This is a genomic window from Pseudomonas sp. GW456-12-1-14-TSB6 (assembly GCF_059424205.1).
Genome location: NZ_JBWKZE010000005.1, coordinates 57,672 through 115,342 on the forward strand (window position 1 = coordinate 57,672; position 57,671 = coordinate 115,342).

A 57,671-nucleotide genomic window follows, 5' to 3' on the forward strand; every position below is an offset into this window, starting at 1 on the left:
GACCGTTGGTGAGGTGGTGTTCAACACCGCAATGACCGGCTATCAGGAAATCCTTACCGATCCTTCCTACGCCCAACAGATCGTTACCCTGACTTACCCGCACATCGGCAACACCGGCACCACGCCGGAAGACGCCGAGTCCGATCGCGTCTGGTCCGCTGGCCTGGTCATCCGTGACCTGCCGCTGGTAGCGAGCAACTGGCGTAACACGATGTCCCTGTCCGATTACCTGAAAGCCAACAATGTTGTGGCGATCGCCGGTATCGACACCCGCCGCCTGACCCGCATCCTGCGTGAAAAAGGCGCACAGAACGGCTGCATCATGGCCGGCGACAACATCTCCGAAGAGGCGGCCATCGCCGCTGCGCAAGGCTTCCCGGGCCTGAAGGGCATGGATCTGGCGAAAGTCGTCAGCACCAAGACCCAATACGAATGGCGCTCCACTGTCTGGGATCTGAAAACCGACAGCCACGCGACCATCGAAGCCTCCGAGCTGCCATACCACGTGGTTGCCTACGACTACGGCGTCAAGGTCAACATCCTGCGCATGCTGGTCGAGCGCGGTTGCCGCGTGACCGTGGTTCCGGCGCAAACCCCGGCTGCCGACGTGCTGGCTCTGAAGCCGGACGGCGTGTTCCTGTCCAACGGCCCTGGTGACCCGGAGCCTTGCGACTACGCAATCAAGGCCATCAAGGAAGTGCTGGAAACCGAAATTCCGGTCTTCGGCATCTGCCTCGGTCACCAGCTGCTGGCTCTGGCCTCCGGCGCCAAGACCCTGAAAATGGGCCACGGCCACCACGGTGCCAACCACCCGGTTCAGGATCTGGACACTGGCGTCGTGATGATCACCAGCCAGAACCACGGTTTTGCGGTTGACGAAGCGACCCTGCCAGCCAACGTCCGCGCGATCCATAAATCGCTGTTCGACGGCACCCTGCAAGGCATCGAGCGTACCGACAAGAGCGCGTTCAGCTTCCAGGGTCACCCTGAAGCGAGCCCGGGCCCGAACGATGTTGCCCCTCTGTTTGACCGCTTCATCAACGAGATGGCCAAGCGACGCTAAGCGCTCGCCTTGAGACTGTAGCGAGAAGCCCCTCGAGGGCGGCCCCGGAACCGGCGGCCCCCTCGGGACTTCAGAAATCGATCAAGACGGCTTGCCGACTGACCTGCGGATTTGAGTGACAAACCCATGCCAAAACGTACAGACATTAAAAGCATCCTGATTCTCGGCGCTGGCCCGATCGTTATCGGCCAGGCCTGCGAATTCGACTACTCCGGCGCCCAGGCTTGCAAAGCCCTGCGCGAAGAGGGTTACCGCGTCATCCTGGTGAACTCCAACCCGGCCACCATCATGACCGACCCGGACATGGCCGACGCCACCTACATCGAGCCGATCAAGTGGCAGACCGTTGCCAAGATCATCGAAAAAGAGCGTCCGGATGCCGTGCTGCCAACCATGGGCGGCCAGACTGCACTGAATTGCGCCCTGGATCTGGAGCGCGAAGGCGTTCTGGAGAAGTTCGGCGTAGAGATGATCGGTGCCAACGCCGACACCATCGACAAGGCTGAAGACCGTTCGCGTTTCGACAAGGCGATGAAGGCCATCGGCCTGGAATGCCCGCGTTCCGGTATCGCCCACAGCATGGAAGAAGCCAACGCGGTGCTCGAGCGCCTGGGCTTCCCGTGCATCATCCGTCCGTCCTTCACCATGGGCGGCACCGGTGGCGGTATCGCTTACAACCGTGAAGAGTTCGAAGAAATCTGCGCCCGTGGTCTGGACCTGTCGCCAACCAAGGAACTGCTGATCGACGAATCGCTGATCGGCTGGAAAGAATATGAAATGGAAGTTGTCCGCGACAAAAAGGACAACTGCATCATCGTCTGCTCGATCGAAAACTTCGACCCGATGGGCGTGCACACCGGTGACTCGATCACTGTTGCCCCGGCTCAGACCCTGACCGACAAGGAATACCAGATCCTGCGTAACGCCTCGCTGGCGGTACTGCGTGAGATCGGCGTCGAGACCGGTGGTTCCAACGTTCAGTTCGGTATCTGCCCGGACACCGGCCGCATGGTCGTGATCGAGATGAACCCGCGTGTATCCCGCTCGTCGGCTCTGGCCTCGAAAGCCACCGGTTTCCCGATCGCCAAGATCGCGGCCAAGCTGGCCGTCGGTTACACCCTCGACGAACTGCAGAACGACATCACCGGCGGCCGTACCCCGGCGTCCTTCGAGCCGTCCATCGACTATGTCGTGACCAAGCTGCCGCGCTTCGCGTTCGAGAAGTTCGCCAACGCTGACGCGCGCCTGACCACTCAGATGAAGTCGGTCGGTGAAGTCATGGCCATCGGCCGTACCTTCCAGGAATCCCTGCAGAAAGCCCTGCGCGGTCTGGAAGTGGGTGTTTGCGGTCTGGACGAGAAAGTCGACCTGAGCAACCCGGAAAGCATGAGCGTGCTCAAGCGCGAACTGACCGTGCCGGGCGCCGAGCGTATCTGGTACGTGGCGGACGCTTTCCGCGCCGGCATGACCGTCGAAGAAATCTTCGGCATGAACATGATCGATCCGTGGTTCCTGGTGCAGATCGAAGATCTGATCAAGGACGAAGAGAAGGTCAAGACCCTCGGTCTGTCCGCTATCGACCGCGATCTGATGTACAAGCTCAAGCGCAAGGGTTTCTCCGACCAGCGTCTGGCCAAGCTGCTGGGCGTCACCGAGAAGAACCTGCGTACTCACCGCCACAAGCTGGAAGTGTTCCCGGTTTACAAGCGCGTCGACACCTGCGCGGCCGAGTTCGCCACCGACACCGCCTACCTGTACTCGACCTACGAGGAAGAGTGCGAAGCCGCGCCGTCCGGTCGTGACAAGATCATCATCCTCGGCGGTGGCCCGAACCGTATCGGTCAGGGCATCGAGTTCGACTACTGCTGCGTACACGCGGCACTGGCGCTGCGCGATGACGGTTACGAGACCATCATGGTCAACTGCAACCCCGAAACCGTTTCCACTGACTACGACACTTCCGATCGTCTGTACTTCGAACCAGTGACCCTGGAAGACGTGCTGGAAATCTGCCGCGTCGAGAAGCCGAAAGGCGTGATTGTCCAGTACGGCGGCCAGACGCCTCTGAAGCTGGCTCGTGCTCTGGAAGCGGCCGGCGTGCCGATCATCGGCACCAGCCCTGACGCCATCGACCGTGCCGAAGACCGTGAGCGCTTCCAGCAAATGGTTGAGCGCCTGAACCTGCGTCAGCCGCCAAATGCCACCGTGCGCAGCGAAGACGAAGCCGTTCGTGCTGCCGCGAAGATCGGTTACCCGCTGGTGGTGCGTCCGTCCTACGTACTGGGCGGCCGGGCGATGGAAATCGTCTACAAGGAAGAAGAACTCAAGCGTTACCTGCGTGACGCGGTTCAAGTGTCGAACGACAGCCCGGTGCTGCTCGACCACTTCCTCAACTGCGCCATCGAGATGGACGTGGATGCGGTCTGCGACGGCAAGGACGTGGTGATCGGCGCGATCATGCAGCACATCGAACAGGCGGGCGTTCACTCCGGTGACTCCGCGTGCTCGCTGCCGCCGTACTCGCTGCCGGCGCACATCCAGGACGAGATGCGCGAACAGGTCAAGAAAATGGCCCTGGAACTGGGCGTGGTCGGCCTGATGAACGTTCAGTTGGCGCTGCAAGGCGAAGACATCTACGTCATCGAAGTCAACCCGCGTGCTTCCCGTACCGTGCCTTTCGTGTCCAAGTGCATCGGTATTTCCCTGGCAATGGTCGCGGCTCGTGTGATGGCCGGTAAAACCCTGAAGGAAATCGGCTTCACCAAGGAAATCATTCCGAACTTCTACAGCGTGAAAGAGGCGGTGTTCCCTTTCGCCAAATTCCCTGGCGTTGACCCGATCCTCGGCCCTGAGATGAAGTCCACCGGTGAAGTGATGGGCGTCGGCGACACCTTCGGCGAAGCCTTCGCCAAAGCTCAAATGGGCGCCAGCGAAGTGCTGCCGACCGGTGGTACCGCGTTCATCAGCGTCCGCGATGATGACAAGCCACTGGTTGCAGGCGTGGCCCGTGATCTGATCAACTTGGGCTTCGAAGTCGTCGCCACCGCCGGCACTGCCAAGCTGATCGAAGCCGCAGGCCTGAAAGTGCGTCGCGTGAACAAGGTGACCGAGGGTCGTCCACACGTGGTCGACATGATCAAGAATGACGAAGTCACTCTGATCATCAACACCACCGAAGGTCGCCAGTCGATCGCCGATTCCTATTCCATTCGCCGTAACGCCTTGCAGCACAAGATTTACTGCACCACCACCATTGCTGCTGGCGAAGCTATCTGCGAAGCGCTGAAGTTCGGTCCCGAGAAGACCGTACGCCGCTTGCAGGATCTACACGCAGGATTGAAGGCATGAATAAATACCCAATGACCGTCCAGGGCTCCAAGGCCCTGGAAGAAGAGCATGCTCACCTGACCAAGGTCGTTCGTCCGAAGCTCAGCCAGGACATCGGTACGGCCCGCGAGTTGGGTGATTTGAAAGAAAACGCTGAATACCATGCTGCGCGCGAACAGCAAGGCATGGTCGAGGCGCGGATCCGTGACATCGAAGGTCGCCTGCAGAACGCGGTGATCATTGACGTGACGACCATTCCGCACACCGGCAAAGTGATTTTCGGCACTACCGTCGAAATCGCCAACGTCGAGACTGATGAAAGCGTGACTTACCAGATCGTGGGTGAGGATGAGGCGGACATCAAACTCGGCAAGATTTCGGTCGGCTCGCCGATCGCTCGCGCCTTGATTGCCAAGGAAGAGGGCGATACGGTCGTCGTGAAAACGCCAGGTGGCGATATCGAGTACGAGATTGTCAAAGTCCTTCACATCTGAGGGTGGGCGCCCGCTGCATGCGGGCGCGATGCTCTGGCAACTGGCCCAGATGTTGTGGGTCGGTGGCCTGTGGCTGGTACATCTCGGTCTGCGGCCGGTGCTGGGTCAAATCGGCCTGGCGCCGCTGCTGATCGATGAGGTTGCAAGTACGTTTGAAGTGGCGGTGGTGGGTTTTGCCGTCGCGTGCGTGATATTTCAGGCTTTGGTGCTGATACAGACCGAGGGCCTTGCCAGTCTATGGCGGGATTTTCGCGGGCAGGTGTTGCTGATGGCGTTGTATGCGTGTGCGATGTTTGTCGCAGTGCGTGTCGGCTGGCCAGATGCGCAGCGCTGGCAGGTGTTCAGCTTTCTAGTATTGGGTTTTTCCGGATTGGTGCTGGTATTGCAGCCGGTGCCGGGATGGAGTGGCAGGGTGCGCGAAGCACACCCTTGACCCTTGCCATCACTTGAAGCGATGGACGTTCGACAGCTGCTTGTTGACGCTGAAGTTCTTGCGGTAAATCAGTGCCATCTTGCCGATGACTTGAACCAGATCGGCCTTGCCGGTCTTGCACAGCTCTGCAACGGACGCCAGGCGCGCCTCGCGATCGAGGATGTTGAGCTTGATCTTGATCAGCTCGTGATCTGCCAATGCGCGTTCGAGTTCGGCTAAAACACCCTCAGTCAAACCGTTGTCAGCCACAGTCAGAACTGGTTTCAGGTGGTGGCCAATGGATTTGTACTGTTTCTTCTGCTCTGGAGTGAGCGGCATAATCTGACCCTTTCGTCTGGATTCTGTAAAATGGCGGCCATTTTACCCGAGGGCTCGTGGATCCGCCCAATTAATCACGACCCTAATCAACGAGGTGCCCAATGGCGCGTTCCAAGACAAGCCTTGGTTGGCTGAAAAGACATGTCAATGATCCCTATGTGAAGCAAGCGCAGAAGGATGGCTACCGCTCGCGTGCGAGTTACAAGCTTCTGGAGATCCAGGAGAAATACAAACTGATCCGTCCGGGCATGAACGTCGTCGACCTCGGCGCGGCGCCTGGCGGCTGGTCGCAGGTCACCAGCCGCCTGATCGGTGGTCAGGGGCGACTGATCGCCTCGGACATCCTGGAAATGGACAGCATTCCGGACGTGACTTTCATCCAGGGTGACTTCACCGAGGATGCAGTGCTCGCTCAGATCCTTGAGGCTGTGGGTAATTCGCAGGTGGACCTTGTGATTTCCGATATGGCCCCCAATATGAGTGGTACGCCTGAAGTGGATATGCCAAAAGCCATGTTTCTTTGCGAGCTGGCGCTTGATCTGGCGGAACGGATCCTCAAGCCGGGTGGCAATTTCGTGATCAAGATTTTTCAGGGCGAAGGGTTCGATGTTTACCTGAAGGATGCTCGCAAGAAGTTCGACAAGATCCAGATGATCAAGCCGGACTCCTCTCGTGGCAGCTCTCGCGAGCAGTACATGCTGGCTTGGGGCTACCGCGGTCGTAGCGAGTAAAACGAGGTTTTTTGGCGGGGTGATAGGTTTTTCGTATTTCGCCCCGCGCGCATAAGCGAATATTGTGTAGAAAGTGTTTCACAAAGGGTTACAGACGGCGCCTGCCAGAGCTGTAGGTAATGTAGTAAGTTAGGCCGGTGAATATCATGCGAAGCGCGCGCCAGTAGCGGAGCTTGCTTCAGAGGGTAGTTAATTGAACGATATGGCAAAGAATCTGATCCTGTGGTTGATCATCGCGGCAGTCCTGGTGACGGTGATGAACAACTTCTCCAGCCCTAACGAGCCGCAGACCCTCAACTATTCCGACTTCATCCAGCAGGTCAAGGATGGCAAGGTCGAGCGCGTGGCCGTCGACGGCTACGTGATTACCGGCAAGCGCAACGACGGCGACAGCTTCAAGACCATTCGTCCGGCAATTCAGGACAATGGCCTGATCGGCGACCTGGTCGACAACCACGTCGTGGTCGAAGGCAAGCAGCCTGAGCAGCAAAGTATCTGGACCCAGCTTCTGGTGGCCAGCTTCCCGATCCTGGTGATCATCGCGGTGTTCATGTTCTTCATGCGCCAGATGCAGGGCGGCGCGGGCGGCAAGGGCGGGCCGATGAGCTTCGGCAAGAGCAAGGCGCGTCTGCTGTCCGAGGATCAGGTGAAAACCACTTTGGCTGACGTTGCCGGTTGCGACGAAGCCAAGGAAGAGGTTGGCGAGCTGGTCGAATTCCTCCGTGATCCGGGCAAGTTCCAGCGCCTGGGCGGCCGCATTCCTCGCGGCGTGCTGATGGTTGGTCCTCCGGGCACCGGTAAGACCTTGCTGGCCAAGGCGATTGCCGGCGAAGCCAAGGTCCCGTTCTTCACCATTTCCGGTTCCGACTTTGTCGAAATGTTCGTCGGTGTAGGTGCCAGCCGCGTTCGTGACATGTTCGAACAGGCCAAGAAACACGCTCCATGCATCATCTTCATCGACGAGATTGACGCCGTTGGTCGCCATCGTGGTGCCGGTATGGGCGGCGGTCACGACGAGCGCGAACAAACTCTCAACCAGTTGCTGGTGGAGATGGACGGTTTCGAAATGAATGACGGCATCATCGTCATCGCCGCGACCAACCGTCCTGACGTGCTGGACCCTGCTTTGCTGCGTCCGGGTCGTTTCGACCGTCAGGTGGTGGTCGGCTTGCCGGACATCCGTGGTCGCGAGCAGATCCTCAAGGTTCACATGCGTAAAGTGCCGATGGGTGATGATGTTGCTCCGGCTGTTATCGCACGTGGTACTCCGGGTTTCTCCGGCGCCGACCTGGCAAATCTGGTCAACGAGGCTTCGCTGTTTGCTGCCCGTGCCGGCAAGCGCATCGTCGAAATGAAAGAATTCGAACTGGCCAAAGACAAGATCATGATGGGCGCCGAGCGCAAATCCATGGTCATGTCGGAGAAGGAAAAACAGAACACCGCTTATCACGAAGCAGGCCACGCCATTGTTGGTCGTGTCGTGCCCGAGCATGATCCGGTCTACAAGGTGTCGATCATTCCGCGCGGTCGTGCACTCGGTGTGACCATGTTCCTGCCGGAAGAAGATCGCTACAGCCTGTCCAAGCGTGCGCTGATCAGTCAGATCTGCTCGCTGTACGGCGGCCGTATTGCCGAAGAGATGACTTTGGGCTTTGACGGTGTAACCACGGGTGCCTCCAACGACATCATGCGTGCGAGTCAGATTGCGCGGAATATGGTGACCAAGTGGGGGCTGTCGGAAAAACTCGGTCCGTTGATGTACGCAGAAGAAGAGGGTGAAGTATTCCTCGGTCGCGGCGGTGGCGGTCAGAATGCCAGCTTCTCCGGTGAGACAGCCAAGCTGATCGACTCCGAAGTGCGCAGCATCATTGATCAGTGCTACGGCACGGCCAAGCAGATCCTCACGGACAACCGCGACAAGCTCGATGCCATGGCGGATGCGCTGATGAAGTACGAGACGATCGATGCCGAGCAGATCGACGACATCATGGCCGGTCGTACACCTCGCGAGCCTCGCGATTGGTCGGGTGGCACCGGTACTGGCACGCCACCTGTCATTCAGGGCGAGCGTCCGGAAACACCGATTGGCGGTCCGGCTGCCGACGTTTAAGGTTTGAAATGACTTCTGTACAGTCCCTGACCCGGTTGCCTTGCGGCAACCGGGTTCTTGATTTGGCCCGGACGCATGTCATGGGCATTCTCAATGTCACTCCTGATTCTTTTTCCGACGGTGGCCGATACAGCCAGCTCGACGCGGCCTTGCGTCATGCCGAAGCCATGGTTGCGGCGGGTGCAACGCTGATCGATGTGGGCGGCGAGTCGACCCGCCCGGGCGCGCGGGCGGTTTCTCCGTTGGAGGAGCTGGAGCGCGTAGCTCCCGTCGTCGAGCTTATAAATCGCGAACTGGATGTGGTCATATCGGTCGATACGTCCACTCCGGCGGTCATGCGCGAAACGGCGCGTTTGGGTGCTGGCTTGATCAACGACGTTCGTTCGCTACGGCGGGATGGCGCGCTTGATGCGGCGGCGGCCACGGGATTGCCCGTGTGCCTGATGCATATGCTCGGCGAGCCTGGCGATATGCAGGATGATCCGCGTTATCAGGATGTCACCCGGGAAGTGGGCGAATTTCTTGCCGAACGCATGGCCCAGTGCGAGGAGGCAGGCATTCCGGCCGAGCGGATCATTCTTGATCCGGGCTTCGGCTTCGCCAAAACCCTGCAGCACAATCTAAGCTTGTTCAAGCATATGGAAGCCCTGCATGCGTTGGGGCGGCCGCTATTGGTGGGCGTTTCGCGCAAAAGCATGATCGGCCATGCATTGAATCGCCCTGTGGGTGAGCGTCTGTATGGCGGTTTGGCACTGGCTGCACTGGCATCGGTGAAAGGCGCGTGTATATTGCGCGTCCATGATGTGGCGGAAACGGTGGATGTGGTGCGAATGCTCGCAGCCGTGGAATCAGCCGAATAAGAATGATGGAGCACTTATGAGCAAGAAATATTTTGGTACCGACGGGATTCGTGGTCGCGTCGGGGAATACCCGATCACTCCGGACTTCATGCTCAAGCTCGGCTGGGCTGCCGGTATGGCCTTTCGCAAGATGGGTGCCTGCAAGGTTCTGGTCGGCAAGGACACGCGGATTTCCGGCTACATGTTCGAATCGGCACTTGAGGCTGGTCTGACATCCGCAGGCGCCGATGTGATGCTGCTCGGTCCGATGCCGACTCCGGCCATTGCCTACCTGTCGCGTACATTCCAGGCCGAGGCCGGAATCGTGATCAGTGCATCGCACAATCCGCATGACGATAACGGTATCAAGTTTTTCTCCGGCAAAGGCACCAAGCTGCCCGATGAGCTGGAACTGATGATCGAGGAATTGCTAGATACGCCAATGACTGTTGTAGAGTCGAGCAAGATTGGCAAGGTGTCGCGAATCAATGATGCGTCCGGTCGCTATATCGAGTTTTGCAAGAGCTCTGTGCCGACCGGCACCAGTTTTTCCGGACTGAAGATTGTCATCGACTGCGCGCACGGAGCTACCTACAAGGTCGCGCCGAGCGTATTCCGTGAGCTGGGTGCCGAAGTTGTGGTTCTGTCCGCGCAGCCCAATGGTCTGAATATCAACGACAACTGTGGCTCCACGCACATGGGGCAATTGCAGGCGGCGGTGTTGTCCGAGCATGCGGATCTGGGTATCGCCTTCGATGGTGATGGTGATCGGGTACTGATGGTCGACCACACCGGGGCGATAGTCGATGGTGACGAGCTGATTTTCATCATCGCGCGCGATCTGCATGAGCGAGGCAAATTGCAGGGCGGTGTGGTCGGTACGCTGATGAGCAATCTGGGCCTGGAGTTGGCTCTGGCGGATCTGGGTATTCCTTTTGTGCGTGCAAATGTCGGCGACCGCTATGTGATTGCTGAATTGCTGGAGCGCGATTGGCTGGTCGGAGGCGAGAACTCCGGACATGTCGTTTGCTTCAACCACACGACGACTGGCGATGCGATCATTGCGGCGTTGCAGGTGCTGATGGCATTGAAAACACGCAACGAAGGTCTGGCGCAAACTCGTCAGGCCCTGCGTAAGTGTCCTCAAGTGCTGATCAACGTGCGCTTCGGCGGTGGCGACAGCCCGCTGGAGCACCCGGCTGTCAAGGAGGCGAGCGCACGCGTAACCCAGGCTATGGCGGGGCGCGGGCGTGTGCTTTTGCGCAAGTCCGGGACAGAGCCTCTGGTGCGTGTGATGGTCGAAGGCGAGGACGAAATCCAGGTTCGTGGCTATGCCGAAGAACTGGCAAAACTGGTAACTGAAGTTTCTGCCTGATTCGGCTTGCCAGCCATGATTGTGTTGGGTAACATCTGCGCCCACTTTGACCGACGAGGTACAGCATGCGTCGCCCTATGGTAGCTGGTAACTGGAAGATGCACGGTACCCGCGCCAGCGTCGCTGAGCTGATCAACGGCCTTCGTCATCTGGCCTTGCCAAGCGGTGTTGATGTCGCGGTATTCCCGCCTTGCTTGTATATCAATCAAGTGATTGATGGCTTGAAAGGCAAATCGATTTCGGTCGGTGCGCAGAATTCTGCGGTGGAGTCCATGCAAGGTGCATTGACGGGCGAGATTGCGCCGAGTCAGTTGGTGGATGCAGGTTGTTCCCTGGTGCTTGTCGGGCACTCCGAACGCCGCCAGATCATGGGTGAGCGAGACGGAATGCTGAATCGCAAGTTCGCAGCGGCACAGGCATGTGGCTTGATTCCGGTGTTGTGTGTAGGGGAGACCCTGGAGCAGCGCGAAGCCGGAAAGACTCTTGAGGTTGTCGGGCGTCAGCTGGGCAGTATCATCGAGGAGCTGGGTGTCGGTGCTTTTGCCAGCGCAGTGATCGCTTACGAGCCGGTCTGGGCGATTGGTACCGGGCTGACTGCAACGCCGCAACAGGCTCAGGATGTGCATAAAGCCATTCGCGAGCAGTTGGCGGCAGAGAATTCTGAAGTGGCACGAGGTGTGCGGCTTCTATACGGCGGCAGCGTGAAGGCGGCCAATGCGGTCGAACTGTTCGGCATGCCGGATATCGATGGGGGGCTCATTGGTGGAGCTTCCCTGAATGCAGATGAGTTCGGTGCGATTTGTCGCGCCGCGGGAAACTGAAAAAATGCTGGAAACAGTCGTAGTCGTTTTTCATCTGCTGGGTGCATTGGGCGTAGTTGCTCTGGTTTTGCTGCAGCAGGGTAAAGGTGCGGACGCTGGCGCGTCTTTCGGAGCAGGTGCTTCAAATACTGTGTTCGGAAGCCAAGGTTCCTCTACCTTTCTTAGTAAGTTTACTGCTATACTTGCCGCCGGTTTCTTCATAACCAGCTTGGGGTTAGGATACTTTGCTAAAGAGAAGGCTCATCAGCTGACTCAAGCAGGTTTGCCAAACCCGGCAGTGTTGGAAGTTCCAAAGCAACAGCCGGCTTCTGATGATGTCCCGGTGCTTCAAGAGCAAAAGTCGGCTACTCCAGCGACTGACGTACCTCCAGCTCAAGAGCAGAAGTAAGAAGGGTTTCAAACGTAGTATTGCCGAGGTGGTGGAATTGGTAGACACGCAACCTTGAGGTGGTTGTGCCCATAGGGTGTAGGGGTTCGAGTCCCCTTCTCGGTACCAATTAGTCAGGAGAGCCCGCTGTTGCGGGCTTTCTTGCAGGTGGAAGGTTACATTGACCCTAAAAGGGATCGGTCGTATACTTCCGCCCCAGCTTTGTCGCGGGGTGGAGCAGTCTGGTAGCTCGTCGGGCTCATAACCCGAAGGTCGTCGGTTCAAATCCGGCCCCCGCAACCAGTTTAAGGAGCCCCTTTTAAGGGGCTTTTTGTTAGCTGGACACTTTCAACGCCGCTGTTCGACGGCGTTTCAAGGATGGGCGTTTCGCCCATTTTTTTATTTTGCATAGCATGCACATACATGCACGAGGGGGTTCAGGTGTCGAGCAAGCTAGAAGAGTTGCAGGCCTTGCTGGCCCCGGTGGTCGTGGCCCTAGGCTATGAATGCTGGGGTATTGAGTTTTCGGCTCAAGGTCGCCACTCAATGTTGCGCGTTTATATCGATAAGGAAGGCGGCGTACTGGTGGACGATTGTGCCATCGTCAGCCGTCAGATCAGCGGTGTGCTGGATGTTGAAGATCCGATCTCCGTTGAATACACCCTTGAAGTTTCCTCGCCAGGCATGGAACGCCCACTGTTCACTCTTGAGCAGTTTGCCAAATATGTCGGTGAACAAGTGAAGATCAAGCTGCGCTCGCCTTTTGAAGGTCGACGCAACTTTCAGGGCCTTCTGCGCGGTGTAGAAGAGCAGGACGTCGTGGTGCAGGTAGATGACCATGAGTTCCTGTTGCCGATCGATATGATCGACAAGGCCAACATTATTCCCAGTTTTGACTGAGACGCGGATCCCGCGGATCCAATGGCTTGCGAAAGGCGAGGCGTACGATGAGCAAAGAAGTACTGCTGGTTGTTGAGTCGGTATCCAATGAAAAGGGTGTACCGGCAAGCGTGATTTTTGAAGCGCTGGAGCTGGCTCTGGCCACTGCTACCAAAAAGCGTTTTGAAGACGAAGTTGATCTGCGTGTGGAAATCAATCGCCACACCGGTTCTTACGAAACTTTCCGTCGCTGGACGGTCGTCGAAGAGAATGATCTCGATGATCCGGCTATCGAAACCTGGCCTAGCAAGGTTGCTGAAACGCATCCTGGCGCCAAGGTTGGCGACGTCGTTGAAGAAAAGATCGAGTCCATCGAGTTCGGCCGCATCGCTGCGCAGACCGCCAAGCAGGTCATCGTGCAGAAAGTGCGCGAAGCCGAGCGCGCTCAAGTGGTTGACGCTTATCGCGAGCGCCTGGGAGAAATCATCTCCGGCACCGTGAAGAAAGTGACCCGCGACAACGTGATCGTCGACCTGGGTAATAACGCTGAAGCGTTGCTGGCCCGTGAAGACATCATCTCTCGCGAAACCTTCCGTGTTGGCGTGCGTCTGCGTGCGCTGCTCAAGGAAATCCGCACCGAGAACCGCGGCCCTCAGCTGATCCTGTCGCGTACCGCGCCGGAAATGCTGATCGAGCTGTTCCGTATCGAAGTGCCGGAAATCGCTGAAGGTCTGATCGAAGTCATGGCCGCTTCCCGTGATCCGGGTTCGCGCGCCAAGATCGCTGTCCGCTCCAAGGACAAACGCATCGACCCGCAAGGCGCGTGCATCGGTATGCGCGGTTCGCGCGTCCAGGCCGTGTCGGGCGAGTTGGGTGGCGAGCGTGTCGATATCGTCCTGTGGGACGACAACCCGGCACAGTTCGTGATCAATGCCATGTCGCCGGCAGAAGTGGCGGCCATCATCGTTGACGAAGATGCCCATGCCATGGACATCGCCGTTGGCGCAGACAATCTGGCTCAGGCCATCGGTCGTGGTGGTCAGAACGTGCGTCTGGCGAGCCAGCTGACTGGCTGGACCCTGAACGTGATGACCGAATCGGACATCCAGGCTAAGCAACAAGCGGAAACCGGCGACATCCTGCGCAACTTCATCGACGAGCTGGAAGTCGACGAAGAACTGGCTCAGGTGCTGGTAGACGAAGGCTTCACCAGCCTGGAAGAGATTGCCTACGTACCGTTGGAAGAAATGCTCAACATCGACGGCTTTGACGAAGACATCGTCAACGAGCTTCGCGCTCGTGCCAAGGATCGCTTGTTGACCAAAGCCATCGCTACTGAGGAAAAGCTGGCAGACGCCCATCCGGCCGAAGACCTGCTCTCGCTTGAGGGTATGGACAAGGATTTGGCGATGGAACTGGCGGTGCGCGGCGTAATTACCCGCGAAGACCTGGCCGAGCAGTCTATTGACGATCTGCTCGACATCGACGGCATTGACGATGATCGTGCCGGCAAGTTGATCATGGCCGCCCGAGCCCACTGGTTCGAGTAATTAGGCGCGGCCTGAGGAGAGAAGTGCATGACGCAAGTCACGGTGAAACAACTGGCCGATGAGGTCAAAACACCGGTAGAGCGCCTGTTGCAGCAGATGCGTGAGGCAGGTCTGCCGCACACCGCCGCCGAAGAAAATGTGACTGACAGTGAGAAGCAATCCCTGCTGACCCACTTGAAAAGCAGCCACAAGGCGAAAGTGGAAGAACCACGCAAGATCACGCTGCAGCGTAAAACCACCAGCACCCTGCGTGTGGCTGGCAGCAAAAGCATCAGCGTTGAAGTCCGCAAGAAGAAAGTTTTCGTACAGCGTAGCCCGGAAGAAATCGAAGCCGAGCGCAAGCGTGAACTGGATGAACGTCGCGCAGTAGAAAATGCTGCCCGTCAGAAGGCTGAAGAAGAAGCCCGCGTTCGCGCCGAAGAAGAAGCGCGTCGCCAGCCTGCTGCGCCGTCCGCTCCTGCCGAAGCCGTCGCTGCCCCTGCGCCAGTGGCCGAACCCGTGCGCGAAGCTGCGCCGGTTGTGGCTGCTGCGCCAGCTGCCGACACTCGCAAGCGTGACGAACAGCGCCGTCCGGACAAACCACGTGCTGACGACAACAACCGTCGTGGCGGTGGTGATGGCGAGCGCAAAAACGCTCCGCATCGCGCATCGGTCAAGGAAAAGGCTCCGGCTCCACGTGTGGCGCCACGCACTACCGACGAAGAAAGCGATGGCTTCCGTCGCGGCGGTCGCGGCAAGGCCAAGCTGAAGAAACGCAACGCCCACGGTTTCCAGAGCCCGACCGGCCCTGTCGTGCGTGAAGTGAAGATCGGCGAAACCATCACTGTTGGCGATCTCGCCCAGCAGATGTCGGTCAAGGCTGCCGAAATCATCAAATTCATGTTCAAGCTGGGCACCCCGGCCACCATCAACCAGGTACTGGATCAGGAAACTGCCCAGCTGGTCGCAGAAGAACTGGGCCACAAAGTGACCCTGGTCAGCGACACCGCCCTGGAAGATTCCCTGGCCGAGTCCCTGAAGTTCGAAGGTGAAGCGGTTCCTCGTGCGCCGGTCGTGACCGTAATGGGTCACGTTGACCACGGTAAGACCTCGCTGCTCGACTACATCCGTCGTGCCAAGGTAGCTGCTGGCGAAGCCGGCGGTATCACCCAGCACATCGGTGCATACCACGTTGAAACCGAACGCGGCATGGTCACCTTCCTCGACACCCCTGGTCACGCCGCGTTTACCGCCATGCGTGCCCGTGGTGCCAAGGCGACCGACATCGTGATCCTGGTGGTTGCGGCGGACGACGGCGTGATGCCACAAACCATCGAAGCCGTTCAGCACGCTGTTGCTGCTGGCGTTCCGCTGGTGGTTGCGGTGAACAAGATCGACAAGCCGGGTGCTGATCTCGATCGCATCCGCAGCGAACTGTCGGCTCACGGCGTGACCTCTGAAGACTGGGGTGGTGACACTCCATTCGTTCCGGTCTCCGCGAAGATGGGTACCGGCGTCGACGAGCTGCTTGAAGCTGTATTGCTGCAGGCTGAAGTTCTCGAGCTGACCGCCACTCCTTCGGCTCCTGGCCGCGGTGTCGTGGTTGAATCGCGTCTCGACAAGGGCCGTGGCCCGGTGGCGACCGTTCTGGTTCAGGACGGTACGCTGCGTCAAGGCGACATGGTGCTGGTCGGCTCGAACTATGGCCGCGTGCGCGCCATGCTCGACGAGAACGGCAAGCCGATCAAGGAAGCGGGTCCGGCCATTCCGGTCGAGATCCTCGGCCTGGACGGTACGCCTGACGCCGGCGACGAAATGAGCGTGGTTGCCGACGAGAAGAAAGCCCGTGAAGTGGCTCTGTTCCGTCAAGGCAAGTTCCGCGAAGTCAAACTGGCTCGCGCTCACGCCGGCAAGCTGGAAAACATCTTCGAAAGCATGGGCCAGGAAGAGAAGAAGACGCTCAACATCGTCCTCAAATCCGACGTCCGTGGTTCGCTGGAAGCCTTGCAGGGCGCTCTGAACGGCCTGGGCAACGACGAAGTGCAAGTGCGCGTGGTCGGTGGCGGTGTCGGTGGTATCACCGAATCCGACGCCAACCTGGCACTGGCTTCCAACGCTGTACTGTTCGGCTTCAACGTGCGTGCCGATGCCGGCGCACGGAAGATCGTCGAGCAGGAAGGTCTGGACATGCGTTACTACAACGTGATCTACGACATCATCGAAGACGTCAAGAAAGCCCTGACCGGTATGCTTGGCAGCGACGTTCGCGAGAACATCCTCGGTGTGGCCGAAGTCCGTGACGTGTTCCGTTCGCCGAAGTTTGGCGCGATCGCTGGTTGCATGGTGATCGAAGGTGTTGTGCACCGTAACCGTCCGATCCGTGTACTGCGTGAAGACATCGTGATCTTCGAAGGCGAGCTGGAATCCCTGCGCCGCTTCAAGGATGACGCTTCCGAAGTACGTGCCGGCATGGAATGCGGTATCGGCGTGAAGAGCTACAACGACGTCAAAGTCGGCGACAAGATCGAAGTCTTCGAGAAGGTTCAGGTTGCTCGCAGCCTCTGACTCGCGCACTTCAAGGGCCACGTCGGGCCGCCGCATGCAAGTGCGCAGCACGGCGTCAGGACTCTAAACGCAACGCCCGGTCTGGCTTTTGTCAGGCCGGGCGTTTGCCGCTTTCAGACCTTGCGGGTTTCACCGCAGGGCAGTAACAGGTAACAAATCATGGCAAAAGAATACAGCCGTACCCAACGTATCGGCGATCAGATGCAGCGTGAGCTGGCCCAGCTGATCCGTCGTGAAGTCAAAGACCCGCGCGTCGGCCTGGTCACCATTACCGCTGTGGAAGTCAGCCGTGACGTCGGTCACGCGAAGATCTTCATCACCGTGATGGGGCAGGACAACGCCGAAGACATCGCGCAAAGCATCAAGGTGCTCAACGCTGCCGCCGGTTTCCTGCGCATGCAGCTGGCCCGCGAAATGAAGCTACGCAGCGTGCCGCAATTGCACTTCCACTACGACGAAAGCGTCGTGCGGGGTGCGCACCTGTCGGCCCTGATCGAGCGCGCCGTGGCTGAGGACAATCAGCACGTGGCTGCGGCAGAACCCGAAGACACCAAGGAGTAACTCGGTGGCTCAGGTCAAACGTATCCGTCGTAACGTCAGCGGCATCATCCTGCTCGACAAGCCGCTGGGGTTCACCTCCAACGCCGCGTTGCAGAAGGTTCGCTGGTTGCTCAACGCCGAGAAGGCCGGTCACACCGGCAGTCTCGACCCACTGGCCACCGGCGTTCTGCCGCTGTGCTTTGGCGAGGCGACCAAGTTCTCGCAGTACCTGCTTGATTCCGACAAGGGTTACGAAACCCTGGCGCAACTGGGCAAGACCACCACCACGGCGGACGCCGAAGGCGAGGTTTTGCAGGAGCGTCCGGTGACCGTTGGTCAGGCCGACATTGAAGCGGTTCTGCCGAAATTTCGCGGGCAAATCAGTCAGATACCGCCGATGTACTCCGCTCTCAAGCGTGATGGCCAGCCGCTGTACAAGTTGGCCCGTGCAGGCGAAGTAGTGGAGCGCGAACCGCGTTCTGTTACTATTGCGCGCTTGGAATTGCTGGCCTTCGAAGGCGATACTGCGCGACTCGCGGTGGATTGCAGCAAGGGCACCTATATTCGCACCCTGGTGGAGGATATCGGTGAGCAACTCGGTTGTGGTGCGTACGTCGCTGAATTGCGCCGTACCCAGGCCGGGCCTTTCACCCTGGCGCAGACCGTGACCCTCGAAGAGCTGGAAGCGGTACATGCCGAAGGCGGCAACGAAGCGGTCGACCGCTTCCTGATGCCATCGGACAGCGGCCTGCAGGATTGGCCGTTGCTGCAGTTCTCGGAAGCGAGCGCGTTCTACTGGCTCAACGGCCAGCCGGTACGTGCCCCGGATGCTCCGAAGTTCGGCATGGTGCGGGTACAGGATCACAATGGTCGCTTCATCGGTATCGGTGAAGTGAGCGAAGACGGGCGCATCGCGCCGCGTCGACTGATTCGGTCAGAATGACCGGAAACCGGTCTGTGTAACAGCAGGCCGGCGAGTGTGGCTGTCAACAGGCACGGTCACTACTCATTTATAGATACAGGGATTTGTCCCTGGCCTGTTGAAACCGTTTTTGAAACGGTTTCCTGATAAAAGGATTGCCTCATGGCTCTCGACGTTCAAGAAAAAGCTCAAATCGTTGCCGACTACCAGCAAGCTGTTGGTGACACTGGTTCGCCAGAAGTGCAAGTTGCACTGCTGACCGCCAACATCAACAAACTGCAAGGTCACTTCAAGGCCAACGGTAAAGACCACCACTCCCGTCGTGGTCTGATCCGCATGGTTAACCAGCGTCGCAAGCTGCTGGACTACCTGAAAGGCAAGGACGTGAGCCGTTACAGCGCTCTGATCGCTCGCCTGGGTCTGCGTCGCTAATCAGCGATTGCGCTATGAGGTTGGTTGTCTGTCAGACGTCAGCGGGTTTCCGCCGGCGTCCGGCAGGCTCCCAGCCTCAAGTTTTATCTGGATACACGTTTTACCCTGGACAGGCGTCGGGCCGATTCCCGGCATTGCCCAAGAATTTCGCAAGAAACCAGTTCCCCCAAGAGCCACAAAGAAGGTAGGACACCGTGAACCCGGTAATCAAAAAATTCCAGTTCGGTCAGTCGACCGTTACCCTCGAGACTGGCCGTATCGCCCGTCAGGCCTCCGGCGCAGTATTGGTCACCGTTGACGACGACGTCAGCGTATTGGTGACCGTAGTCGGTGCCAAGCAAGCCGATCCGGGCAAGGGCTTCTTCCCTCTGTCCGTTCACTACCAGGAAAAGACTTACGCTGCCGGTAAGATCCCTGGCGGTTTCTTCAAGCGTGAAGGCCGTCCTTCCGAGAAAGAAACCCTGACTTCCCGACTGATCGACCGTCCGATCCGTCCACTGTTCCCTGAAGGTTTCATGAACGAAGTGCAGGTTGTCTGCACCGTCGTTTCCACCAGCAAGAAGACCGATCCGGACATCGCTGCGATGATCGGTACCTCGGCTGCCCTGGCGATCTCCGGCATTCCGTTCGACGGCCCGATCGGCGCCGCTCGCGTTGCTTTCCACGAAAGCACCGGCTACCTGCTGAACCCGACCTACGAGCAGCAGGCTGCCTCGAGCCTGGACATGGTCGTTGCCGGTACTTCGGACGCCGTACTGATGGTTGAATCGGAAGCCAAAGAGCTGACCGAAGACCAGATGCTGGGCGCAGTACTGTTTGCTCACGACGAGTTCCAGGTCGTGATCAACGCCGTTAAGGAACTGGCTGCCGAAGCCGCCAAGCCAACCTGGACCTGGGCACCTGCTCCAGAAGCCACCGAGCTGCTGGCCGCTATCCGTTCCGAGTTCGGCGAAGCGATCTCCCAGGCTTACACCATCACCATCAAGGCCGACCGTTACGCGCGTCTGGGCGAGCTGCGTGACCAGGTTGTGGCCAAGCTGTCCGGTGAAGAAGGCCAGCCTTCGGCTGCCGACGTCAAAGCCGCTTTTGGTGAAATCGAATACCGCACCGTTCGCGAAAACATCGTTAACGGCAAGCCACGTATCGACGGTCGCGACACCCGCACCGTACGTCCGCTGAACATCGAAGTCGGCGTTCTGCCGAAGACTCACGGTTCGGCACTGTTCACCCGTGGCGAAACCCAGGCTCTGGTCGTCGCGACGCTGGGCACCGCCCGTGACGCGCAACTGCTGGACACCCTGGAAGGCGAGAAAAAAGACCCGTTCATGCTGCACTACAACTTCCCTCCGTTCTCGGTGGGCGAGTGTGGTCGTATGGGTGGCGCCGGTCGTCGCGAAATCGGTCACGGCCGTCTGGCCCGTCGCTCGGTTTCGGCCATGCTGCCTGCCGCTGACGTGTTCCCGTACACCATCCGTGTGGTATCGGAAATCACCGAATCCAACGGTTCGAGCTCGATGGCTTCCGTTTGCGGCGCTTCTCTGGCCCTGATGGACGCTGGTGTCCCGATGAAGGCACCGGTTGCCGGTATCGCCATGGGTCTGGTTAAAGAAGGCGAGAAGTTCGCCGTCCTGACCGACATCCTGGGTGACGAAGACCACCTGGGCGACATGGACTTCAAAGTAGCCGGTACCGCCAAAGGTGTGACCGCGCTGCAGATGGACATCAAGATCAAGGGCATCACCGAAGAGATCATGGAAATCGCTCTGGGCCAAGCCCTGGAAGCGCGCCTGAACATCCTCGGCCAGATGAACCAGATCATCGGCCAGTCGCGTACCGAACTGTCGGCCAACGCTCCGACCATGATCGCTATGAAGATCGACACCGACAAGATCCGTGACGTTATCGGTAAGGGTGGCGCGACCATCCGTGCGATCTGCGAAGAGACCAAGGCTTCGATCGACATCGAAGACGACGGCTCGATCAAGATCTTCGGCGAAACCAAGGAAGCGGCTGAAGCAGCTCGTCAGCGCGTTCTGGGTATCACCGCAGAGGCCGAGATCGGCAAGATCTACGTCGGCAAGGTTGAGCGCATCGTCGACTTCGGCGCATTCGTCAACATCCTGCCGGGCAAGGACGGTCTGGTTCACATCTCGATGCTGAGCGACGCTCGCGTAGAGAAAGTGACCGACATCCTGAAAGAAGGCCAGGAAGTGGAAGTACTGGTACTGGACGTGGACAACCGCGGCCGTATCAAGCTGTCCATCAAAGACGTGGCAGCTGCCAAGGCTTCGGGCGTTTAATCACCCCGCAGTCCTAGCGCAATGAAAATGCCCCGCCGTGAAAACGGCGGGGCATTTTTTTGTCCATGAAATATCGAGTCATTCGGCGAAGTTGCCGACCTGCAAGACCAGTGCTAGGTTTAGCCCACCGCCCGTGTAGCTCAGCCGGTAGAGCAGCGCACTCGTAACGCGAAGGTCGCAGGTTCGATTCCTGTCTCGGGCACCACCTCTCCCTAATCCTTTTGAACCGGCATTTATGTTCCACAGGTCAACTTTTTGTGGGAGAGATGTAAAGAGCCGTGTAATTCGCCATGCAAACGTCCTATATTCGGTGCCTGCATGAGCATCGCCCAGCAGTTTTCAGATGATCCCGAATGGTTCCGAAGGCCGGACAGTCCGCGTCAGAGAGATCCTTGATGATCCAGATCCATCCTCCATTCCTATGATCAGCGAGAACGCCATGACCGAATTAACTCAAGAGCAACGTCACGAAGAAGCGCTTAGAAAATACATCCTGGATGTTCCGGATCTGAAGGAAGAGATCAAGGACCTGAGTCCCGATGATCAGAAAGACCAGATCCAGTGGGCGTTCGAAGATGAAGCCGAAGCCCAGGGCCTGCAGCCGTGGGAATTGACCCTCAAGTACACCAGCACACCTGAGGAGTTCGAGGCCAAGCGCCTGGAGCTGCACAAGGAAGCGGCCGAGGTGTTGGGCGTCGAGTGGGAAGAGTACTGCGAGATGAACAATCTCGTCGTTTGACGAGAGCTGCCAGCTACAAGCCGCAAGCTACAAGTAAAAGCACAACCGCTTTGGCTTGCAGCTTGTAGCTCGCATCTTGCCGCTGCCCTTAAATGCTCAGTCGCATCGACAGATCCACGGCCTTCACGTCCTTGGTCATCGCGCCGATCGAAATGTAATCCACCCCGGTCTGTGCGATCGGCAGCAGCGTGCTTTCGTTGATGCCGCCACTGGCTTCCAGTTTTGCCTTGCCGCCGTTCAGGCGCACGGCTTCGCGCATGTCGTCGAGGCTCAGCTCATCGAGCATGATGATCTCGGCACCGGCGGCCAGCGCCTCCTTCAGCTCTTCCAGACTTTCCACTTCGATTTCCACCGGCTTGCCCGGGGCGATCTTGTGCGCAGCGGCAATGGCCTGCGGGATGCCGCCGCTGGCAGCGATGTGGTTTTCCTTGATCAGGAACGCGTCGTAGAGACCGATGCGATGGTTATGGCAACCGCCGCAGGTGACCGCGTATTTCTGCGCCAGACGCAGGCCCGGCAGGGTCTTGCGGGTGTCGAGCAGTTTTACCGAGGTCTCGGCGACGAAGTCCGCCAGGTACTGCGCGCGGGTCGCCACGCCCGACAGCAATTGCAGGAAGTTCAGGGCGCTGCGCTCGCCGGTCAGTAGTGAGCGGGCAGGGCCTTCCAGATGAAACAACGGCTGATTCGGCGAAACCCGTTCGCCATCGCGCACCTGCCAATGCACCGCCACCCGCGGATCGAGCTGGCGGAACACCGCATCGACCCAGGCCGTGCCACTGATGACGGCGGCGTCACGGGTGATGATGGTGGCTTTGGCCAGGCGTTCGGCCGGGATCAGTTGCGCGGTGATGTCGCCGCTGCCGATGTCTTCGAGCAACGCACGGCGCACGTTGGCTTCGATTTCGGCGGTCAAATCGGCGAGACGTAGATTCGGCATAACGGGCTCCACAAACTAAGTGGTCCGATTATAGGGGCATGGCGTCGGCCAACCCAAGGCGAGAACAGCCACGCAGCCCTGCATCCGGTCGATTTTCTTTGAGCAAACCCGATTCTGTCGTGGTCACTTCAAGGTGTCGGCGCATAGGGGAAACCCTGACGGCTCTGGCGCCGGAGACATCTTTTGCAAGATAATCCGCCTTGCATTTGACGCCATAGCTTTGACGTCGGCAAATCACCGTTTCAGGAGGCTTGGATGCACAACGACGGGAATGTAGTGCCTTTGCACAAGGCCACTACCGATCAGGCGCCTCACTCGCCGCTCGCCCGCCTGCCTGTGATTCTGCTTCAGGTCCGCGACAAGGCTGCCCAACGCCTGCGCAACGGTTTGCAGGAGCTGTTCGATAACGCCGACGACACCCTGTTCGAAATGGCCGACCGGGCACGCAACGACGTCGAACAGAACATCTTTTTCGAAGCCATGCGCGACCTGCGCCTCAAGCGCAAGAACATCGAGCGTGGTTTTCTCGAGCAGTTTTTCGAAGCCTTTGTCGGCCTCACTCAATTCGATCCCGTTCCCGCCGTCCTCTCGCACGCCTTGCAATACGGGGACACGACAGCGCGCACCGATGACATGGAGCGCAGCGTCGCGGTCGAAACCATGGTCGGCCGCGTGCTCAATCGCGACGGCTTCGCCCTCGACCAACTGACCGCGCGGTTCAATGCGTTGTTGGGCAAGACGCTGGGCGATCATTACAACCCGCTGGGCCCGGCGATGCTTTGCGAGTACTTCCTGCAGGCCGGGCGCAATCTGGGGGTGGAGATCAAGGTCAAGCTGATCCTGCTCAAATTGTTCGAGCGCTATGTGCTGGCCGATACCGATCAACTCTACGCCGAAGCCAACCAACTGCTGATCGCCACGGGCGTGTTGCCCGAACTCAAGCCGGCACCGGCCCGTCGTGCCATCGATCAGGCCGTGGCCAGCGTGCAGAGCGAATTCGAGGGCGTCGACAAACCCCAGACCGATGCCGGCGTGCAGGAGGTCTTCGCCGCATTGCAGGAGTTGCTGCTGCACGTGCGCGGCACCGTCGCGCCGACCCTTGAACCCAGCGCTCCGGCGCAGCCGATTTCCACCCGCGACCTGCTGCGCCTGCTCTCGCACCTGCAGCAATACGTGCCGGCGCTGGCAGTGCAGGACGACTTCGATCTGCGCCATCAGCTTGAACAACTGCTGACGCGGGTCAGCGTACGCAGCGGCAAATCGCGAATTGTCGGCGGGGCTGACGAGGACGTGATCAATCTGGTGGCCATGGTCTTCGACTGCATCCTCGATGATCGCAACCTGCCGGATTCCCTCAAGGCACTGATCGCCCGGTTGCAGATCCCGATGTTGAAGGTCGCGGTGATCGACAAAAGCTTCTTCAGCCGCAGCAGCCACCCGGCGCGCCGCCTGCTCAACGAAATCGCCGAGGCGGCGATGGGCTGGGGCGAGTGCGACGGTAATGCGCGCGACAGCCTGTACCTGCGCATCGAGCAAGTGGTGCAGCGCCTGCTGACGGATTTCGTCGATGACCCGGCGATTTTTTCCGAGTTGCTGGCGGACTTCCTCGCCTTCACCAGTGACGAGCGCCGTCGCAGCGAATTGCTTGAACAGCGTTTGCGCGATGCCGAAGAGGGCCGGGCGAAAACCGAACTGGCTCGCCAGCGGGTCGAGCAGGCGCTCAATCAGGCGTTGCTGGGCAAGGTCCTGCCACCGTCGGTGGTGACGTTCGTGCAGGACGCCTGGAGCAAGGTGTTGCTGCTGACCTGCCTCAAGCACGGCGATCAGTCCGCCGAATGGCAGGCCGACGTGCAGACCATGGAGCAATTGGTCTGGAGCGTGCAGCGCCACGACGATGCCGAAGCCGGTCTGCGTCTGCTGGCGCTGGTGCCGGGGTTGCTCAAGTCATTGCGCGACGGCTTGAGCACTTCGGCCTTCGATCCGTTTGCCACCAGCGGCTTTTTCAGTGAGCTGGAAGCGCTGCATGTGCGGCTGCTCGAACCGTCCGGCGCACCGGATCAGTCCGTGCTGCCGGAAATGATCGAAGTGTCGCAGACGATTGTCCTGCAGATGGCCGACGACGGTCTCAAACCACGCACGCCAGCGCGTTTGCCAGCCGACGATGTCGGTCTGCGCCAGGTCGAACAGTTGCGTCTGGGCAGCTGGGTGGCGTTCGAGGAGGACGAAGAACACACTCTGCGCTGCAAACTGGCGGCGATCATCGAGGCGACCGGCAAGTACGTGTTCGTCGACCGCACCGGCATGAAAGTGCTGGAGCGCGACCGCACGGAACTGGCCCTGGCGTTTCGTCGCGGCGCGGTGCGGGCGCTGGACGACACCTTGCTGTTCGACCGGGCGCTCGAGTCGGTGCTCGGCAATCTGCGGCGGCTCAATCGCGGCAAGTGATCGCGCGCCGGGGGCCGATCACGGCATACTGGTCGCCAACACAGTCGGCGTTGAAGGAATCGGTATGCAGTTGGATCCCGCAAGCGGGTGGTGTCACGGGGTGCAGGTCTGCCCTTCGCCCAACTTCAATGAACGCCCGGCGGGCGAAGTCTCCCTGTTGGTCATCCACAACATCAGCCTGCCACCGGCGCAGTTCGCCACCGGCAAGGTCCAGGAATTTTTCCAGAATCGTCTGGATGTCACGGAACATCCCTACTTTGCGGGGATCGCCGACCTGCGCGTGTCTGCGCATTTTCTGATCGAACGTGACGGCAAGGTCACCCAGTTTGTCTCCTGTCTTGAACGGGCCTGGCATGCCGGTGTTTCGATGTTCGAGGGACGGGAAACCTGTAACGATTTTTCCGTAGGCATCGAGCTGGAAGGCACCGATGATCTGCCGTTCACCGATGCGCAGTACCGGGCGCTGACCGCGCTGACCCGGCAGATACAGGCGGCGTTCCCGGCAATCACCGTCGAGCGCATCTGCGGGCACAGTGACATCGCCCCCGGACGCAAGACCGACCCCGGACCCGCATTCGACTGGGCACGCTACCGCGCCGCCCTGGCACAAGAGGAAGGACAATGAGTTTTCTGGTGTTACTGCTGGCGGTATGGATCGAGAAGTTCTCGGCTCTGCGCCAACGGGTGCAACGCGATGGCGGATGGATCCGCGAACTGCACAAGCTTGAAACCGGTGGGCTGGCGAAACAGCCGTGGCTGGTGCTGATTGTTCTGGTGCTGCTGCCGGTGGCATTGCTGGGCTTGCTGCTGCTGGTACTGGAGCCGGTGGCCTATGGTCTGCTGGCGTTGCCGGTGCATTTGCTGGTGGTGATTTACAGCCTGGGGCGGGGTGACTTGCTCGGCGAGCTCGGGCCGTTCCGCGATGCCTGGCGCCGTGAGGATCTGCAGGCCGCTGCCCATGTGGCCAAGCGTGATCTGAACATCTGCGCCGAAAGCGGCGAACAATTGCTGGAGCAAGTGCAGCGGCATCTGTTGTGGCAGGCCTACCAGAGCTTTTTTGCGGTGATTTTCTGGTACTTCCTGCTCGGTCCGGTGGCGGCACTGAGTTACCGCTTGCTGGCGCTGGCGGAGGAAAACGCCCAGAACCCGGCAGTGGCCGAACGGGCAGGGCAACTGCGTCATGCCTTCGACTGGGTGCCGGTGCGCCTGCTGGCGGCGAGCCTCGCCCTGGTCGGTAATTTCGTCGCGGTCAGTCGGGTGATGCTGCACGAGCTGCTGAACTGGAACATCAGCGCCGCGCAACTGATCAACAGGGTCGGGCTCGCGGCCGGGGAAATCCCGCCGGCCGCTGTCGGCCCCGAAGGCATCAACACCCTCGACTGCCTGTGGGAGTTGCTGCTGCGGGCGGCAGTGTTGTGGTATGCCGGATTTGCCCTGTGGACAGTGCTGGCGTAGGCCGTTCGAGTGATGAGGGGGGCAATCCCCCTCGTTAACCTTAAGTTACAAAACCTCCCTTCGATTTGAGCTATACAGAGATAGCGCCCGATAGTGGCTATCTGCTGTCGCCCCGCGCCTGCCAATAAAAACAAGAAAAAACCAAGGGAGACTTCCAGTGAAGAGCTTGCTCTATCCCGCCGTCTCGCTGATGAACCGCTTGAGCTTCGGCATGAAGTTCAGCCTGATCAGCGTGCTGTTCCTGGTGCCGATGCTGGTGACCAATTTCTATCTGGTGCGCGATTCCTACCGCGAATTCCAGGGCACCCGGGTCGAGCTGCAGAGCCTCGATCTGCTGGGCAGCAGCCTGACCCTGCGCCGGGATCTGGAAACCCTCAACAATCTGGTGCAGATCAATGTCACCCTCGGCCAGTCCGGCAAGGCCGGCAATGTCGAGGCGCAGATCACCAGTCTTGAGCAAAACGTTCTGGCGCGCCTGCAAGGGCTGACGCCCATGACCGAGGATCCGGAGCAGATCAAGTTCTTCGAGGCCAAGCGCGATGAAATGATCGCCGCTTTCAAGGCCCAGCAGGCGGAAAACTCTCTGCAAAGCAAAAGTGCGCTGATTGGCAAATTGCTCGGCAATGCGCAGATTTTCAGCCAGATCGTGGCCAGTCAGGCCGGATTGAGTCGCGACAACCAGAGCGACATACGCCAGCTCAGCGAGCTGATCACCGCGATCACGCCGGCCGTCACCCAGGCCTTGGGCGAAGGTCGGGCGATGGGCTCGTATTCATTGGGCCAGGGCTTTCTCAACAGTTCGTCGAGTACCCGTTTCGACGAGTTGCTGGTGCAGATCGAAAAGCTTCAGGCCGAATATGGCCTGAAATTGCAGGATGCGCTGGGGTCGAGCAAAGCCGCCCGTGACTCCCTGAGCGCCCCGGCCGATGCCAGCAAGGCGTCGCTGAAACAGGCCGGCACACTGATCGAAGAGCAAGTGGTGATGGCCGAAACGCTCGACGCCCCGTGGCAGGCGTTTTATGACCAGGTCACCGGGCTGATGGACCATACCTATCAGCTCAACGACGCCACCCTGAAATTTCTCGACACCCAATTGCAGCAGCGCCTGGGGCAAAACCGCACGCACATGGTGCTGCAAGCCGTGGCGTTGTCGCTGGTGTTCGTGCTGATTTTCTATCTCTACGGTGGCTTCTATGCCTCGACCCGCGCCACCCTGAAAAACCTCGGCGCCATGATGGATAAAGTCGCGGCGGGCGACATGACGGTGAATTTCCACGCCAACAGCCGCGATGAACTCGGCGAGTTGGGCGAAGTGTTCAACGGTACGGTGAGGAAAATCCATGACCTGATCGAACGGGTCGGCCACACCGTTGGCGAGGTCGAGCGACAGGCGGGGCAGGTGGAAAACGTCTCGGCGCAGAGCAATCAGGCGGTCGCCGGGCAACGCACACAGATCGAGCAAGTGGCGACGGCGATGAACCAGATGTCGGCAACGTCGCTGGAGGTGGCACGCAGTGCGGCGGCAGCGGTCAGCAGCGCCCACAGCGTGAACGATGAAACCATCAACGGGCGCGGACTGGTGGAATCGCAGCAGGGCAGCATCGCGGCACTGGCGAGCGAGATCGATCAATCGGTGCTGGTGATCAACCAGTTGGCCAGCGACAGTCAGTCGATCAGTCGCGTTCTGGAAGTGATCAAGAGCATCGCCGAACAGACCAATCTGCTGGCGCTCAACGCCGCGATCGAGGCTGCGCGGGCCGGTGAGCAGGGGCGCGGTTTTGCCGTGGTCGCTGACGAAGTCCGCACGCTGGCCAAGCGCACCCAGCAATCGACCGAAGAAATCGAGCAGATGATCGCCAAGCTCCATGGCGGCGTCGGCGCGGCAGTGAAGGCCATGGGCGTCAGCCATCAGATGGCCAACGGCACGGTGGGGCAGTCGGAGAAAGTCCAGCAGGCGCTGGAAAACATCCTCGGCGCTGTCGGCATGATCGTCGACCAGAACCAGCAGATCGCCGCCGCCGTCGAGCAGCAGACCGCCGTGGCCCACGACATCGACCAGAACATCGTCGAGATCAACCGTGCCGGCGAACGCACTGCAGAAGGTGCACACCAGACCGAAGATGCCAGCCGTGCGTTGTCGGCGCAGGTGGTCGAGTTGAAGCAGTTGATCAGCGCGTTCCGGGTTTGAAGCGACCTGCCTCCTCTGAGGCAGGTTTTTTCGGAATGGCTTGTAGTACTTTTTTGCCTACATCTGTAAGCCCAATCCTGTTTTCCTCCAGGCGCTGGTTTTTCGGCTTCAATGAACCAAGATCAATTCATTGACCACTTGGAGGAGATCGCACATGTCCGTCGCAACCCTGGGCGTCCAGGGCCGCTGCGCCCACTGCCAGACCACGCTGGTGCTCAAGCCCTGGCAACTGAATGCCATTTCGATCCACGAAGCGTTCACCTGTGCGAATTGCCAGAAAAGCCTGGAATTGCGTTGCCCCAAGCAGATCAAACGTTTCCGTTCGCTCGATTCACTTGGCCTGCTGCGCGCCAGTGCGCTGGTGACGGTGTGCACCGCGCTGCTGGTGGCCCTGGTGATGGAATGGGTGGGTCTGCTCAGCGTCACCGAGCAGCTGAACGGATCGCTGATCGCGATTTTCGTGTACTTCGCGGTGATTCGTTATGCCCGGCAGCGTCAGCATCTGACCCTGATTCTCGACGCGGCCAAGGCCCACGCCGACTGACTACCAGCCGAACACGTCGCAGCTGTTGGCGGTACTGGCGGCGGCGAGTTGTTGGGCGCTGATGTTCATCAAAGTGGCCAGTGAGTCGCAGATCGCCGGCAAATGCGCCGGCGTATTGCGCACGCCGGGAAACATGGCGGGCGCCATGTCCGGTGAGTCGGTTTCCAGCACCACCGCGTCCAGCGGCAAGTCGGCCAGCACCCGATGCATGCGCAACGCCTGCGGCCAGGTCGGTGCACCACCGAGGCCGAGTTTGAAACCGAGCCTGATGTATTCCCGCGCTTCTTCACGGCTGCCGGCGAACGCGTGGATGATCCCGGCGCGCTTTAGCTTGAAGCGCTTGAGCGTGGCAATCACCGCCGCATGACTGCGCCGCACATGGATCAATGCCGGCAGTTCAAAATCTGCCGCCAATTGTAGTTGTGCCTCGAAAAGCGCCTGCTGGCGTTCGCGGTCGAGGGTTTCGATGAAGTAATCCAGGCCGATTTCGCCGACCGCGCACAGCTGCCGATGACCCTTTAGCCGTGTCAGCCAGTCGCCCAGTGCCAGCAAGTCTTGCGGCCGATGCTGATCGAGATACACCGGGTGCAAACCGAGGGCCGCGTACAGATCGGCATCGCTTTGCACCAGATCCCACACCCGTTGCCAGTTACCCTCGTAGACCCCGAGTACCACCATTCGCCGCACCCCGAGGGCGCGGCTTTCGCTCAGCAGCGCCGCGCGGTCGGCGTCGAAGTCGGGGAAGTCCAGATGGGTGTGGCTGTCGATCAGCTCCACGGCTCAGTCCCGGTGAATACGCTGCTTGAAGGTACGGGCAATGGCTTGCACGCCAGGCTGGTAGTCCGATTGTTCGACCGCCGCCAACGCCAGTTCCAGCGCCTTGTCGGCGATCAACTGGTGCTGCTGGGCCATGGCGTTGACCGGCAGCGGCAGGAAGTCGAGCAGTTGGGTGTCGCCGAATGTGCCGAGACGCAGTGGGCGCGATTTGAGCGGGAAGTCATGCAGCGCGTCGAACACGCCCTGCAGCAGCACGTAGGACGTGGTCACCAGCGCATCCGGCAAATGCCCGAGGCGTTGCAGGAGTTCTTCCATCAACTGCTTGCCGCACTCGCGGCTGAAGGATTCGGCGTGTTCGATCAGCACTTCGCCCTTGAATCCGGCGAGGGCTTGCTTGAATCCGGCCGCACGTTCCTGGCTGATGCTCAGTTCCGGGCGGGCGCCCAGCAGCACGATCTGCTTCGGCTGCGGGTCGAGCAGGCTTTCGGTCAGGTGCAGGCTGGCTTCGCGGTCATCGCTGACCACCGAGCAGAAATGCTCGGCATCCATCACCCGGTCGATGGCGATGATCGGCAAGCCCTTGGCCTGCAACTGGCGATAACTGTCGTCACCGGCCGGGAGACAACTGGCGACGATCAACGCATCGCAGCGCCGGGCGCGGAACAGTTGCAGCAGTTGCCGCTCGCTGTCCGGTGCATCGTCGGAGCTGGCGATCAGCAATTGATAGCCGCGTGCCCGGGCGCCTTGCTCCAGCAGTTTGGCGATCCGCGCGTAACTGGGGTTTTCCAGATCCGGCAGGATAAAACCCAGGGTCCGGGTGTGCCGACTGCGCAGCCCGGCCGCCTGTGGATTGGGGGTAAAGCCGTGCAGATCGACCACCGCCCGAACCCGCTCGACGGTGGCGGTGCTGATGCGCTGCTGTTCGGCCTTGCCGTTGATGACGTAGCTGGCGGTGGTCACGGACACTCCGGCCAACCGCGCGATATCACTGAGTTTCAACCCGGGATTTCCTTGTTTTTTCGAGCTTGCCGCGACATTTTCGCCAATCCTACCCGATTCAGGCAGGCGACCATTGTCTCAGCGCATCCGACAAGTTGGACTTCAAGGATGGGACATTATCGAGTAACGTGCCGATCAATCTAGATTAAACGTTTCAGCAAGCGTATTTTCTACGTTTTAGACGCCTTTGGCCGGTTCTGCCGTGAAACCGCCAAAACTGCCTCCTGAAAAGGATGGCCCACAGCGCCTAAGCTGCAACCATTCAAAACAATACCTGGCGCGCCACCGCGCCAAAAAGGAGATCGCATGCTCGAGCTCACTGTAGAGCAGATATCCATGGGCCAGTCGGCTGTGGATAAACCCGCCGCTTTGCAATTGCTGGCCAGTCATCTGGTCGCCGATGGTCTGGTCGCCGATGGCTACCTCGCCGGCCTGCAGGCCCGGGAGGCTCAGGGCTCGACCTTCCTCGGCCAAGGCATTGCGATTCCCCACGGCACCCCTGAAACCCGTGATCAGGTGTTCGCCACCGGCGTGCGCCTGATGCAGTTCCCCGACGGCGTGGACTGGGGCGATGGCCAGATCGTTTATCTGGCCATCGGCATCGCGGCCAAATCCGACGAACACTTGCGCTTGCTGCAACTGCTGACCCGCGCCCTCGGCGAGACCGATCTGGGCCAGGCCCTGCGCCGCGCCAGTTCGCCCGAAGCGCTGCTGAAACTGCTGCAAGGTGCGCCGCAAGAGCTGGCGCTGGACGCGCAAATGATCGGCCTCGGGGTCTCCGCCGACGATTTCGAAGAACTGGTCTGGCGTGGTGCGCGGCTGCTGCGTCAGGCCGATTGCGTGAGCAACGGTTTCGCCGGCGTGCTGCAGCAGGTCGAAGCGCTGCCGCTGGGCGATGGCCTGTGGTGGCTGCACAGCGAGCAGACCGTGAAGCGTCCAGGCCTGGCCTTCGTCACCCCGGACAAACCGATGCGTTACCTCGGCCAACCGCTCAGCGGTCTGTTCTGTCTGGCCAGTCTGGGTGAAGCGCATCAGGCGTTGCTCGAGCGGTTGTGCGCGTTGCTGATCGAAGGTCGCGGCCATGAACTGGGCCGCGCCACCAGTAGCCGCAAAGTCCTCGAAGTGCTCGGCGGCGAGTTGCCGGCCGACTGGCCGAGCGCACGTATCGCATTGGCCAACGCCCATGGTCTGCACGCGCGGCCGGCGAAAATCCTCGCGCAACTGGCGAAAAGTTTTGACGGCGAGATTCGTGTGCGCATCGTCGACGGTCAGGACAGCGCCGTATCGGTGAAGAGCCTGAGCAAACTGCTGAGCCTCGGCGCCCGTCGCGGGCAGGTGCTGGAAATCATCGCCGAGCCGAGCATTGCCGCTGACGCCTTGCCGGCGTTGCTGGCCGCCATCGAAGAAGGCCTCGGCGAAGAAGTCGAACCGTTGCCCGCAGTCAGTCAACAGCGCGAAGTGATTACGGACATTGCAGAAGTGCTGACCGCCCCGGCCTCCGGCAGTCTGCTGCAAGCGATTCCCGCCGCCCCCGGCATCGCCATCGGCCCGGCGCACATTCAAGTCCAGCAAACCATCGATTACCCGTTGCGCGGCGAGTCCGCCGCTATCGAGCGCGAGCGTCTCAAGCAAGCGCTGGCCGACGTGCGTCAGGACATTCAGGGCCTGATCGAGCGCAGCAAGGCCAAGGCGATCCGCGAGATTTTCATCACCCACCAGGAAATGCTCGACGACCCGGAACTCACCGACGAAGTCGACACCCGCCTCAAGCAGGGCGAAAGCGCCGAGGCGGCCTGGATGGCCGTGATCGAGGCCGCCGCAAAACAACAGGAAGCGTTGCAGGACGCGTTGCTCGCCGAACGTGCCGCCGACCTGCGCGACATTGGTCGTCGGGTGCTGGCGCAACTGTGTGGCGTGCAGACGCCCGCCGAGCCCGAGCAACCGTACATTCTGGTGATGGATGAAGTCGGCCCGTCCGACGTGGCGCGTCTGGATCCGGCGCGGGTGGCGGGGATTCTCACCGCACGGGGCGGCGCCACCGCCCACAGCGCCATCGTGGCTCGCGCGCTGGGGATTCCGGCGCTGGTCGGTGCGGGCGCTGCGGTGTTGCTGCTGAAGCCGGGCACGCCGTTGCTGCTCGACGGCCAGCGTGGGCGCCTGCATGTGGACGCGGATGCCGCGACCCTGCAACGCGCCAGCGAAGAACGCGACACCCGCCAACAACGCCTGAAAGCCGCCGCCGAACAACGCCATCAGCCGGCACACACCACCGATGGCCACGCTGTGGAAGTGTTCGCCAACATCGGTGAAAGCGCCGGTGTGATCAGTGCGGTGGAGCAGGGCGCCGAAGGCATCGGTCTGTTGCGCACCGAACTGATTTTCATGGCTCATCCACAGGCGCCGGACGAGGCGACTCAGGAAGCCGAATACCGCCGCGTCCTCGACGGCCTCGCCGGCCGGCCGCTGGTGGTGCGCACCCTCGATGTCGGCGGCGACAAACCGCTGCCGTATTGGCCGATTGCCAAGGAAGAAAACCCGTTCCTCGGCGTACGCGGGATTCGCCTGACCTTGCAGCGTCCGCAGATCATGGAGGCGCAATTGCGTGCCTTGCTCCGTTCGGCAGACAGCCGTCCTTTGCGGATCATGTTCCCGATGGTCGGCAGCGTCGAAGAGTGGCGTCAGGCCCGCGACATGACCGAACGCCTGCGTCTGGAAATCCCGGTTGCCGACCTGCAACTGGGGATCATGATCGAAGTGCCGTCCGCCGCACTGCTGGCGCCGGTGCTGGCCAAAGAGGTGGATTTCTTCAGCGTCGGCACCAACGACCTGACTCAGTACACGCTGGCGATCGACCGTGGACATCCGACCCTGTCCGCCCAGGCTGACGGCCTGCACCCGGCAGTGCTGCAACTGATCGACATCACCGTGCGCGCGGCCCATGCCCATGGCAAATGGGTCGGTGTGTGCGGCGAGCTGGCGGCGGATCCGCTGGCGGTGCCGGTGCTGGTCGGCCTCGGTGTGGATGAACTGAGTGTCTCCGGGCGCAGCATCGCCGAGGTCAAGGCACGCATCCGCGAACTCAGCCTGACGCAAACGCAAACCCTTGCTCAACAAGCCCTGGCCGTGGGCAGCGCCAACGAAGTGCGCGCATTAGTGGAGGCCCTGTAATGGCCAAGATTCTCACCCTGACCCTCAACCCGGCGCTGGACCTTACGGTGCAGTTGCCACGTCTTGAGGCCGGTCAGGTCAACCGCAGCGACGAGATGCACACCCACGCCGCCGGCAAGGGCGTCAACGTTGCGCAAGTGCTGGCCGACCTCGGTCATCAACTGACGGTCAGCGGCTTTCTCGGCGAAGACAATCTGCAAGCGTTCGAAACCCTGTTCGCCAAGCGCGGTTTCACCGATGCGTTTATCCGGGTGCCCGGCGAGACCCGCAGCAACATCAAGGTCGCGGAACAGGATGGCCGCATCACCGACATCAACGGCCCGGGGCCGGTGGTCGGCGTGGTGGCGCAACAGGCGTTGCTGGATCGACTGGTGCAGATCGCGCCGGGGCATGACGCGGTTGTAGTTGCGGGCAGCTTGCCGCGCGGAGTCACTGCACAGTGGTTGCGCGAACTGGTCGAACGCTTGAAAACGTTGGGCCTGAAAGTCGCCCTGGACACCAGCGGCGACGCCTTGCGCGCGGCGCTCAAGGCCGGCCCGTGGCTGATCAAGCCGAACACCGAAGAGCTGGCCGATGCGCTGGGCTGTGAAGTGGTGTCCCACGCGTCTCAGGCCGAAGCGGCCAATCGGCTGCACGCCCAAGGCATCGAGCATGTGGTGATTTCCCATGGCGCCGAGGGTGTGAACTGGTACAGCGTCGGCTCGGCGCTGCATGCGACGCCGCCGAAGGTCAGCGTCGCCAGCACGGTCGGTGCCGGCGATTCGTTGCTGGCCGGCATGCTCCACGGCCTGCTCAGCGCCGACACGCCGGAACAAACCCTGCGCACGGCCACCGCAATTGCGGCGCAGGCGGTGACCCAGATCGGATTCGGTATTCACGATGCTGCGCAACTGACGCAGCTCGAACAGGGCGTGCGCGTGCGCCCCCTGACAGAACAATAAGAGGGTTTGTCATGAAGTTAGCCATTGTCACGGCCTGCCCTAACGGCATGGTCACCAGTGTGCTGTGCGCCCGGCTGCTGGATGCCGCGGCCCAGCGTCAGGGCTGGAGCACCAGCGTCGAAGTGGTGGATGCCGCGCACCCGGAACGCGAGTTGTCAGCGGCCACCATCGAAGCCGCCGAGTGGGTGTTGCTGGTGACCACGGGACCGGTGGACATGACCCGGTTCATCGGCAAGAAAGTCTTTCGGATCGCGCCGGCGCAAGCCCTGCAGGATGTTGAAGACGTGCTGCGGCGTGGCGCCGTCGAGGCGCAGGTTTACGTCGCTGACGAAACGCCGCCCGTGGTTGCCAGCGCGCAAGCGCCGCGTCTGGTCGCGGTCACTGCATGCCCGACCGGCGTCGCCCACACCTTCATGGCCGCCGAAGCCTTGCAGCAAGCCGCCAAGCGTCTGGGCTACGACCTGCAAGTCGAAACCCAGGGCTCGGTCGGCGCGCGAAATCCGCTGAGCGCAACCGCGATTGCCGAGGCTGACGTAGTGCTGCTGGCGGCTGACATTGAAGTCGCCACCGAGCGTTTCGCCGGCAAGAAAATCTACCGCTGCAGCACCGGCATTGCGTTGAAGCAATCCGAAGCCACGCTGAAAAAAGCCCTGGCCGAAGGTGTCGTTGAAAACGCTGCCGGCGACGGCAAGGCCCCGGCCAAACAAGAGAAAAGCGGCGTCTACAAACACCTGCTGACCGGTGTGTCGTTCATGCTGCCGATGGTGGTAGCGGGCGGTCTGATGATCGCCTTGTCGTTCGTGTTCGGCATCACCGCGTTCAAGGAAGAGGGCACGCTGGCGGCGGCGCTGATGCAGATCGGTGGCGAGACCGCGTTCAAATTGATGGTGCCGCTGCTGGCCGGTTACATCGCCTGGTCGATTGCCGACCGTCCCGGACTCGCACCGGGGATGATCGGCGGTTTGCTGGCGAGCACCCTGGGCGCCGGATTCATCGGTGGGATCGTTGCCGGGTTTATCGCAGGCTATGCCGCCAAAGCAATCAGTCGCTATGTGGCGCTGCCGCAAAGTCTCGAAGCGCTGAAACCGATTCTGATCATCCCGTTGTTCGCCAGTCTGTTCACCGGACTGGTGATGATTTACGTGGTCGGCAAACCGGTGGCCGGGATGCTTGCGGCGCTGACGCATTTCCTCGACAGCATGGGCACCACCAACGCGATCCTGCTCGGTGTGCTGCTGGGCGGCATGATGTGCGTCGACCTCGGCGGGCCGATCAACAAGGCCGCGTATGCGTTCTCGGTGGGGCTGCTCGCCTCGCAGAGTTATGCACCGATGGCCGCGACCATGGCCGCCGGCATGGTGCCGCCGATCGGACTGGGTATCGCCACCTTCATCGCCCGACGCAAGTTTGCCCAGACCGAACGCGAGGCCGGTAAAGCGGCGCTGGTGCTCGGGTTGTGCTTCATCTCCGAAGGGGCGATTCCGTTTGCCGCGAAAGACCCTTTGCGGGTGATCCCGGCGAGCATTGCCGGCGGTGCGCTGACCGGTGCGCTGTCGATGTACTTCGGCTGCAAACTGATGGCGCCCCACGGTGGCCTGTTCGTGCTGGCGATTCCGAATGCGATCAACCATGCGCTGCTGTATCTGCTGGCGATTGTCGCGGGCAGTCTGCTGACGGCGGTGGTGTATGCGCTGGTCAAGCGGCCGGAGGCCGTGGAACTGGCGCTGGAGCCCGCGAAGGCGTGAGGTGTCACACCCCTTTCATCTAGCAGTGCTTAAGTTTCCCTTTTTTCAGGGAGAACACCATGAGCGATTTCAATCCCGGTCGCCGGCGCGTGATGCAAGCCGTCGGCGCCGGACTGCTGATGCCGGGGCTGGCGCCGGCCGTGATCGCGTCGGTCAAGGATCGACCGCAACTGACTGACGGCGTGCAATCTGGCGACTTGCAGGGCGACCGCGCGATGATCTGGAGCCGCGCCGACCGCCCGGCACAGATGGTGGTGGAATGGGACACCCGCAGCCAGTTCCGCCATCCGCGCCGCGTGGTTTCGGCGCTGGCCGATGCCCGCAGCGATTTCACCGCCCGCGTCGAACTCACCGGGTTGCCCGCTGATCAGGCGATTTTCTACCGCGTGTATTTCAAGGACGCCCGCACTGGCGTCGCCAGCGAGCCGTGGCTCGGCCACTTGCGCAGTGCACCGACTGCGCGGCGCAATCTCCGTTTTGTCTGGAGCGGCGACACCGTCGGCCAGGGCTTCGGCATCAACCCCGATATCGGCGGCATGCGCATTTATGAAGCGATGCGCATGCGCTTGCCGGACTTCTTTATCCACAGCGGCGACACCATCTACGCCGACGGCCCGGTGCCGGCGCAGCTGACCACCGAGGGTGGCCGGACCTGGCGCAACCTCACCACGGAAGCCAAGAGCAAGGTCGCCCAGACCCTCGACGATTATCGCGGCAATTACCGCTACAACCTGATGGACGAAAACATCCGTCGCTTCAACGCCGAAGTGCCGCAGATCTGGCAGTGGGACGACCATGAAGTGGTCAACAACTGGTCGCCGGGCAAGCAGCTCGACGAGCGTTATCAGGAAAAAAATATCCACACCCTGGTCGGCCGCGCACGTCAGGCCTGGCTCGAATATGCGCCGATGCGTTTGCAGGCGGCCGATGGCGGCGGGCGGATTTATCGCAAGCTCAGTTACGGGCCGATGCTCGATGTGTTTGTGCTCGACATGCGCAGTTATCGCGGCGCCAACGACGACAATCTCGGGGCGGAAAAACCGTTCCTCGGACGCGAGCAACTGAACTGGCTCAAGCGTGGATTGAAGGCCTCGAAAGCCCAGTGGAAAGTGATTGCCGCCGACATGCCGATCGGTCTTGGCGTGCCCGACGGTGAAGTCAGTCCAGGTGTTGCGCGCTGGGAAGCGGTGGCCAACGGCGATCCCGGTCCGGCCCAGGGGCGCGAACTGGAAGTGGCCGAATTGCTCGGGTTCCTGCGGGCACATCAGGTGCGCAATTTCGTGTTCCTGACGGCGGACGTGCATTACTGCGCGGCGCATCACTATCACCCTGATCGCGCGGCGTTCCAGGATTTCGAACCGTTCTGGGAGTTTGTCGCAGGGCCGTTGAACGCCGGCAGTTTCGGCCCCAATCCGCTGGACAAGACCTTCGGCCCGCAAGTGGTGTTTCAGAAAGCGCCCCCGACGCAAAACGCTTCACCGTTTGCCGGGTTTCAGTTTTTCGGCGAGGTGAACATCGAGGGGCAGAGCGGGGAGATGAGCGTGGTGTTGCGGGATCTGGAGGGGGTGGCGGTGTTTGAGCAGAAGCTGCAGCCGGTCTGAATGCAGCGCTGAAGCTGTGGGAGCAAGCTTGCTCCCACAGTTATCCAAGGTGAATCAGTAAACGTCGCGACGATAACGACCCTGTTCGATCAGGCGTTCGACTTCAGCAGCGCCCAGCACTTCATTCAGCACCTGATCCACGCCTGACGCCATCCCTTGAAGGCTGCCGCAGATGTAGATCACTGCACCGTCCGCCAGCCATTTCTTCAACTCGCCGGCCGATTCGCGCAGGCGATCCTGCACGTAAATCTTCTCGGCCTGATCCCGCGAGAACGCCAGATCGAGGCGTTCCAGATCGCCATTGATTAACCACTCTTCCAGCTCCGCACGACAGAGGAAATCGTGCTCGCGATTGCGCTCGCCGAACAGCAGCCAGTGACGCTGTTGATTGTCGGCAATCCGCGCCTTGAGCAAGCTGCGCAGCCCGGCAAGGCCGGTGCCGTTGCCCAGCAGGATCATTGGCACCGGAGCGTTTGGCAGATGGAAACCGCTGTTGCGGCGGACCCGCAGGCTGATGCTGCCGCCGACCGGAGCATGCTCGGTCAGCCAGCCGGAACCGATGCCGAGGCTGCCGTCGGCATGCTGTTCTTGCCGCACGATCAGTTCCAGTACGCCGTCGGCGGCAATCGAGGCGATCGAGTATTCGCGCATGGCCAACGGCACCATCGCATCGACCAGTGCCTGGGCGTGCAGGCCCACCAGATGGGCGCGGTGCTCGGGCAATTGGCGGCTGGCGAGGGCCACTTCCAGCGGCTCCTGCAGGCCGTTGACCTTGACGCTGGTTTCGCCACGGATGCCGAGGCCGTCGAGGAAATGCTCGATGGCCCACGGGCAGTTGCGCGGCAGCACTTCCACCAGGTCACCGGCCAGCCAGCTGCGAGAAGTCGGCGCGGTCAGGCCGAGCAGGAAAACCGGGGCGCCGGCGCTGTCCGGGTTCATCAGCTCGCGGCGCACCAGTGTCCAGTTCTCGTAGCTCGGTGCCTGCCAGGTGTCGACCGGTGCTTGCCCGGTGAGCAGGCCGAGCTGGGTCTGCCAGTGACGCAGCGCGTAAGGATCGCCGCTGTCGACTTCGACCGGGGCGAACAGGGTCTTGCCACCGTGTTCGCCCAGCCATTGATGCAGGCGTCGGGCGAAACCGCAGAAGTGTTGATACTGCCGATCGCCAAGGCCGAGTACGGCGTAGTTGAGGCTGTCGAGGGTCGAGGCGTTGTTCAGCACTTTGCGTTCGAAACCGCGCGCGCTGTCCGGCGCTTCGCCGTCGCCGAAGGTACTGACCACGAACAGCGCGTTGTTCGATTCGCGCAGATCCTGCTCGCTGACATTCGCCAGCGGCTGCACCTTCACCGGCAATCCGGCGGCCTGCAATTGCCCGGCGGTCTGCCACGCCAGTTGCTCGGCAAAACCGCTCTGGCTGGCGAAACCGATCAGCCACGCCGGTGTATCGCCGGCCGGTTGATCGAGGCCTTTGCGGGCATCCTTGATCTGCTTTTTCTTGCGTCGGCGATCCAGGTACAGCAGCCAGCCGGTGATGAAGAACAGCGGCATCAAGACGGCCGCGACGGTGACGATGATCCGCCCGACCAGTCCGAAATAACTGCCGACGTGCAGCGCGTAAATGCTGGTCAGCAATTGCGCCTTGAAGCTTTTGTCGGCGTAGCGGTCGACGCGCTTGACCACGCCGGTGGCCGGGTCGAGGGTGATCTGGTTCAGCGCGCGGTCATGGGGCGAGCTGTCGAGCAGGTAGAACACGGTCGCCGGTTGACCGGCGACTGGCGGCATGCGGATGTTGTAGGCGGCGAGGCCCGGGCCGGCGGTGCTGTAGATGCTGAGCCACATGGCGGCGTAATCGGCAGTCGGCGCCGGACCTTCAGGGGCCGGGCCACGACCGCCGCGCACGCGCTCGTTTTGCGGTGCATCGGAAAGCAGTCGGGTCAGGCCCTTGTTGTACCACTCGTAGGACCAGGACAGTCCGGTCAGTGCCAGCAGCAGATACACCAGCATGCACCAGGTGCCGAACACCGAGTGCAGATCCCAGTTGAAGCTGCGGCCCTTTTTCTTCCAGTCGAGAGTCAGCCACACGCGCCAGCTGTGCCACTGGCGCGGCCAGCGCAGGTACAGGCCGGACAGGCAGAAGAACAGCAGCATCAGGGTGCAGGCGCCGGTGATGTTGCGACCGGTATCGCCCATGGCGAGGAACCGGTGCAGTTGCAGCATCAGGCCAAAGAAGTCCTGGCCCGTGGCATCGCCCTTGAACTCGGCGGTGTAGGGATCGAAGTAGCGCATCTCGCCCCGGCGTTCGCCTTTGGGCGGGGTGAACCAGACACGTCCGGCGCTGCCGCTTTCGGTCTCGACCGAGAGCATCGAGACTTTCTTGCCCGAGGCCGCTTCGATGTGCGCCACCAGATCGGCGGGGGGCAGCACGCCGGCGACCTGCTTCTCTACCTGCAACACCGAAGGGTTGAGGGCTTTGAGAATTTCGTCCTGAAACGAATAGGCAGCGCCGGTGATGCCCATCAGGGCCAGCACCAGCCCGGCAGTGATGCCAAAAAACCAGTGCAACTGGAACAGGGTTTTCTTCAACACGTTGCTTGCCTTGTCCGTTCGGAGGTTGTGTTCACGGCGTGCATTATGCCGTGGCCTATCGAGAAACGTTCTTTATTACGCACAAAAGCCCCGCTCAAATGAATGAACGGGGCTCGGTACTTCCCGCTTCGATCAGAAGTGGAAGTTGGTGCTCAGCAATGCCGTACGGCCCGCCGCCTGATTGGCGAAGTGGGTCGAGAAGGCCTTGTCGTAGTAGGTCTCGTTGGTCAGGTTCTGCACGTTCAGTTGCAGGTCGACGTTCTTGCTCAGCTTGTACGCCGCCATCGCGTCGTAGCGAACGTAGGAATCGACCATGGTGGTGTTGGCCACGTTGCCGAATACGTCATCCACATAGAACGCACCGCCACCGATGGTCAGCTTCGGCGTGACCTGGTAAGTGGTCCACAGGCTGGCGCTGTTCTTCGGCGTGTTGGGCAACTCGTTACCGTTGTTGGCCTTGTTGGCCGGCAGGTCACCACCGTCCACCTGTTCGCTGTCCATGTAGGCGTAGCCGGCGAACACTTGCCACTTGTCGGTGATCTTGCCGCTGGCGGACAACTCGATACCTTGTACACGAGTCTTGCCGGCGTTTTCGTACGAGGTGGTATCGACCTGGACACGCGCGTTTTCTTTCTCGGTGCGGAAGATGTCGGCGGTCAGCGACAGGCGATCGTTCAGCAGATCCCACTTGGTACCGACTTCGTAGTTCTTGGTGGTTTCCGGCTCCATGTCGCTCTTGAGCAGGTTGCCATTGCGATCCGGCGTGCCGCCCAGCGGGTTGCCTTCCTGACCTTCACCCAGGGTGTTGCCCGGCGGAGTGGCGGAGGTGGCGTAGGACGCATAGATGCTGCCGTTCTCTGCCGGTTTGTAGACGATGCCGAACTGACCGGTGACGAACTCGCTGGTGTCCGAACCCTTGGAGGTGGTGCGGCCAGCGTTGGTGTAAGTCTTGTAGCCGGTTTCGAAGTGGTCGTAACGCAGGCCCATGTTCACCAGCCATTGCTCGGACAGCTCGAGGGTGTCGAACGCATACAGTGCGTAGGTATCGGACTGGGTGTCGGTGCCGGCGTAGTTGCGCGAAATGGCGCCGTTCCACGGATCGTTCGGCGTCGGGTTCGACAGCGAGGTGCAGTTGTAGCCGCTGGCGGCGCCGATCAGACCCGGGTTGCAGTTGGTGGTCACGGCCGAGGTGCGCGGCGTGGTGTCGGTGTTGACGTTGTACGAGGATTTGCTGCTTTCCTCACGGGTGTACTCGACACCGGTGGAGAAGCTGTTCTTGAAGCCGGCAACGTAGAAGTTGCCGAACAGATCGGTCTGGTTGGTGGTGGTCTCGGTGTTGCTCACACGAGTGTTCGCACGACGCCAGACGCTGCCGTTGTTCACGTTGCCCTTGCTGTCGTCCGGCTGGGTCAGGATGTAATCCTGCATGCTGGTGCCGTGACGCAGGGTGTTCTTGATCGTCAGCGAGTCGCTCAGGTCATGCTCGATGGCGAAGGTCGCGGTGTCGGTGCGGCCCTTGCGGAAGTCGCGGTCCAGACCGTAGAAATTGCTGTGATCGCCGCCGGCGTACGGTTTGTCCGGGCTGGACTTGGTGCGCGCCGCCGAGCCACCGGCCGGGATGGTGTAAGGGATGCCCGAATCCGGGGTGTCGTTGCTTTCGAGATGGTAGTAATCGAGGTTGACGCGAGTGTCGGTGCCCAGGCCGAAGGCCAGGGACGGCGCGATGCCCCAGCGGTCGTAGTCGACCTTGTCGCGACCGGCGACGTTGCTCTCGTGGCTCATCAGGTTCAGACGGCCGGCAGCGGTGTCGCTGAACTGGTAGTTGCCATCCATGGTGTAGCGCTGGGTCTGGTCGGAGCCCCAGGTGAAGCCACCGTCGAACGAGTTGCCCAAGTGGGCTTTCTTGCTCACCAGGTTGATGCTGCCGCCGGCTGCGCCGCGACCGCCGATGGCGGAGTTCGGGCCCTTGCTGACTTCGATGTTTTCCACGGCGAAGATTTCGCGGCTCTGGGAGCCGGTGTCGCGCACGCCGTCGAGGTAGGTGTCGCCCTGGGCGTCGAAACCACGGATGAACGGACGGTCGCCCTGCGGGTTGCCGCCTTCACCGGCACCGAAGGTGATGCCCGGTACGGTGCGCAGCGCATCCTGCATGTTCAGGGCGCCGGTGTCTTTCAGCACTTGTTGCGGGATAACGGTGACCGAACGCGGGGTATCAACCAGCGGCGCGGTGTACTTGGGCGAGGAGGCTTTCTCGACCTGGTAGGAGGTCGAGTCCTGGGCTTCGCCGGTGATGGCGGTGGCGTCCAGGGCGATGGCATTGCCGGTGGCTTTGCTGTCGGTTTTTTCGGCGGCGAACACCATGTGGCCTGCGGAGCCGGCGGTGATCGCCACGCCGATGGCGGAAGCGAGCAGACGTGGTGAACTGACCGGTACTTGTGCTGGTTGACGTGCCATTTTTATTCCCCTCCCCAAGGATTTGAGGCGGCGGAATATAGGGTAAACAGGTATTCGTATCAATTGCGAAATATTACTATTCGCGACAAATTTACATTCTTTACAATTTAACCTTACGGTTTTTACCAGTTCATTCGTCTAGCGGGTTTTACACAGTCAATAAGAATCAATACCATTGGCATCCTTTTGCCATCTGGTGACGTCGCCATGCTCCTGCACATCCCCGCGCTGTTCGAGAAAGACGAAGTGCAGCGCATTCGCGAGGCGCTGGAACAAGCGGACTGGGCCGATGGCAAGATCACCGCCGGCTATCAATCGGCCAAGGCCAAGCACAATCTGCAACTGCCCGAAGGCCATCCGCTGGCCAAGGAAATCGGCGCGGCGATGCTCGAACGGCTGTGGAAAAATCCGTTGTTCATGTCTGCCGCGCTGCCGCACAAGGTATTTCCGCCGTTACTCAACTGCTACACGGCGGGTGGCAGTTTCGATTTTCACATCGACAATGCCGTACGCCAGCCCAAGGGCAGCATCGAACGGGTACGCACTGATCTGTCGGCCACGCTGTTCTTCAGCGAACCCGAGGACTACGACGGCGGCGAGCTGGAAATCCAGGACACCTTCGGCACCCAGCGGGTAAAACTGCCCGCCGGCGATATGGTGCTGTACCCCGGCACCAGCCTGCACAAGGTCAACGCGGTGACTCGCGGTGCGCGCTATGCCTCGTTCTTCTGGACTCAAAGCCTGGTGCGCGAGGACAGCCAACGCGCGTTGCTGTTCGAGATGGACGGTGCGATCCAGCTGCTTACCCAGGACATGCCCGATCACCCTTCGCTGATCCGCCTCACCGGCACCTATCACAACCTGCTGCGTCGCTGGGTCGAGGTATAAGTGGCGGACTTTCGTTTGCGCCGCGAAGAAGTCCTCGACGGCGAACGCCTCACGGCCATGCTCGAAGAAAGCCCTGCCCGCGCGGCTCAGGCGATTCTGATCGCGGCGGGTGAGGGCGTGCTGGAAGCGCAGGCGCTGCTTGGGCAGATCCTGCTCGATGGTCACGGGATTGCTCAGGATCAGCCGCTGGCCTTGCGCTGGTTTGAAATCGCCGCAGGGCAAGGTCATCTGATGGCGCGTAACATGCTCGGTCGCTGCCATGAGCACGGATGGGGTTGTGTGGCCGACGCAGCGATTGCCGCCCAGCAATATCGCGTTGCAGCGGATGCCGGGCTGGATTGGGCGATGTATAACCTGGCCAACCTGCTGGCAACCGGGCGCGGTGTTGCGGTCGATCATCTTCAGGCCATGGCGCTGTATCAGCGCGCGGCAGAGTCCGGGCATGCCAAGTCGATGAACCTGCTCGGGCGTTATCTGGAAGAGGGGCAAGTGTGCCCGGCGAATCCGGCAGCGGCCCGTGACTGGTATCGACGTTCGGCCGAAGGCGGGGATTTTCGTGGGCAGTTCAGCTACGCGGCGGTGTTGGCGGCTGAGGGGCGCGTTGATGAGGCGTTGGTCTGGCTGGAGAAAGCGCTGGCCGGCGGCAACCTGAATTTTCTGCGCGTGGCCAGCCAGACGCTGGCGAGCGCAACCGATCCGCGAATCCAGGCGCTGGCGCAGGCCTACGCTCACCGTTGCACCGAGTTACAGAACACCTGAATCGCAGCCATAAAAAAGCCCATGACACGTCATGGGCTTTTTGCATTACGCCAGCATCGCTTACACGTAGAACGATTTCAGCGGCGGGAAGCCGTTGAACTCTACCGCGCTGTAACTGGTGGTGTACGCACCGGTCGACAGCCAGTACAGGCGATCACCGATCGCCAGGTTCAGCGGCAGACCGTACTTGTAGTTCTCGTACATGATGTCGGCGCTGTCGCAGGTCGGGCCGGCGATCACGACTTCTTCCATCTCGCCTTTCTTCTCGGTCCAGATCGGGAACTTGATCGCTTCGTCCATGGTTTCGATCAGGCCCGAGAATTTGCCCACATCGGTGTAAACCCAACGCTCGACGGCGGTGCGGGATTTACGCGCGACCAGCACCACTTCGCTGACCAGGATGCCAGCGTTGGCGATCAGCGAACGGCCCGGCTCCAGAATGATTTCCGGCAGGTCATCACCGAAGTCTTCCTTGAGGAAGCGGATGATTTCTTCGGCGTAGGTTTCCAGGCTGTTGGTGCGGGTGATGTAGTTGGCCGGGAAGCCACCGCCCATGTTGATCAGCTTGAGATGGATGCCGTCTTCTTCTTTCAGGCGCTCGAAGATCACTTTGACCTTGGCGATCGCCGCGTCCCAGACGCTGATGTCGCGCTGTTGCGAACCGACGTGGAACGAGATGCCGTATGGCACCAGACCCAGGTCGCGGGCGAGGATCAGCAGGTCCATGGCCATATCGGTCTGGCAGCCGAATTTGCGCGACAGTGGCCAGTCGGCCGTGGTCGAGCCTTCAGTCAGGATGCGCACATAGACTTTGGCGCCCGGTGCAGCCTTGGCGATGTTGCGCAGGTCGGCTTCCGAGTCGGTGGCGAACAGGCGCACGCCCTTCTCATAGAAGTAGCGAATGTCCTTGGACTTCTTGATGGTGTTGCCGTAGCTGATCTGGTCCGCGCTGACGCCACGGCTCAGCACTTTGTCCAGCTCATAGATCGAGGCGATGTCGAAGCTCGAACCTTTCTCTTTGAGCAGATCGATGATCTCGACGGCCGGGTTGGCCTTGACCGCGTAGTAGACCTTGGCGAATTCGAAACCGGCGCGCAGGTCGTCATAGGCCTGGGCGATCATCGCGGTGTCGATCACTACGAACGGGGTTTCCTGTTTGTCGGCGAACGCCTTCATTTTCTGAAAGGTTTCGCGCGCGAAATAGTCTTCGACCTGGATCGACATGCTGGGAACTCTCCTACTGGCAAACAAAGTTAATCAATGGGTGCGAGGGTGTGTCATCAATGAATTCGCGAGTGCGTTGTGCCTGAGCGCGTGCCAGGCAAGGCGCAGGCCGCAGCTAATGGTTGCTCCCTTCGCAAGGCCTGCAACGCAGCATGGCGCGCGCTCAGGCACAACCCGAAGGGCCGGGCCTGCTTTTGCGCAGGGCTGCGTTGCTCGTCCCTTATTTGGAACAACCAAACTGCGGGCCTCGCGCCTTGCCCTGCGCAAAAGCAGACCCGGCGCACTCGTGAATTCATTGATGACACACCCTCCTGAACGTCCTCCGTATCCCCACTTTGGTTCGCCTACTTCCCAAGGCATGTCGCCGAAAGCAAAAAGGCCATGGGAAATGTAGTCTTTCTTTCCCTTGGCCTTGCTGTCTCGTCGTCAGTACTTGAGCCGGATGGATCGTTTCCAGCATGGACGTTCGGCGCGAACTTTAGGGCGTGAGGGGCCTGAGATCAACTAAAAATGTCGCGTTTTTGCACGCTTCTGACGTACGTCGCGGATATCACTCTTTGTACCCGACCGAGATGACGGGCAGATGTTCCGCAATAATTTTCAGGTGTTAAAAATACCTGCACGTTCGACGCTGATGTGTGCCAAGTCTCAGATAAGTGCGTTCACTTCAACATCGGCGACGTTGGCGGCGAGAAGGGGAGGTGCGAGGGAAGTTGCTGGTTGAGGCAGAGATCTTCGGGCGGGTTCAACCTTCTGACGTGTTGATATTTCTTGCCGGCTCATAGTCGGCAAAATAATCACGGCTTTCAGATTCCGGCGGTCGAAAAAAAGGGCTGTCGAACAGCCCTTTTGCATTTGATCAGGCCACCGCTTCGGCCGGTGACACGATATTGGTCTTCATTCCGCGCGAACGGCCCGAACTCAGGTAAGCCGCAATCGACTCCTGGGTGACCTCGCCAAGGAACACACGCTCGGCATCCATCACTGGCAGCCATGAGCGATTGAACTCGTACATGCGCGACAACAGAATGCGCAAATGCTCGTCGTAGGCAGCGGTGGCGTTGAACTCGCGGAGGAATTGCGCACAGGTGCCGGTCTGACGGTGCAGGTCGCGACGGCGCACATAACCCAGAGCCTTGTTCTCCGCGTCAGTGACGACGACATAACGACGGTCATGCTCGTCCATCAACTCCAGCGCATCGGCCACCGGGGTTTCCGGGCTCACCGACGGCGCGTTGTCCGCGGCGTCTTCGGCTTTGACCAGCAGCAGACGTTTGAGGGTGCTGTCCTGACCGACGAAGTTGCTGACAAAGTCGTCCGCCGGATGAGCGAGCAGGGTGTCCGGATGATCGATCTGCAGCAACTTGCCGGCGCGGAAGATCGCGATCTTGTCGCCGAGCTTGATCGCTTCGTCGATGTCGTGGCTGACCATGATCACGGTCTTGTTCAGCGCCCGCTGCATCTCGAAGAATTCGTTCTGGATCATCTCGCGGTTGATCGGGTCGACCGCGCCGAACGGTTCGTCCATCAGCAGCAGCGGTGCATCCGCCGCCAGCGCACGGATCACGCCGATCCGTTGCTGCTGGCCGCCGGACAGTTCGCGGGGGTAGCGATGCAGATACTGCTTGGGCTCAAGCTTGATCATGCTCATCAGTTCGCGGGCGCGGTCGTGGCATTTTTGTTTGTCCCAGCCGAGCAGTTTCGGCACCACCACGATGTTCTCTTCGATAGTCATGTTCGGGAACAGACCGATCTGCTGGATCACGTAGCCGATGTTGCGGCGCAGGGTCACTTCGTCGAGGTCGGTGGTGTCTTCGCCGTTGATCAGGATCTTGCCCGAGGTCGGCTTGATCAGGCGGTTGATCATTTTCAGCGTGGTGCTTTTGCCGCAACCCGATGGCCCGAGGAACACACAGATTTCGCCTTCATTGACGGTCAGGCTTACCGAGTCCACGGCTTTCACATCTTTGCCGTTGCTTTGGAAGGTCTTGCTGAGGTTTTGAAGTTCGATCATTTGAGGAGTCCTTTTGGAGTCAGCGAACGTTGCAGCCACTGCAAAATGAGGTCGGCGAAGATCGCCAGAAGACTGACCAGCAGCGCGCCGACGATGAGCATCGACATGTCGCTGCGGCTGATGGAGGCGAGGATCAGCACGCCGAGGCCGCCGGCGCCGATGGTCGCGGCAATGGTCATCACACCGATGTTCATCACCACGGCAGTGCGTACGCCGGCGAGGATCACCGGCACGGCGATCGGCAACTCGACCATGCGCAGGCGCTGGCCGAAGGTCATGCCGATGCCGCGTGCGGCCTCGCGAATACCCGGTTCGACGCCGGTCAGGGCGAGGTAGGTGTTGCGCATGATCGGCAGCAGTGAATACAGGAACACGGCGGTGATCGCCGGCATCGGGCCGAGGCCCTGGCCGAATTTCGAATAGAACGGCAGCAGCAGGCCGAACAACGCAATCGACGGCACGGTCAGCAACACCGTGGCGCTGGCCTGCAAGGGACCGGCGAGGCTCGGGAAGCGCGTCATCAAAATGCCCAGCGGCACGCCGATAAGAATCGCCAGGCTGACGGCGATGCCGACCAGGGTGATGTGCTGCCAGGTCAGGTGCATCACCTGCTGCCAGTCGAGGTGGGAAAAGGCGTTCAAAAATTCCATGACTTTTCCTCCTTTAATTCAGTGGGTGCTGGCGCAGGAAATCGGCAGCGACTTTCGACGGGCTCTCGTGATCGACATCGACCCGCGCGTTGAGCTGGCGCATGGTTTCATCGTCGAACAGTTCGGCCAGCGGCTTGAGTTGCTCCGCCAGTTGCGGGTGCGCGTCGAGGTAGGCCTGACGCACCACTGGCGCAGCGGTGTAGTCCGGGAAGTAGTGCTTGTCGTCTTCCAGCAACTTCAGGCCGAAGGCGTTGAGACGACCGTCGGTGGTGTAGACCAGACCGGCAAACACCTGCCCGTTACGTAGCGCGGTGTACACCAGCCCTGCGTCCATCTGCCGGATGTTCTGGCGGGTCAGGTTCATGTCGTAGAGCTTGACCATGCCGTCCAGACCGTCGGAGCGGTTGGCGAACTCGGTGTCCAGCGCCACCAGATGATTGGTTTTGGCTTCAGCGCGCAGCACTTCGTTCAACTGGCTGATGGTGTGGATCTGCGGATATTCCTCGGCCACGGTCTTCGGCAGGGCGAGGGCGTAGGTGTTGCTGAATTTCGACGGCGTGAGCCAGACCAGGCCTTTCTTCGCATCGAGTTCTTTGACCCGGGCGTAGGACTGTGCACTGTCGAGTTTTTCGGTGACGTGGTTGTAGGCCACCAGCGACACACCGGTGTATTCCCAGAGCATGTCCAGTTGCCCGGTTTCGTGGGCGCTGCGGGCCAGGTTACTGCCCAGACCACCGGTGATCTGCGCGTCGTAGCCTTTGCTGCGCAGGTATTGCGCGGTGATTTCCGCGAGCAGGGTCTGCTCGGTGAATACCCGGGCGCCGAGGCGAATCACCGGTTTGTCGGCGGCTTGGGCGATGCCTGCGAAGAGCAGCACGCAGCCCAGAATCAAACTAAGTCTTTTCATAAATATTCCTTCGCAAAGCCTCAAGACGGGCGCAAACCGCGTTCCAGCCAGAGACGGCTGGCGAGGGTGACCACGCCATCGAGCAGCAGGGCCAGCAGCGCAGTGCACGCGGCGCCGAGCAGCAGTTGCGGCTGATTGTTCAGGGCGATGCCGGGGAAGATCAGGCTGCCGAGGCTGTTGGCGCCGATCAGGAAGGCCAGCGGCGCGGTACCGACGTTGATCGCCAGCGCCACCCGCACACCGCCGACGATGATCGGCACGGCGTTGGGCAACTCGACTTTCCACAGCACCTGGCGCGGAGTCATGCCGATCCCGACGGCGGCTTCTTTCAGCGAGCCCTGGACGTTTTTCAGGCCTTCATAGGTGTTGCGCACAATCGGCAACAGCGAGGCGAGGAACAAAGCGAAGATCGCCGGACCGCTGCCGATGCCGAGAATCCCCAGGGCAATCGCCAGCACGGCCAGCGGCGGCACGGTGTTGCCGATGTTGAAGATCTGCATGAAGCGTTCGGCGCGGCCGACCATGGTCGGGCGGCTCAGGAAGATACCGGCGGGGAGGCCCACGACAAGGGCGGCCAGCATTGAGGCGAGGACGAGAATCAGATGAGCTTGCAGGTAAAACAACAAATCGTCGCGGTAGTGTTCGATCGTGTTGATGCCGATCCAGTGGACCAGCAGGGCCAGGAGCGCGATCACCACCGCACCTCCCATCAGCCCTTTGCCATAGCGGATAGCCACAGGCGGACTCCTTTTTTTAGTCGGCGACCGCTGCTCCGTGTGGCATGCCATGCCTGGCTGCCGGAGTCAGTGTTCGCGAGAAGCAGCTTTTTTTCAGTCCGGCAAAAGCGGTCTGAAAGCGAGCCATGAGCGCAGCCTCGTCAGGCTAACTTGCTGATTTTTCAGCCCCTGACGAATTGTCGTAACAGGGGATGGACGTCTCCGTGCTTTAAAAGGTTCCCATCCGAGGCAGCATTTGGCCACCCTTAATGTGCTCAACGGTTCGGTTATTGAATCGAGTTGGGCTATAATCGCCGCCCTTTTTTGAATCACCGCCAGGCGATTTCCCATGACCAGACAGGCCGCCGAAGTCGCGAAACGCCGCACTTTCGCCATTATTTCCCACCCCGATGCCGGTAAAACCACCATCACCGAAAAGCTCTTGCTGATGGGCAAGGCGATTGCCGTGGCCGGTACGGTGAAATCCCGTAAATCCGACCGCCACGCGACATCCGACTGGATGGAGATGGAAAAGCAGCGGGGCATCTCGATCACCACGTCGGTCATGCAGTTCCCGTATCGCGAACACATGATCAACCTGCTCGACACCCCGGGCCACGAAGACTTCTCCGAAGACACCTACCGCACCCTGACTGCGGTGGACTCGGCCCTGATGGTTCTCGACGGCGGTAAAGGTGTAGAGCCACGGACCATCGCGCTGATGGACGTCTGCCGTCTGCGTGACACGCCTATCGTCAGCTTCATCAACAAACTCGACCGTGACATCCGCGACCCGATCGAACTGCTCGACGAGATCGAAGCCGTCCTGAAGATCAAGGCTGCGCCGATCACCTGGCCGATCGGTTGCTACCGCGACTTCAAGGGCGTGTACCACCTGGCGGACGACTACATCATTGTCTACACCGCCGGTCACGGTCACGAACGCACCGAAACCAAGATCATCGAGAAGCTCGACTCCGACGAAGCCCGCGCACACCTGGGCGATGAGTACGAGCGTTTCCTCGAACAGCTGGAACTGGTGCAGGGCGCCTGCCACGAGTTCAACCAGCAGGAGTTCCTCGACGGTCAACTGACCCCGGTGTTCTTCGGTACTGCACTGGGCAACTTCGGTGTCGACCACGTACTCGACGCCGTGGTCGACTGGGCCCCGCGCCCGCTGCCACGCGTAGCCAACGAGCGCACCGTGGAGCCGGTGGAAGAGAAGTTCTCGGGCTTCATCTTCAAGATCCAGGCGAACATGGACCCGAAACATCGCGACCGTATCGCCTTCATGCGTATCTGCTCCGGCAAGTACGAGAAAGGCATGAAGATGCGTCATGTGCGTACCGGCAAGGACGTGCGCATCGGCGACGCCCTGACGTTCTTCTCCTCCGAGCGTGAACAGCTGGAAGAAGCGTACGCCGGCGACATCATCGGTCTGCACAACCACGGCACGATCCAGATCGGCGACACCTTCAGCGAAGGCGAAACCCTGGGCTTCACCGGTATCCCGCACTTCGCCCCGGAACTGTTCCGCCGCGTACGCCTGCGCGACCCGCTGAAATCCAAGCAACTGCGTCAGGGCCTGCAACAGCTCGCCGAAGAAGGCGCGACCCAGGTGTTCTTCCCGGAGCGCAGCAACGACATCATCCTCGGCGCCGTCGGTGTGCTGCAGTTCGATGTGGTCGCCAGCCGCCTGAAAGAGGAATACAAGGTCGAGTGCTCCTACGAGCCGATCACCGTGTACTCCGCGCGCTGGATCGAATGCAGCGACAAGAAGAAGCTCGAGGAATTCTCCAACAAGGCCGTGGAAAACCTGGCACTGGACGGCGGCGGTCACCTGACCTACCTCGCGCCGACCCGGGTCAACCTGGCCCTGATGGAAGAGCGCTGGCCGGACGTGAAATTCCGTGCGACGCGCGAGCATCACTAAGCGCTGAACTGCTCCATCCAAAGCCCCCGATGCAAAAGCCTCGGGGGCTTTTTATTGGCTGTAGATAGGTTGCTCAGCAAGCGATCGGGAGAAGCGATCTCGCTTAGCCGATCCGGTTATAAGCGTTATTCGAAAGCGGTCTGTCCACGCATGGCATTTCCGGGCATTGGTTAGCGTCCTATCTGGTGAACCCGGCGGATCGGAACTAGATTTCAATCAGCGTCAGGTCAGCATGAATTTCTCACTTGGAACAGGATGGACTCGGCTATGAAAAGCAGGTTGCTACGGATTTTGCTGCTGTTGAAAGTGATGGTGATGCTGTCCCTCGGCACCGCGACGGCCTGGGCCGAGTGCGAGGATCACGATACCCAGGCGTCCAGCGGGCAGGTGGGGCACAGCACGCTGATGCTGGCCAAGTCCGAGTCCGAGCCGGGCGATAAGGGCCAGGGTGGCAGCGCCGACGATGACGACTCGACCACCGATGAGCCGGACACCGATGATCCGGATGAGGGCGACAGCCAAACTTAGTGTGCGGAGGGCACATTTCCACGCATTTGGCTTTCAGATGGACGGGTTGGGAAAAGGCGAAGCGTGGAGCTTCGCCTTTTTGTTTTCTCTGCGTGCTTAGCGTGGCTGGATTTGAGCCTTTCCGGAATTGAAGATGGGGACGTCGTACGTGCCGTAAATGAAGTCCTCATCTTCCATGTGGTCGTACTTACTGCTGACAATCCCTTTGCAAACAGCAATGGTGTTTTCCAGGAAAAAGTATCCACCCGGAGTTCCAGCCTTGGAGCGAGGCTGCGACAAGAAGTACTGGATCTTACGAGCACGGCTAACCGTCAGCTTGTCCTCGTCCGACAGTTCGTCCATACCCAGTGTTGCAATGATGTCTTTCAGTGATCCGTATTTCTCCAGCAAGTTCAGAACGCTATTAGCTGTTTTGTAGTGTTCTTCACTGACCACGTCCAGGTCCAGCAGGCGCGAAGTCGAGCTCAGTGGATCTACCGCTGGATAGATATTGTCGGCGGCCAGTTTTGTAGACAGAACGAAGGAGGCGTCCAGGTCGGCGAAAGTGGTCGACGGCGCCGGGTCGGTCAGGTCCTCCGCAGGTGTGTAGATGGCTTGTACAGAAGTTATCGATCCCCTCGGCTCTCGCGGGGCGCCTATCTCTGTCGCGAGGGTCGGCTGGTAAGCGACTTCCGAAGGTATTCGACCGAGCAGTGCGGAGACTTCGCTACCGGCCTGGGTGAATCGGGGGGAGGAATCGATTGTCACCAGAACGTTACGACCTTCGTCACGGAAATGCTCGGCCACGGCCAATCCGACTTTTACCGCCCTTAGATAGTCGTCCTGTGAGTCATGTTCCGAGCCGATCAATCTCAATCGTTTGTCATCACTTGCGTCCTTACTTATGGAGTTCGGGTAGCTCGACCCAAGCCCGATTTCTATAGAAACAACAAAAAACGATTGCTGAGATTTTGCGATGTTATTTATCAGTTCCTGTATCAATACCGTCTTGCCAACCCCTGCTCCCCCGAACACACCGATTTTGCTGCCCTTCAGAACGGGGCGCAGCAGATCGATCGTCTTGATCCCGGTTTTCAGCGTGTGGGAATCCGTTGGCTCTGACGTGATGTCTATGGGGTAGTCTTTGCTAGCCCTGGCAGTGAGCTCCCCCTTGCCGTCCCGCGGTTGGAGATTAAAGTCAACCACCCGATCCAGCAGCGCACGAGGGTGCGGTGTAGCGATGTGTTCATCGTTCATTTCCTGATACTCCAGATCCAACAATAGAGGGATTGAGTGCAGCGTCACGCGTATTGAGTACGTGAAACCATAAGCCTGCCTCGCTCTATCGAGCACCTGTCATAACTGACAGTTGTTTAGACCGTTGCGCGATAGCCCGGGATTTTTTGGTCACCCCACCGAATATCCAACGACGCCGGGTCAGCCGGATGTAAACGCCGGGCAAAAGAAAACCCCTTCTTTCTCGACTGATGCGCAATCGGGGCAGAAGGGGTTTGGTCAACTCATCAACAACCCGCCCCGGGAAACGGGGCGGGTTTTTTCATGCCGCGCCGTCGAGGAACTGCTCGGCGTAGTGGCACGCGACCTGACGGGTGTCGAGCTGGCGCAGAACCGGCTCTTCGCTGCTGCAACGCGCGGTGGCGTACGGGCAGCGCTTGTGGAACGCGCAGCCAGGCGGCGGGTTCAGCGGGTTGGGCAACTCGCCGACGATCTTGATTTTCGGCTTGTCCGGATCCGGATGGATGGTCGGGGTCGCCGACAACAGCGCCTGGGTGTACGGGTGCAGAGGGCGGGCATAGATGTCGTGCTTCGGACCGATCTCCACCGGGCGACCGAGGTACATCACCATCACGTCATCCGCCACGTGCTGCACCACCGCCAGGTTGTGCGAGATGAACACGTAGCCGGTGTTGAACTCCTGCTGCATGTCCATGAACAGGTTCAGCACCTGCGCCTGGATCGACACGTCCAGCGCCGAGGTCGGTTCGTCCGCCACCAGCACTTTCGGTTGCAGCATCATGGCGCGGGCCAGCGCGATACGCTGACGCTGACCGCCGGAGAACATGTGCGGATAACGCTGGTAGTGCTCGGGACGCAAGCCGACCTGCTTCATCATCGCCTGGACTTTCTCGCGACGCTCGGCGGCCGACAGGTTGGTGTTGATCAACAGCGGCTCGGCCAGTTGATCACCGATTTTCTGCCGAGGGTTCAACGACGCGTACGGGCTCTGGAACACCATCTGCACGTCTTTGCGCAGTTGTTTGCGCTGAGCCTTGTCGGCGCCGGCCACTTCTTGCCCGGCGATTTTCAGGGAACCGGACGACGGCTCTTCGATCAGGGTCAGGGCGCGGGCGAGGGTGGATTTGCCGCAGCCCGATTCACCGACGACGGCGAGGGTCTTGCCGGCTTCCAGCTCGAACGACACGCCGTTGAGGGCGCGCACGGTGGCGTGGCCCTTGAACAGGCCACGGGAGACTTCGTAGTGACGGGTCAGGTCGCGGGCGGTAAGTACGACGGCCATTACGCCACCTCCTGGTTCAACGGATAGAAGCAGCGGGCGAGGCTGTGGCTTTTCGGGTCAAGGGTCGGACGCTGCGCGCGGCAGCTGTCCTGCACGTACGGGCAGCGCGGCGACAGCAGGCAGCCTTGCGGGCGGTCGTAACGGCCGGGAACGATCCCCGGCAAAGTCGCCAGACGCTCGGCACCCTGGCTGTGTTCCGGAATCGCCTTGAGCAGCGCTTCGCTGTACGGGTGGGCCGGGATGTCGAACAGTTGCGGCACCTGCCCGACTTCAACGGCTTGACCGGCATACATCACGCACACACGCTGGGCGGTTTCGGCCACCACGGCGAGGTCGTGGGTGATCAGCACCAGGCCCATGTTCTGCTCTTTCTGCAACGCCAGCAGCAGATCCATGATTTGCGCCTGAATGGTCACGTCGAGTGCAGTGGTCGGTTCGTCGGCGATCAGCAGTTTCGGCTCGCCGGCAATCGCCATGGCAATTGCCACACGCTGGCTCATGCCGCCGGACAGTTGATGCGGGTAGGCATCCATACGGCTGGCGGCGCCCGGGATTTCGACTTTTTCCAGCAGTTCGATCGCGCGTTTGCGCGCTTGCTTGCCGGACATTTTCAGGTGCAGGCGCAGCACTTCTTCGATCTGGAAACCGACGGTGTAGCTCGGGTTCAGCGCGGTCATCGGGTCCTGGAACACCATCGCCAGGTCTTTGCCGACGATCTGCCGACGCTGGCGGTTGTTCAGCTTGAGCATGTTCTTGCCGTCGAAGCTCAGCGAATCGGCGGTGACGATCCCCGGGTGCTCGATCAGGCCCATCAGCGCCATCATGGTCACGGACTTGCCGGAACCCGACTCGCCCACGATCGCCAGGACTTCGCCCTTGTCGACTTTCAGGTCGAGGCCGTCGACGACCGGGGTGGCGTTCTTGTCGCCGAAGCGAACGTTGAGATTCTTGATTTCTAACAGTGACATGGGAATCTCCTCAGGCGGCGTTCTTGAGTTTCGGGTCCAGCGCATCGCGCAGGCCGTCGCCCATCAAGTTGATTGCCAGCACGCTGAGCAAAATGGTCAAACCAGGCAGACTCACCACCCACCAGGCGCGTTCGATGTAGTCGCGGGCCGAAGCCAGCATGGTGCCCCACTCGGGGGTTGGCGGCTGGACGCCGAGGCCGAGGAAGCCCAGGGCGGCGGCATCGAGAATCGCGGAGGAGAAGCTCAACGTCGCCTGGACGATCAGCGGTGCCATGCAGTTCGGCAGCACGGTGATGAACATCAGGCGTGGCAGACCGGCACCGGCCAGGCGCGCGGCGGTCACGTAGTCGCGGTTCAGCTCGCCCATCACGGCGGCACGGGTCAGACGCACGTAGGACGGCAAGGACACCACGGCAATCGCGATCACGGTGTTGATCAGGCCAGGGCCGAGGATGGCGACGATCGCCACGGCCAGCAGCAGCGACGGCAGGGCCAGCATGATGTCCATCAGACGCATGATGGTCGGGCCGACCACTTTCGGGAAAAAACCGGCGAACAGACCCAGCAGGATCCCCGGGATCAGCGACATCACCACCGACGACAGACCGATCAGCAGCGACAGGCGCGAACCCTGGATCAGACGCGACAGCAGGTCGCGACCCAGTTCATCGGTGCCGAGCAGGAATTGCATCTGCCCGCCTTCGAGCCACGCCGGCGGCGTCAGCAGGAAGTCGCGGTATTGCTCGCTCGGGTTATGCGGGGCGACCCACGGCGCGAAGATCGCGCAGAAAATCACCAGCAGCATGAACAGCAGGCCGGCGACGGCGCCCTTGTTCTTGGCAAAGGCCTGCCAGAACTCTTTGTACGGTGACGGATACAGCAGACTTTGATCCACGGCGGTGGCGGCGGTGACTACTGAGGAAGTTGGAGTGCTCATGGGTATTG

At 60.5% G+C, this 57,671-nt stretch carries 45 protein-coding genes, 3 tRNA genes and 2 pseudogenes (1 of these 50 only partly in view); 35 read left to right on the plus strand and 15 right to left on the minus strand.

Features of this window, described 5'->3' with window-relative positions:
- The 4 genes from carA to AC07Y2_RS06075 all read left to right on the plus strand — a co-directional run.
- On the plus strand, positions 1 to 1,063 hold the 3' portion of the coding sequence (gene carA / locus AC07Y2_RS06060) for a glutamine-hydrolyzing carbamoyl-phosphate synthase small subunit (protein WP_064593337.1). It extends 74 nt beyond the left edge of the window; only the last 1,063 of its 1,137 coding nucleotides appear in the window; its start codon lies beyond the left edge, outside the window; its stop codon occupies positions 1,061 to 1,063.
- 126 nt (positions 1,064 to 1,189) lie between these two features.
- Positions 1,190 to 4,411, plus strand: a complete 3,222-nt coding sequence (gene carB, locus AC07Y2_RS06065; protein ID WP_039769162.1) for a carbamoyl-phosphate synthase large subunit — start codon at positions 1,190 to 1,192, stop codon at positions 4,409 to 4,411.
- On the plus strand, positions 4,408 to 4,884 hold the full coding sequence (gene greA / locus AC07Y2_RS06070) for a transcription elongation factor GreA (protein ID WP_039769164.1): 477 nt from the start codon (positions 4,408 to 4,410) through the stop codon (positions 4,882 to 4,884). Before carB ends, greA begins: the two co-directional genes overlap by 4 nt.
- 28 nt (positions 4,885 to 4,912) lie before the next feature.
- Complete coding sequence (locus AC07Y2_RS06075) at positions 4,913 to 5,317, plus strand: hypothetical protein (RefSeq protein WP_039769166.1); 405 nt, start codon at positions 4,913 to 4,915, stop codon at positions 5,315 to 5,317.
- Between the two features lie 9 nt (positions 5,318 to 5,326).
- Here the strand turns inward: AC07Y2_RS06075 and AC07Y2_RS06080 are convergent, their stop codons facing one another.
- Entirely contained in the window at positions 5,327 to 5,635 is a 309-nt protein-coding gene (locus tag AC07Y2_RS06080; RefSeq protein WP_007953753.1) for a YhbY family RNA-binding protein, read from the minus strand.
- A gap of 101 nt (positions 5,636 to 5,736) precedes the next feature.
- On the opposite strand from AC07Y2_RS06080, the gene rlmE reads away from it, so the two are divergent.
- From rlmE to AC07Y2_RS06165, 17 genes are all read left to right on the plus strand, one after another.
- A complete protein-coding gene (rlmE, locus tag AC07Y2_RS06085; protein WP_007953751.1) occupies positions 5,737 to 6,366 on the plus strand; it encodes a 23S rRNA (uridine(2552)-2'-O)-methyltransferase RlmE in 630 nt (209 codons plus the stop codon).
- Positions 6,367 to 6,568: 202 nt separating this feature from the next.
- Positions 6,569 to 8,476 (plus strand): ATP-dependent zinc metalloprotease FtsH, encoded by a 1,908-nt coding sequence (gene ftsH / locus AC07Y2_RS06090; RefSeq protein WP_011332403.1) that lies wholly within the window; start codon positions 6,569 to 6,571, stop codon positions 8,474 to 8,476.
- Positions 8,477 to 8,484: 8 nt separating this feature from the next.
- Positions 8,485 to 9,336 (plus strand): dihydropteroate synthase, encoded by an 852-nt coding sequence (folP, locus tag AC07Y2_RS06095; protein ID WP_103385631.1) that lies wholly within the window; start codon positions 8,485 to 8,487, stop codon positions 9,334 to 9,336.
- A gap of 16 nt (positions 9,337 to 9,352) precedes the next feature.
- A complete protein-coding gene (gene glmM, locus AC07Y2_RS06100) occupies positions 9,353 to 10,690 on the plus strand; it encodes a phosphoglucosamine mutase (protein ID WP_039769173.1) in 1,338 nt (445 codons plus the stop codon).
- A gap of 65 nt (positions 10,691 to 10,755) precedes the next feature.
- On the plus strand, positions 10,756 to 11,511 hold the full coding sequence (gene tpiA / locus AC07Y2_RS06105; protein WP_103385632.1) for a triose-phosphate isomerase: 756 nt from the start codon (positions 10,756 to 10,758) through the stop codon (positions 11,509 to 11,511).
- Between the two features lie 4 nt (positions 11,512 to 11,515).
- Complete coding sequence (gene secG, locus AC07Y2_RS06110; protein WP_011332406.1) at positions 11,516 to 11,899, plus strand: preprotein translocase subunit SecG; 384 nt, start codon at positions 11,516 to 11,518, stop codon at positions 11,897 to 11,899.
- 22 nt (positions 11,900 to 11,921) lie between these two features.
- Positions 11,922 to 12,007: transfer RNA gene (locus AC07Y2_RS06115), tRNA-Leu, on the plus strand.
- A 97-nt stretch (positions 12,008 to 12,104) separates the two neighbouring features.
- A tRNA-Met gene (locus AC07Y2_RS06120) sits at positions 12,105 to 12,181 on the plus strand.
- 138 nt (positions 12,182 to 12,319) lie between these two features.
- A complete protein-coding gene (gene rimP / locus AC07Y2_RS06125) occupies positions 12,320 to 12,778 on the plus strand; it encodes a ribosome maturation factor RimP (RefSeq protein ID WP_039769696.1) in 459 nt (152 codons plus the stop codon).
- A 47-nt stretch (positions 12,779 to 12,825) separates the two neighbouring features.
- Positions 12,826 to 14,307 (plus strand): transcription termination factor NusA, encoded by a 1,482-nt coding sequence (gene nusA, locus AC07Y2_RS06130; RefSeq protein ID WP_003221546.1) that lies wholly within the window; start codon positions 12,826 to 12,828, stop codon positions 14,305 to 14,307.
- Positions 14,308 to 14,334: 27 nt separating this feature from the next.
- On the plus strand, positions 14,335 to 16,851 hold the full coding sequence (infB, locus tag AC07Y2_RS06135; protein WP_064593340.1) for a translation initiation factor IF-2: 2,517 nt from the start codon (positions 14,335 to 14,337) through the stop codon (positions 16,849 to 16,851).
- Between the two features lie 159 nt (positions 16,852 to 17,010).
- Complete coding sequence (rbfA, locus tag AC07Y2_RS06140) at positions 17,011 to 17,412, plus strand: 30S ribosome-binding factor RbfA (protein ID WP_007953741.1); 402 nt, start codon at positions 17,011 to 17,013, stop codon at positions 17,410 to 17,412.
- 4 nt (positions 17,413 to 17,416) lie between these two features.
- Complete coding sequence (truB, locus tag AC07Y2_RS06145; protein ID WP_007953739.1) at positions 17,417 to 18,334, plus strand: tRNA pseudouridine(55) synthase TruB; 918 nt, start codon at positions 17,417 to 17,419, stop codon at positions 18,332 to 18,334.
- A 141-nt stretch (positions 18,335 to 18,475) separates the two neighbouring features.
- The gene (gene rpsO, locus AC07Y2_RS06150) at positions 18,476 to 18,745 is read left to right on the plus strand and encodes a 30S ribosomal protein S15 (RefSeq protein ID WP_011332409.1); all 270 of its coding nucleotides are present in this window, start codon (positions 18,476 to 18,478) and stop codon (positions 18,743 to 18,745) included.
- A 194-nt stretch (positions 18,746 to 18,939) separates the two neighbouring features.
- Positions 18,940 to 21,045: a polyribonucleotide nucleotidyltransferase gene (gene pnp / locus AC07Y2_RS06155; protein WP_011332410.1), complete on the plus strand. Its 2,106-nt coding sequence runs from the start codon at positions 18,940 to 18,942 to the stop codon at positions 21,043 to 21,045.
- Positions 21,046 to 21,174: 129 nt separating this feature from the next.
- Positions 21,175 to 21,250: transfer RNA gene (locus AC07Y2_RS06160), tRNA-Thr, on the plus strand.
- A gap of 234 nt (positions 21,251 to 21,484) precedes the next feature.
- Positions 21,485 to 21,784 carry a DUF6388 family protein gene (locus AC07Y2_RS06165; RefSeq protein WP_039769697.1) on the plus strand — a complete coding sequence of 100 codons (300 nt, stop codon included), beginning with the start codon at positions 21,485 to 21,487 and terminating at the stop codon, positions 21,782 to 21,784.
- Positions 21,785 to 21,872: 88 nt separating this feature from the next.
- Here AC07Y2_RS06165 and nadC read toward each other — a convergent pair whose 3' ends face one another.
- Positions 21,873 to 22,721 carry a carboxylating nicotinate-nucleotide diphosphorylase gene (gene nadC, locus AC07Y2_RS06170; RefSeq protein WP_103385633.1) on the minus strand — a complete coding sequence of 283 codons (849 nt, stop codon included), beginning with the start codon at positions 22,719 to 22,721 and terminating at the stop codon, positions 21,873 to 21,875.
- Positions 22,722 to 22,976: 255 nt separating this feature from the next.
- Between nadC and AC07Y2_RS06175 the strand changes: the two genes are divergently transcribed.
- The 6 genes and pseudogenes from AC07Y2_RS06175 to AC07Y2_RS06200 all read left to right on the plus strand — a co-directional run bounded on the left by AC07Y2_RS06175 (position 22,977) and on the right by AC07Y2_RS06200 (position 29,353).
- On the plus strand, positions 22,977 to 25,166 hold the full coding sequence (locus AC07Y2_RS06175; protein ID WP_103385634.1) for a DUF1631 domain-containing protein: 2,190 nt from the start codon (positions 22,977 to 22,979) through the stop codon (positions 25,164 to 25,166).
- Between the two features lie 64 nt (positions 25,167 to 25,230).
- On the plus strand, positions 25,231 to 25,791 hold the full coding sequence (ampD, locus tag AC07Y2_RS06180) for a 1,6-anhydro-N-acetylmuramyl-L-alanine amidase AmpD (RefSeq protein ID WP_074691898.1): 561 nt from the start codon (positions 25,231 to 25,233) through the stop codon (positions 25,789 to 25,791).
- A complete protein-coding gene (ampE, locus tag AC07Y2_RS06185) occupies positions 25,788 to 26,621 on the plus strand; it encodes a regulatory signaling modulator protein AmpE (protein WP_039769185.1) in 834 nt (277 codons plus the stop codon). The genes ampD and ampE overlap by 4 nt, the downstream gene beginning before the upstream one ends.
- 1,126 nt (positions 26,622 to 27,747) lie before the next feature.
- Positions 27,748 to 27,951, plus strand: a pseudogene (locus AC07Y2_RS06190) (HAMP domain-containing protein); the annotation flags it as partial.
- A gap of 309 nt (positions 27,952 to 28,260) precedes the next feature.
- Positions 28,261 to 28,809 (plus strand): annotated as a pseudogene (locus AC07Y2_RS06195) (methyl-accepting chemotaxis protein); the annotation flags it as partial.
- Positions 28,810 to 28,963: 154 nt separating this feature from the next.
- The gene (locus tag AC07Y2_RS06200) at positions 28,964 to 29,353 is read left to right on the plus strand and encodes a hypothetical protein (protein WP_074691892.1); all 390 of its coding nucleotides are present in this window, start codon (positions 28,964 to 28,966) and stop codon (positions 29,351 to 29,353) included.
- Here the strand turns inward: AC07Y2_RS06200 and AC07Y2_RS06205 are convergent, their stop codons facing one another.
- Together AC07Y2_RS06205 and cra are read right to left on the minus strand one after the other, a co-directional pair.
- Positions 29,354 to 30,130 (minus strand): TatD family hydrolase, encoded by a 777-nt coding sequence (locus tag AC07Y2_RS06205; protein WP_103385636.1) that lies wholly within the window; start codon positions 30,128 to 30,130, stop codon positions 29,354 to 29,356. It lies immediately after the preceding gene.
- Between the two features lie 3 nt (positions 30,131 to 30,133).
- Positions 30,134 to 31,129 carry a catabolite repressor/activator gene (gene cra / locus AC07Y2_RS06210; RefSeq protein ID WP_085647662.1) on the minus strand — a complete coding sequence of 332 codons (996 nt, stop codon included), beginning with the start codon at positions 31,127 to 31,129 and terminating at the stop codon, positions 30,134 to 30,136.
- A gap of 306 nt (positions 31,130 to 31,435) precedes the next feature.
- Between cra and ptsP the strand changes: the two genes are divergently transcribed.
- The 4 genes from ptsP to AC07Y2_RS06230 are packed head-to-tail and all read left to right on the plus strand — an operon-like array spanning position 31,436 to position 38,584.
- On the plus strand, positions 31,436 to 34,297 hold the full coding sequence (gene ptsP / locus AC07Y2_RS06215; RefSeq protein ID WP_103385637.1) for a phosphoenolpyruvate--protein phosphotransferase: 2,862 nt from the start codon (positions 31,436 to 31,438) through the stop codon (positions 34,295 to 34,297).
- Entirely contained in the window at positions 34,297 to 35,238 is a 942-nt protein-coding gene (pfkB, locus tag AC07Y2_RS06220; RefSeq protein WP_103385638.1) for a 1-phosphofructokinase, read from the plus strand. Before ptsP ends, pfkB begins: the two co-directional genes overlap by 1 nt.
- Before the next feature lie 11 nt (positions 35,239 to 35,249).
- Positions 35,250 to 36,983, plus strand: a complete 1,734-nt coding sequence (locus AC07Y2_RS06225) for a PTS fructose-like transporter subunit IIB (RefSeq protein ID WP_074691877.1) — start codon at positions 35,250 to 35,252, stop codon at positions 36,981 to 36,983.
- A gap of 59 nt (positions 36,984 to 37,042) precedes the next feature.
- Positions 37,043 to 38,584: an alkaline phosphatase D family protein gene (locus AC07Y2_RS06230; RefSeq protein ID WP_103385639.1), complete on the plus strand. Its 1,542-nt coding sequence runs from the start codon at positions 37,043 to 37,045 to the stop codon at positions 38,582 to 38,584.
- Between the two features lie 54 nt (positions 38,585 to 38,638).
- Here the strand turns inward: AC07Y2_RS06230 and AC07Y2_RS06235 are convergent, their stop codons facing one another.
- Both AC07Y2_RS06235 and AC07Y2_RS06240 read right to left on the minus strand, forming a co-directional pair.
- Positions 38,639 to 41,167, minus strand: coding sequence for a PepSY domain-containing protein (locus AC07Y2_RS06235; protein ID WP_074691871.1), 2,529 nt, complete (start codon positions 41,165 to 41,167; stop codon positions 38,639 to 38,641).
- Positions 41,168 to 41,299: 132 nt separating this feature from the next.
- Positions 41,300 to 43,621: a TonB-dependent receptor gene (locus tag AC07Y2_RS06240; protein WP_039769206.1), complete on the minus strand. Its 2,322-nt coding sequence runs from the start codon at positions 43,619 to 43,621 to the stop codon at positions 41,300 to 41,302.
- A 207-nt stretch (positions 43,622 to 43,828) separates the two neighbouring features.
- Here AC07Y2_RS06240 and AC07Y2_RS06245 point away from each other — a divergent pair, with 207 nt between their 5' ends.
- Both AC07Y2_RS06245 and AC07Y2_RS06250 read left to right on the plus strand, forming a co-directional pair.
- A complete protein-coding gene (locus tag AC07Y2_RS06245) occupies positions 43,829 to 44,509 on the plus strand; it encodes a Fe2+-dependent dioxygenase (protein WP_103385640.1) in 681 nt (226 codons plus the stop codon).
- On the plus strand, positions 44,510 to 45,268 hold the full coding sequence (locus AC07Y2_RS06250) for a tetratricopeptide repeat protein (RefSeq protein WP_254778457.1): 759 nt from the start codon (positions 44,510 to 44,512) through the stop codon (positions 45,266 to 45,268).
- 60 nt (positions 45,269 to 45,328) lie between these two features.
- Here the strand turns inward: AC07Y2_RS06250 and AC07Y2_RS06255 are convergent, their stop codons facing one another.
- The 5 genes from AC07Y2_RS06255 to AC07Y2_RS06275 all read right to left on the minus strand — a co-directional run bounded on the left by AC07Y2_RS06255 (position 45,329) and on the right by AC07Y2_RS06275 (position 50,773).
- A complete protein-coding gene (locus tag AC07Y2_RS06255; RefSeq protein WP_007953693.1) occupies positions 45,329 to 46,492 on the minus strand; it encodes a type III PLP-dependent enzyme in 1,164 nt (387 codons plus the stop codon).
- Between the two features lie 859 nt (positions 46,493 to 47,351).
- The gene (locus tag AC07Y2_RS06260; RefSeq protein WP_039769215.1) at positions 47,352 to 48,506 is read right to left on the minus strand and encodes an osmoprotectant ABC transporter ATP-binding protein OsmV; all 1,155 of its coding nucleotides are present in this window, start codon (positions 48,504 to 48,506) and stop codon (positions 47,352 to 47,354) included.
- Positions 48,503 to 49,156, minus strand: a complete 654-nt coding sequence (locus AC07Y2_RS06265; RefSeq protein WP_007953690.1) for an ABC transporter permease — start codon at positions 49,154 to 49,156, stop codon at positions 48,503 to 48,505. The genes AC07Y2_RS06260 and AC07Y2_RS06265 overlap by 4 nt, the downstream gene beginning before the upstream one ends.
- 13 nt (positions 49,157 to 49,169) lie before the next feature.
- Positions 49,170 to 50,063 (minus strand): glycine betaine ABC transporter substrate-binding protein, encoded by an 894-nt coding sequence (locus tag AC07Y2_RS06270; protein WP_103385641.1) that lies wholly within the window; start codon positions 50,061 to 50,063, stop codon positions 49,170 to 49,172.
- A 20-nt stretch (positions 50,064 to 50,083) separates the two neighbouring features.
- Complete coding sequence (locus AC07Y2_RS06275; protein WP_172829515.1) at positions 50,084 to 50,773, minus strand: ABC transporter permease; 690 nt, start codon at positions 50,771 to 50,773, stop codon at positions 50,084 to 50,086.
- A gap of 355 nt (positions 50,774 to 51,128) precedes the next feature.
- On the opposite strand from AC07Y2_RS06275, the gene AC07Y2_RS06280 reads away from it, so the two are divergent.
- On the plus strand, positions 51,129 to 52,712 hold the full coding sequence (locus AC07Y2_RS06280) for a peptide chain release factor 3 (RefSeq protein ID WP_011332431.1): 1,584 nt from the start codon (positions 51,129 to 51,131) through the stop codon (positions 52,710 to 52,712).
- Positions 52,713 to 52,979: 267 nt separating this feature from the next.
- Entirely contained in the window at positions 52,980 to 53,240 is a 261-nt protein-coding gene (locus tag AC07Y2_RS06285) for a hypothetical protein (protein ID WP_103385642.1), read from the plus strand.
- Between the two features lie 96 nt (positions 53,241 to 53,336).
- Here the strand turns inward: AC07Y2_RS06285 and AC07Y2_RS06290 are convergent, their stop codons facing one another.
- The 4 genes from AC07Y2_RS06290 to AC07Y2_RS06305 all read right to left on the minus strand — a co-directional run bounded on the left by AC07Y2_RS06290 (position 53,337) and on the right by AC07Y2_RS06305 (position 57,663).
- Positions 53,337 to 54,476, minus strand: a complete 1,140-nt coding sequence (locus AC07Y2_RS06290; protein ID WP_103385643.1) for an ATP synthase beta subunit C-terminal domain-containing protein — start codon at positions 54,474 to 54,476, stop codon at positions 53,337 to 53,339.
- Between the two features lie 301 nt (positions 54,477 to 54,777).
- Positions 54,778 to 55,758 carry a peptide ABC transporter ATP-binding protein gene (locus AC07Y2_RS06295; protein WP_085746899.1) on the minus strand — a complete coding sequence of 327 codons (981 nt, stop codon included), beginning with the start codon at positions 55,756 to 55,758 and terminating at the stop codon, positions 54,778 to 54,780.
- Positions 55,758 to 56,726 (minus strand): ABC transporter ATP-binding protein, encoded by a 969-nt coding sequence (locus tag AC07Y2_RS06300; protein ID WP_011332433.1) that lies wholly within the window; start codon positions 56,724 to 56,726, stop codon positions 55,758 to 55,760. The genes AC07Y2_RS06295 and AC07Y2_RS06300 overlap by 1 nt, the downstream gene beginning before the upstream one ends.
- 10 nt (positions 56,727 to 56,736) lie before the next feature.
- Positions 56,737 to 57,663, minus strand: a complete 927-nt coding sequence (locus AC07Y2_RS06305) for an ABC transporter permease subunit (RefSeq protein WP_039769224.1) — start codon at positions 57,661 to 57,663, stop codon at positions 56,737 to 56,739.
- Between the last annotated feature and the right edge of the window lie 8 nt (positions 57,664 to 57,671).

What these genes read in the sequence shown, in the direction of transcription:
- carB (WP_039769162.1), top strand. Translation starts at nt 1,190, where the DNA reads ATGCCAAAACGTACAGACATTAAAAGCATCCTGATTCTCGGCGCTGGC.
- greA (WP_039769164.1), top strand. Translation starts at nt 4,408, where the DNA reads ATGAATAAATACCCAATGACCGTCCAGGGCTCCAAGGCCCTGGAAGAA.
- AC07Y2_RS06075 (WP_039769166.1), top strand. Translation starts at nt 4,913, where the DNA reads ATGCTCTGGCAACTGGCCCAGATGTTGTGGGTCGGTGGCCTGTGGCTG.
- AC07Y2_RS06080 (WP_007953753.1), bottom strand. Translation starts at nt 5,635, where the DNA reads ATGCCGCTCACTCCAGAGCAGAAGAAACAGTACAAATCCATTGGCCAC.
- rlmE (WP_007953751.1), top strand. Translation starts at nt 5,737, where the DNA reads ATGGCGCGTTCCAAGACAAGCCTTGGTTGGCTGAAAAGACATGTCAAT.
- ftsH (WP_011332403.1), top strand. Translation starts at nt 6,569, where the DNA reads ATGGCAAAGAATCTGATCCTGTGGTTGATCATCGCGGCAGTCCTGGTG.
- folP (WP_103385631.1), top strand. Translation starts at nt 8,485, where the DNA reads ATGACTTCTGTACAGTCCCTGACCCGGTTGCCTTGCGGCAACCGGGTT.
- glmM (WP_039769173.1), top strand. Translation starts at nt 9,353, where the DNA reads ATGAGCAAGAAATATTTTGGTACCGACGGGATTCGTGGTCGCGTCGGG.
- tpiA (WP_103385632.1), top strand. Translation starts at nt 10,756, where the DNA reads ATGCGTCGCCCTATGGTAGCTGGTAACTGGAAGATGCACGGTACCCGC.
- secG (WP_011332406.1), top strand. Translation starts at nt 11,516, where the DNA reads ATGCTGGAAACAGTCGTAGTCGTTTTTCATCTGCTGGGTGCATTGGGC.
- nusA (WP_003221546.1), top strand. Translation starts at nt 12,826, where the DNA reads ATGAGCAAAGAAGTACTGCTGGTTGTTGAGTCGGTATCCAATGAAAAG.
- infB (WP_064593340.1), top strand. Translation starts at nt 14,335, where the DNA reads ATGACGCAAGTCACGGTGAAACAACTGGCCGATGAGGTCAAAACACCG.
- rbfA (WP_007953741.1), top strand. Translation starts at nt 17,011, where the DNA reads ATGGCAAAAGAATACAGCCGTACCCAACGTATCGGCGATCAGATGCAG.
- rpsO (WP_011332409.1), top strand. Translation starts at nt 18,476, where the DNA reads ATGGCTCTCGACGTTCAAGAAAAAGCTCAAATCGTTGCCGACTACCAG.
- AC07Y2_RS06165 (WP_039769697.1), top strand. Translation starts at nt 21,485, where the DNA reads ATGACCGAATTAACTCAAGAGCAACGTCACGAAGAAGCGCTTAGAAAA.
- nadC (WP_103385633.1), bottom strand. Translation starts at nt 22,721, where the DNA reads ATGCCGAATCTACGTCTCGCCGATTTGACCGCCGAAATCGAAGCCAAC.
- AC07Y2_RS06175 (WP_103385634.1), top strand. Translation starts at nt 22,977, where the DNA reads ATGCACAACGACGGGAATGTAGTGCCTTTGCACAAGGCCACTACCGAT.
- ampD (WP_074691898.1), top strand. Translation starts at nt 25,231, where the DNA reads ATGCAGTTGGATCCCGCAAGCGGGTGGTGTCACGGGGTGCAGGTCTGC.
- ampE (WP_039769185.1), top strand. Translation starts at nt 25,788, where the DNA reads ATGAGTTTTCTGGTGTTACTGCTGGCGGTATGGATCGAGAAGTTCTCG.
- AC07Y2_RS06200 (WP_074691892.1), top strand. Translation starts at nt 28,964, where the DNA reads ATGTCCGTCGCAACCCTGGGCGTCCAGGGCCGCTGCGCCCACTGCCAG.
- ptsP (WP_103385637.1), top strand. Translation starts at nt 31,436, where the DNA reads ATGCTCGAGCTCACTGTAGAGCAGATATCCATGGGCCAGTCGGCTGTG.
- pfkB (WP_103385638.1), top strand. Translation starts at nt 34,297, where the DNA reads ATGGCCAAGATTCTCACCCTGACCCTCAACCCGGCGCTGGACCTTACG.
- AC07Y2_RS06225 (WP_074691877.1), top strand. Translation starts at nt 35,250, where the DNA reads ATGAAGTTAGCCATTGTCACGGCCTGCCCTAACGGCATGGTCACCAGT.
- AC07Y2_RS06230 (WP_103385639.1), top strand. Translation starts at nt 37,043, where the DNA reads ATGAGCGATTTCAATCCCGGTCGCCGGCGCGTGATGCAAGCCGTCGGC.
- AC07Y2_RS06240 (WP_039769206.1), bottom strand. Translation starts at nt 43,621, where the DNA reads ATGGCACGTCAACCAGCACAAGTACCGGTCAGTTCACCACGTCTGCTC.
- AC07Y2_RS06245 (WP_103385640.1), top strand. Translation starts at nt 43,829, where the DNA reads ATGCTCCTGCACATCCCCGCGCTGTTCGAGAAAGACGAAGTGCAGCGC.
- AC07Y2_RS06255 (WP_007953693.1), bottom strand. Translation starts at nt 46,492, where the DNA reads ATGTCGATCCAGGTCGAAGACTATTTCGCGCGCGAAACCTTTCAGAAA.
- AC07Y2_RS06260 (WP_039769215.1), bottom strand. Translation starts at nt 48,506, where the DNA reads ATGATCGAACTTCAAAACCTCAGCAAGACCTTCCAAAGCAACGGCAAA.
- AC07Y2_RS06265 (WP_007953690.1), bottom strand. Translation starts at nt 49,156, where the DNA reads ATGGAATTTTTGAACGCCTTTTCCCACCTCGACTGGCAGCAGGTGATG.
- AC07Y2_RS06270 (WP_103385641.1), bottom strand. Translation starts at nt 50,063, where the DNA reads ATGAAAAGACTTAGTTTGATTCTGGGCTGCGTGCTGCTCTTCGCAGGC.
- AC07Y2_RS06275 (WP_172829515.1), bottom strand. Translation starts at nt 50,773, where the DNA reads ATGGGAGGTGCGGTGGTGATCGCGCTCCTGGCCCTGCTGGTCCACTGG.
- AC07Y2_RS06280 (WP_011332431.1), top strand. Translation starts at nt 51,129, where the DNA reads ATGACCAGACAGGCCGCCGAAGTCGCGAAACGCCGCACTTTCGCCATT.
- AC07Y2_RS06285 (WP_103385642.1), top strand. Translation starts at nt 52,980, where the DNA reads ATGAAAAGCAGGTTGCTACGGATTTTGCTGCTGTTGAAAGTGATGGTG.
- AC07Y2_RS06290 (WP_103385643.1), bottom strand. Translation starts at nt 54,476, where the DNA reads ATGAACGATGAACACATCGCTACACCGCACCCTCGTGCGCTGCTGGAT.
- AC07Y2_RS06295 (WP_085746899.1), bottom strand. Translation starts at nt 55,758, where the DNA reads ATGGCCGTCGTACTTACCGCCCGCGACCTGACCCGTCACTACGAAGTC.
- AC07Y2_RS06300 (WP_011332433.1), bottom strand. Translation starts at nt 56,726, where the DNA reads ATGTCACTGTTAGAAATCAAGAATCTCAACGTTCGCTTCGGCGACAAG.
- AC07Y2_RS06305 (WP_039769224.1), bottom strand. Translation starts at nt 57,663, where the DNA reads ATGAGCACTCCAACTTCCTCAGTAGTCACCGCCGCCACCGCCGTGGAT.